At 50.2% G+C, this 57,671-nt stretch carries 55 protein-coding genes and 1 tRNA gene (2 of these 56 running past the window's edge); 29 read left to right on the top strand and 27 right to left on the bottom strand.

The features are described from left to right. The 3 genes in view from R5268_RS05335 to R5268_RS05325 are tightly spaced (at most 44 nt apart) and all read left to right on the top strand, a layout consistent with a single transcriptional unit that may run on beyond the window. A protein-coding gene (locus R5268_RS05335) for a TonB-dependent siderophore receptor (RefSeq protein WP_317418897.1) crosses the window boundary here: on the top strand, positions 1 to 1,129 show its 3' portion. Its footprint begins 1,043 nt before the window's first position; the window shows 1,129 of its 2,172 coding nt (coding positions 1,044-2,172); its start codon lies beyond the left edge, outside the window; its stop codon occupies positions 1,127 to 1,129. Positions 1,130 to 1,134: 5 nt separating this feature from the next. Continuing rightward, positions 1,135 to 2,016 carry a PepSY-associated TM helix domain-containing protein gene (locus R5268_RS05330; RefSeq protein WP_317418896.1) on the top strand — a complete coding sequence of 294 codons (882 nt, stop codon included), beginning with the start codon at positions 1,135 to 1,137 and terminating at the stop codon, positions 2,014 to 2,016. A gap of 44 nt (positions 2,017 to 2,060) precedes the next feature. Continuing rightward, the gene (locus R5268_RS05325) at positions 2,061 to 3,128 is read left to right on the top strand and encodes an ABC transporter substrate-binding protein (RefSeq protein WP_317418895.1); all 1,068 of its coding nucleotides are present in this window, start codon (positions 2,061 to 2,063) and stop codon (positions 3,126 to 3,128) included. Positions 3,129 to 3,245: 117 nt separating this feature from the next. On the opposite strand, the gene R5268_RS05320 is transcribed toward R5268_RS05325, so the two are convergent. From R5268_RS05320 to yedE, 9 genes are all read right to left on the bottom strand, one after another. Beyond that, positions 3,246 to 4,880: an FGGY-family carbohydrate kinase gene (locus R5268_RS05320; protein ID WP_046892250.1), complete on the bottom strand. Its 1,635-nt coding sequence runs from the start codon at positions 4,878 to 4,880 to the stop codon at positions 3,246 to 3,248. A gap of 11 nt (positions 4,881 to 4,891) precedes the next feature. Beyond that, positions 4,892 to 5,839 (bottom strand): ABC transporter permease, encoded by a 948-nt coding sequence (locus R5268_RS05315; protein WP_317418937.1) that lies wholly within the window; start codon positions 5,837 to 5,839, stop codon positions 4,892 to 4,894. Next, on the bottom strand, positions 5,839 to 6,834 hold the full coding sequence (locus tag R5268_RS05310) for an ABC transporter permease (RefSeq protein WP_218455498.1): 996 nt from the start codon (positions 6,832 to 6,834) through the stop codon (positions 5,839 to 5,841). The genes R5268_RS05315 and R5268_RS05310 overlap by 1 nt, the downstream gene beginning before the upstream one ends. After that, positions 6,827 to 8,320, bottom strand: a complete 1,494-nt coding sequence (locus R5268_RS05305) for a sugar ABC transporter ATP-binding protein (protein WP_230058828.1) — start codon at positions 8,318 to 8,320, stop codon at positions 6,827 to 6,829. The genes R5268_RS05310 and R5268_RS05305 overlap by 8 nt, the downstream gene beginning before the upstream one ends. Positions 8,321 to 8,380: 60 nt before the next feature. Next, entirely contained in the window at positions 8,381 to 9,355 is a 975-nt protein-coding gene (locus R5268_RS05300; RefSeq protein WP_046892247.1) for a substrate-binding domain-containing protein, read from the bottom strand. A gap of 502 nt (positions 9,356 to 9,857) precedes the next feature. After that, complete coding sequence (locus R5268_RS05295; protein WP_317418894.1) at positions 9,858 to 10,349, bottom strand: YbaK/EbsC family protein; 492 nt, start codon at positions 10,347 to 10,349, stop codon at positions 9,858 to 9,860. A gap of 91 nt (positions 10,350 to 10,440) precedes the next feature. Continuing rightward, positions 10,441 to 11,907: a TrkH family potassium uptake protein gene (locus tag R5268_RS05290; protein WP_052927463.1), complete on the bottom strand. Its 1,467-nt coding sequence runs from the start codon at positions 11,905 to 11,907 to the stop codon at positions 10,441 to 10,443. A 173-nt stretch (positions 11,908 to 12,080) separates the two neighbouring features. Next, entirely contained in the window at positions 12,081 to 12,350 is a 270-nt protein-coding gene (locus tag R5268_RS05285) for a hypothetical protein (protein ID WP_218455501.1), read from the bottom strand. Continuing rightward, positions 12,340 to 13,419 (bottom strand): YedE family putative selenium transporter, encoded by a 1,080-nt coding sequence (gene yedE / locus R5268_RS05280; RefSeq protein ID WP_317418893.1) that lies wholly within the window; start codon positions 13,417 to 13,419, stop codon positions 12,340 to 12,342. The genes R5268_RS05285 and yedE overlap by 11 nt, the downstream gene beginning before the upstream one ends. 231 nt (positions 13,420 to 13,650) lie before the next feature. On the opposite strand from yedE, the gene R5268_RS05275 reads away from it, so the two are divergent. Then, positions 13,651 to 14,514, top strand: a complete 864-nt coding sequence (locus tag R5268_RS05275; protein ID WP_317418892.1) for a hypothetical protein — start codon at positions 13,651 to 13,653, stop codon at positions 14,512 to 14,514. Between the two features lie 330 nt (positions 14,515 to 14,844). Continuing rightward, complete coding sequence (locus R5268_RS05270) at positions 14,845 to 15,996, top strand: hypothetical protein (protein ID WP_317418936.1); 1,152 nt, start codon at positions 14,845 to 14,847, stop codon at positions 15,994 to 15,996. Between the two features lie 161 nt (positions 15,997 to 16,157). On the opposite strand, the gene ychF is transcribed toward R5268_RS05270, so the two are convergent. After that, on the bottom strand, positions 16,158 to 17,249 hold the full coding sequence (gene ychF / locus R5268_RS05265; protein ID WP_046892242.1) for a redox-regulated ATPase YchF: 1,092 nt from the start codon (positions 17,247 to 17,249) through the stop codon (positions 16,158 to 16,160). Between the two features lie 106 nt (positions 17,250 to 17,355). Further along, positions 17,356 to 17,946, bottom strand: coding sequence for an aminoacyl-tRNA hydrolase (gene pth, locus R5268_RS05260; protein ID WP_317418891.1), 591 nt, complete (start codon positions 17,944 to 17,946; stop codon positions 17,356 to 17,358). A gap of 302 nt (positions 17,947 to 18,248) precedes the next feature. Here pth and R5268_RS05255 point away from each other — a divergent pair, with 302 nt between their 5' ends. Beyond that, complete coding sequence (locus R5268_RS05255) at positions 18,249 to 18,518, top strand: stress-induced protein YchH (protein WP_046892240.1); 270 nt, start codon at positions 18,249 to 18,251, stop codon at positions 18,516 to 18,518. Between the two features lie 120 nt (positions 18,519 to 18,638). On the opposite strand, the gene prs is transcribed toward R5268_RS05255, so the two are convergent. The 3 genes from prs to lolB all read right to left on the bottom strand — a co-directional run bounded on the left by prs (position 18,639) and on the right by lolB (position 21,152). Then, positions 18,639 to 19,586, bottom strand: coding sequence for a ribose-phosphate diphosphokinase (prs, locus tag R5268_RS05250; RefSeq protein WP_107679870.1), 948 nt, complete (start codon positions 19,584 to 19,586; stop codon positions 18,639 to 18,641). 76 nt (positions 19,587 to 19,662) lie between these two features. After that, complete coding sequence (gene ispE, locus R5268_RS05245; protein ID WP_317418890.1) at positions 19,663 to 20,538, bottom strand: 4-(cytidine 5'-diphospho)-2-C-methyl-D-erythritol kinase; 876 nt, start codon at positions 20,536 to 20,538, stop codon at positions 19,663 to 19,665. Further along, positions 20,523 to 21,152 (bottom strand): lipoprotein insertase outer membrane protein LolB, encoded by a 630-nt coding sequence (lolB, locus tag R5268_RS05240; RefSeq protein ID WP_107679841.1) that lies wholly within the window; start codon positions 21,150 to 21,152, stop codon positions 20,523 to 20,525. Before lolB ends, ispE begins: the two co-directional genes overlap by 16 nt. 280 nt (positions 21,153 to 21,432) lie before the next feature. Here lolB and hemA point away from each other — a divergent pair, with 280 nt between their 5' ends. From hemA to R5268_RS05210, 6 genes are all read left to right on the top strand, one after another. After that, a complete protein-coding gene (gene hemA / locus R5268_RS05235) occupies positions 21,433 to 22,695 on the top strand; it encodes a glutamyl-tRNA reductase (protein WP_046892237.1) in 1,263 nt (420 codons plus the stop codon). A 37-nt stretch (positions 22,696 to 22,732) separates the two neighbouring features. Then, the gene (prfA, locus tag R5268_RS05230; protein ID WP_046892236.1) at positions 22,733 to 23,815 is read left to right on the top strand and encodes a peptide chain release factor 1; all 1,083 of its coding nucleotides are present in this window, start codon (positions 22,733 to 22,735) and stop codon (positions 23,813 to 23,815) included. Continuing rightward, positions 23,815 to 24,651: a peptide chain release factor N(5)-glutamine methyltransferase gene (prmC, locus tag R5268_RS05225; RefSeq protein WP_317418889.1), complete on the top strand. Its 837-nt coding sequence runs from the start codon at positions 23,815 to 23,817 to the stop codon at positions 24,649 to 24,651. The genes prfA and prmC overlap by 1 nt, the downstream gene beginning before the upstream one ends. Then, complete coding sequence (gene sirB1, locus R5268_RS05220) at positions 24,648 to 25,454, top strand: invasion regulator SirB1 (protein WP_046892234.1); 807 nt, start codon at positions 24,648 to 24,650, stop codon at positions 25,452 to 25,454. The genes prmC and sirB1 overlap by 4 nt, the downstream gene beginning before the upstream one ends. A gap of 66 nt (positions 25,455 to 25,520) precedes the next feature. Then, complete coding sequence (kdsA, locus tag R5268_RS05215) at positions 25,521 to 26,372, top strand: 3-deoxy-8-phosphooctulonate synthase (protein ID WP_107679845.1); 852 nt, start codon at positions 25,521 to 25,523, stop codon at positions 26,370 to 26,372. Between the two features lie 6 nt (positions 26,373 to 26,378). Continuing rightward, positions 26,379 to 27,281, top strand: coding sequence for a TIGR01212 family radical SAM protein (locus R5268_RS05210; RefSeq protein ID WP_317418888.1), 903 nt, complete (start codon positions 26,379 to 26,381; stop codon positions 27,279 to 27,281). A gap of 58 nt (positions 27,282 to 27,339) precedes the next feature. On the opposite strand, the gene R5268_RS05205 is transcribed toward R5268_RS05210, so the two are convergent. The 3 genes from R5268_RS05205 to R5268_RS05195 all read right to left on the bottom strand — a co-directional run bounded on the left by R5268_RS05205 (position 27,340) and on the right by R5268_RS05195 (position 29,950). Continuing rightward, positions 27,340 to 27,789, bottom strand: a complete 450-nt coding sequence (locus R5268_RS05205) for an isoprenylcysteine carboxylmethyltransferase family protein (protein ID WP_317418887.1) — start codon at positions 27,787 to 27,789, stop codon at positions 27,340 to 27,342. Positions 27,790 to 27,870: 81 nt separating this feature from the next. After that, positions 27,871 to 29,592, bottom strand: a complete 1,722-nt coding sequence (gene dauA / locus R5268_RS05200; protein ID WP_317418886.1) for a C4-dicarboxylic acid transporter DauA — start codon at positions 29,590 to 29,592, stop codon at positions 27,871 to 27,873. A gap of 268 nt (positions 29,593 to 29,860) precedes the next feature. Beyond that, positions 29,861 to 29,950: transfer RNA gene (locus R5268_RS05195), tRNA-Ser, on the bottom strand. Between the two features lie 336 nt (positions 29,951 to 30,286). On the opposite strand from R5268_RS05195, the gene ghrA reads away from it, so the two are divergent. Next, entirely contained in the window at positions 30,287 to 31,228 is a 942-nt protein-coding gene (gene ghrA / locus R5268_RS05190) for a glyoxylate/hydroxypyruvate reductase GhrA (protein WP_317418885.1), read from the top strand. Between the two features lie 63 nt (positions 31,229 to 31,291). After that, the gene (locus R5268_RS05185; RefSeq protein ID WP_218455511.1) at positions 31,292 to 31,852 is read left to right on the top strand and encodes a molecular chaperone; all 561 of its coding nucleotides are present in this window, start codon (positions 31,292 to 31,294) and stop codon (positions 31,850 to 31,852) included. Between the two features lie 62 nt (positions 31,853 to 31,914). On the opposite strand, the gene R5268_RS05180 is transcribed toward R5268_RS05185, so the two are convergent. The 3 genes from R5268_RS05180 to mdtH form a co-directional block, all read right to left on the bottom strand. After that, entirely contained in the window at positions 31,915 to 33,228 is a 1,314-nt protein-coding gene (locus R5268_RS05180; RefSeq protein WP_317418884.1) for a citrate:proton symporter, read from the bottom strand. A gap of 372 nt (positions 33,229 to 33,600) precedes the next feature. Beyond that, complete coding sequence (locus R5268_RS05175) at positions 33,601 to 34,158, bottom strand: lipoprotein (RefSeq protein WP_046892226.1); 558 nt, start codon at positions 34,156 to 34,158, stop codon at positions 33,601 to 33,603. Between the two features lie 64 nt (positions 34,159 to 34,222). Next, on the bottom strand, positions 34,223 to 35,422 hold the full coding sequence (gene mdtH, locus R5268_RS05170; RefSeq protein ID WP_052927473.1) for a multidrug efflux MFS transporter MdtH: 1,200 nt from the start codon (positions 35,420 to 35,422) through the stop codon (positions 34,223 to 34,225). 167 nt (positions 35,423 to 35,589) lie between these two features. On the opposite strand from mdtH, the gene rimJ reads away from it, so the two are divergent. From rimJ to uhpC, 3 genes are all read left to right on the top strand, one after another. Next, entirely contained in the window at positions 35,590 to 36,174 is a 585-nt protein-coding gene (rimJ, locus tag R5268_RS05165) for a ribosomal protein S5-alanine N-acetyltransferase (RefSeq protein WP_317418935.1), read from the top strand. A 74-nt stretch (positions 36,175 to 36,248) separates the two neighbouring features. After that, the gene (gene murJ / locus R5268_RS05160) at positions 36,249 to 37,784 is read left to right on the top strand and encodes a murein biosynthesis integral membrane protein MurJ (protein ID WP_107679853.1); all 1,536 of its coding nucleotides are present in this window, start codon (positions 36,249 to 36,251) and stop codon (positions 37,782 to 37,784) included. 512 nt (positions 37,785 to 38,296) lie between these two features. Then, positions 38,297 to 39,643 carry an MFS transporter family glucose-6-phosphate receptor UhpC gene (gene uhpC, locus R5268_RS05155; protein ID WP_107679854.1) on the top strand — a complete coding sequence of 449 codons (1,347 nt, stop codon included), beginning with the start codon at positions 38,297 to 38,299 and terminating at the stop codon, positions 39,641 to 39,643. Between the two features lie 63 nt (positions 39,644 to 39,706). Here the strand turns inward: uhpC and R5268_RS05150 are convergent, their stop codons facing one another. After that, positions 39,707 to 40,399 (bottom strand): hypothetical protein, encoded by a 693-nt coding sequence (locus tag R5268_RS05150; protein WP_218455514.1) that lies wholly within the window; start codon positions 40,397 to 40,399, stop codon positions 39,707 to 39,709. Positions 40,400 to 40,564: 165 nt separating this feature from the next. Here R5268_RS05150 and R5268_RS05145 point away from each other — a divergent pair, with 165 nt between their 5' ends. Further along, complete coding sequence (locus R5268_RS05145) at positions 40,565 to 41,440, top strand: leucine-rich repeat domain-containing protein (protein ID WP_317418882.1); 876 nt, start codon at positions 40,565 to 40,567, stop codon at positions 41,438 to 41,440. A gap of 73 nt (positions 41,441 to 41,513) precedes the next feature. Here the strand turns inward: R5268_RS05145 and argS are convergent, their stop codons facing one another. Then, positions 41,514 to 43,244 (bottom strand): arginine--tRNA ligase, encoded by a 1,731-nt coding sequence (gene argS, locus R5268_RS05140; RefSeq protein WP_317418881.1) that lies wholly within the window; start codon positions 43,242 to 43,244, stop codon positions 41,514 to 41,516. Positions 43,245 to 43,419: 175 nt separating this feature from the next. On the opposite strand from argS, the gene R5268_RS05135 reads away from it, so the two are divergent. Further along, positions 43,420 to 43,974: a VOC family protein gene (locus tag R5268_RS05135; protein WP_314048427.1), complete on the top strand. Its 555-nt coding sequence runs from the start codon at positions 43,420 to 43,422 to the stop codon at positions 43,972 to 43,974. A gap of 161 nt (positions 43,975 to 44,135) precedes the next feature. Next, positions 44,136 to 44,888 carry a copper homeostasis protein CutC gene (gene cutC / locus R5268_RS05130; protein WP_054424434.1) on the top strand — a complete coding sequence of 251 codons (753 nt, stop codon included), beginning with the start codon at positions 44,136 to 44,138 and terminating at the stop codon, positions 44,886 to 44,888. Positions 44,889 to 44,943: 55 nt separating this feature from the next. On the opposite strand, the gene R5268_RS05125 is transcribed toward cutC, so the two are convergent. From R5268_RS05125 to R5268_RS05110, 4 genes are all read right to left on the bottom strand, one after another. Beyond that, on the bottom strand, positions 44,944 to 47,130 hold the full coding sequence (locus R5268_RS05125) for a glycoside hydrolase (protein ID WP_317418880.1): 2,187 nt from the start codon (positions 47,128 to 47,130) through the stop codon (positions 44,944 to 44,946). Positions 47,131 to 47,256: 126 nt separating this feature from the next. Then, positions 47,257 to 48,231 (bottom strand): tRNA 5-methoxyuridine(34)/uridine 5-oxyacetic acid(34) synthase CmoB, encoded by a 975-nt coding sequence (gene cmoB, locus R5268_RS05120; RefSeq protein ID WP_317418879.1) that lies wholly within the window; start codon positions 48,229 to 48,231, stop codon positions 47,257 to 47,259. Next, entirely contained in the window at positions 48,224 to 48,988 is a 765-nt protein-coding gene (gene cmoA / locus R5268_RS05115) for a carboxy-S-adenosyl-L-methionine synthase CmoA (protein WP_052927496.1), read from the bottom strand. The genes cmoB and cmoA overlap by 8 nt, the downstream gene beginning before the upstream one ends. An 84-nt stretch (positions 48,989 to 49,072) precedes the next feature. Beyond that, entirely contained in the window at positions 49,073 to 49,471 is a 399-nt protein-coding gene (locus R5268_RS05110) for an MAPEG family protein (protein ID WP_046892218.1), read from the bottom strand. A 257-nt stretch (positions 49,472 to 49,728) separates the two neighbouring features. Between R5268_RS05110 and aspS the strand changes: the two genes are divergently transcribed. From aspS to R5268_RS05065, 9 genes are all read left to right on the top strand, one after another. Continuing rightward, on the top strand, positions 49,729 to 51,498 hold the full coding sequence (gene aspS / locus R5268_RS05105; RefSeq protein WP_166707707.1) for an aspartate--tRNA ligase: 1,770 nt from the start codon (positions 49,729 to 49,731) through the stop codon (positions 51,496 to 51,498). 5 nt (positions 51,499 to 51,503) lie between these two features. After that, complete coding sequence (gene nudB, locus R5268_RS05100; RefSeq protein ID WP_046892216.1) at positions 51,504 to 51,956, top strand: dihydroneopterin triphosphate diphosphatase; 453 nt, start codon at positions 51,504 to 51,506, stop codon at positions 51,954 to 51,956. Positions 51,957 to 52,007: 51 nt separating this feature from the next. Then, positions 52,008 to 52,751, top strand: coding sequence for a YebC/PmpR family DNA-binding transcriptional regulator (locus R5268_RS05095; protein WP_317418878.1), 744 nt, complete (start codon positions 52,008 to 52,010; stop codon positions 52,749 to 52,751). An 89-nt stretch (positions 52,752 to 52,840) separates the two neighbouring features. After that, positions 52,841 to 53,365 carry a crossover junction endodeoxyribonuclease RuvC gene (gene ruvC, locus R5268_RS05090; protein WP_004237294.1) on the top strand — a complete coding sequence of 175 codons (525 nt, stop codon included), beginning with the start codon at positions 52,841 to 52,843 and terminating at the stop codon, positions 53,363 to 53,365. Between the two features lie 99 nt (positions 53,366 to 53,464). Next, positions 53,465 to 54,079, top strand: a complete 615-nt coding sequence (gene ruvA, locus R5268_RS05085; protein ID WP_046892214.1) for a Holliday junction branch migration protein RuvA — start codon at positions 53,465 to 53,467, stop codon at positions 54,077 to 54,079. 37 nt (positions 54,080 to 54,116) lie between these two features. Next, positions 54,117 to 55,127: a Holliday junction branch migration DNA helicase RuvB gene (gene ruvB / locus R5268_RS05080; RefSeq protein ID WP_317418877.1), complete on the top strand. Its 1,011-nt coding sequence runs from the start codon at positions 54,117 to 54,119 to the stop codon at positions 55,125 to 55,127. A 211-nt stretch (positions 55,128 to 55,338) separates the two neighbouring features. Next, on the top strand, positions 55,339 to 56,073 hold the full coding sequence (locus tag R5268_RS05075; protein WP_317418876.1) for a glutamine amidotransferase-related protein: 735 nt from the start codon (positions 55,339 to 55,341) through the stop codon (positions 56,071 to 56,073). Between the two features lie 233 nt (positions 56,074 to 56,306). Continuing rightward, positions 56,307 to 56,768 carry a type VI secretion system amidase effector protein Tae4 gene (locus tag R5268_RS05070; RefSeq protein WP_317418875.1) on the top strand — a complete coding sequence of 154 codons (462 nt, stop codon included), beginning with the start codon at positions 56,307 to 56,309 and terminating at the stop codon, positions 56,766 to 56,768. Beyond that, positions 56,720 to 57,118: a T6SS amidase immunity protein Tai4 family protein gene (locus tag R5268_RS05065; RefSeq protein ID WP_317418874.1), complete on the top strand. Its 399-nt coding sequence runs from the start codon at positions 56,720 to 56,722 to the stop codon at positions 57,116 to 57,118. The genes R5268_RS05070 and R5268_RS05065 overlap by 49 nt, the downstream gene beginning before the upstream one ends. A 93-nt stretch (positions 57,119 to 57,211) precedes the next feature. Here the strand turns inward: R5268_RS05065 and znuB are convergent, their stop codons facing one another. Next, positions 57,212 to 57,671 carry the 3' portion of a zinc ABC transporter permease subunit ZnuB gene (gene znuB, locus R5268_RS05060; RefSeq protein ID WP_317418873.1) on the bottom strand. Its footprint extends 326 nt past the window's final position, so the window shows 460 of its 786 coding nt (coding positions 327-786); its start codon lies off the right edge, out of view — the gene reads right to left on this strand; the stop codon is at positions 57,212 to 57,214.

Genomic DNA, 57,671 nt, shown 5'->3' with positions numbered 1-57,671 from the left:
GGATATGCGTACGCTTAACCGTGCGGCTTATCATTTTCGTATTAAAGGTGATGTGTTCAGCCTGGATAATAATATAAAAGCAGACTGGTGGCTGAAAGATACGGAAATGACATCGCTGGCCGGTGTTGATTACCGCCATACTCGGGAAGATTATTTACTGATGTCCGGGAAAGCGGCACCGATTGATATTTTCAATCCGGTTTACGGCGGTCAGTACGGGCCGGTGAATAATATGATGGCAAATACCCTTCAGACCAGTGATCAGGCGGGTATTTATTTACAGCAGCAGGCAAAGTTTGATAACGGCATCATACTGGTTTTAAGCGGAAGAGAAGACTGGTCTGACAGCAAAACAAAAAACCGGAAAACAAACAGCAGCAGCGATCAGCGTGACAGCAAATTTACCTATCGTACAGCAGCAATGTATCAGACAGATTTCGGGTTAGCCCCGTATGTCAGTTATTCAACCTCATTTAATCCGCAGTTGGGTGTTAATTTTTACGGAGAAACCTATAAACCCGTAACAGCGAAACAAACGGAAGCCGGTCTTAAATATCAGCCGGAAAGCGGGAATATTAATGCCACACTGACGGTCTTTGAACTGACACAGCAAAATATGCTGACGACAGATCCTGATAATAATTTAAACAGTATTCAGACGGCAGAAGTCCGCTCGCGGGGTGTTGAAATTCAGGGAACCTATATGCTGGCAGAAGGGCTGAATCTGACGGCAGCTTATACCTTTAATAAACTGAAAAATACCAAAACGACCGATCCGGAAGAAAAAGGACAGCGTCCTGTCGGTTTACCGGAACATGCGGCATCAGTATGGGCAGATTATACTATTCAGAAAGGGAACTTACAGGGATTAGGTTTTGCTGCGGGTGCCCGTTATACCGGGTCTTCACCGGTTAATAACGATGGCTCTATTTCCAACCCGTCAAATACCTTATTTGATATGGCAGCACATTATGATCTGGGCGGAATCAATGCTGATTTTAAAAACTGGCGTGCCGGTATTAACATCAATAATATCACGGATAAAAAATATTACACCAGTTGCTCAGCAGGGGGATGTTCTGTTGGTTTTGACAGAACAATTATTGCGTCATTGCGCTATAACTGGTAACCGCAATGACTCAGTACATAACACGTAAAAACTGGCTCAGGTTACATTTCTGGCCGGGGATTATTGCCGGATTCTTTATTTCACTGCTCGGAATATCTGGTGCGGTGTTATTACTGAAAAAACCGGTTCTGGAATGGGAAATAGGTGAGGCGGTGCTTTATGCGCCGCCGGTAACCGGAACCGCTGTTTTTTTGCAGCCGGAAGTCTGGCGGCAGAATGCGCAGATGGCTTACCCTGAACTCACCCGTGTGATGGGGGAAGCGGCACCCGGAAGTGGCTTTATTCCGGCAACGAACGCGATGGTTTTTGGTTCCGTTTCTGATTCTGACAAACTGGGAATTGCCTTTATTGATCCGGTAACCGGCATACCGAAAGGGTTTATTATTTTTGATGACCTGATTTTTTCTCAGATTGTGTCTCTGCACCGGACCCTTTTATTGCCGCCGGTTTCCGGCGGTTGGCTGGTCTCACTATGCGGCATTATTCTGGCCCTCTCTGTTATCAGCGGGATTATTTTGTGGTGGCCGCGCAGAGGGTGGCGTCAGTGTATATCTGCGCTGTTTTTATTCCGCCCGGGATTACAGGGCGCAGCAAAGTGGCGGCAGTGGCATTACTTTTTTGCAGTCTATTTTTCACTGCCGCTGTTATTGATCGCGGTTACCGGTATTTTTCTGGCTCGGCCTGATATTTTGTCAGTCATACCGGAATATAAATTACTGATTACTCAGTTACACCACAATATAGGTATCGGAATGCCGGGCCTTATTATCGCATTTATTTCCGGAATATTACTGCCGCTGCTGTATATCAGCGGCATTGTTATCTGGTGGAAAAAAAGAAAACATCGGCGTAATTATACTTCTTCTGTCAACGGGAATACAAAATGACAGTATCAACAATACTAAAAACAGCGTTATCTGCGGGGTTGTTAATGTCCTCGTTATGTTCTCAGGCGGTTATGGTCACCGATATTACCGGACGTCAGGTTGATGTACCGGATAATGTAAAGCGGATCTTACTGGGGGAGGGAAGAATGATTTATCCGCTCGCCATACTGGAAAAAGACGCGCCATTTGAACGGATTGCCGGCTGGCAGGGTGATTTTCGTGATCTGGATGTTCAGGGTTATGCCGCTTTTAAAGCGGTCTTTCCGCAGATTGATGCTGTTCCTGTAGTGGGTGGCGGCTCAGAAGATACCTTCAGTGTTGAAAAGGCATTAGCATTGCAGCCTGATTTGGTTATTTTACCGATGACAGGCGGACACGGACCGGGTGCCGGCAGTGAAGCGGCCAGGTTATTAACATCAGCCGGTATTGCGGTTATTTATGTGGATTTCAGCCAGCATCCGGTAAAGAACACACAATTAAGTATGCATATTCTCGGGCAGGCTATCGGAAAAACAGCTGAGGCGGAACGGTTTAATCACTATTATCAGCAAAAAATGGATGATGTTATTGCCCGTATCCCGGTGAATATTCCGGCAGACAAGAAACCGGTGATTTTTGTGGACTATTTACCCGGTTTACAAGAGTGCTGTGGTTCACCCGGCAAAGGCAGTCTGACGGATATGATTAATCTTGCCGGCGGTACGGCGATTGGTGAAACCATTATTCCGGGCGCTATTGGTAAATTAAATCCGGAATACATTTTAAGCCGCCATCCGGATGTTTATGTTGCCACTGGTGTCTTTCCCGAAGGCAGCCGCGGCGTAACACTGGGGTATTTTGCAACGCCGCAGGCGGCACAAACCAGTCTGAAAGTAATATCTCAGCGTAGCCCGATCGGTGAATTATCCGCCGTTGAAAAAGGCAGAGTTCATGGTTTATGGCATATTTTCTATGATTCGCCGGAGAATATTATTGCACTTCAGGCACTGGCGAAATGGCTGCATCCGGAGCTGTTTTCTGATTTGGACCCTGAGGAGACCCGCAAAGAATTATATGAGATGTTTATGCCGATCCCCGCAACCGGTGTATTTTCGGTGACGCTGGAAAAATAACAGTTATACCCGGTTCCATTCATAATGCTGCCGGAGAACCTGCGGTTTTAATAGATAAGGTAAGGGCATCAATAATAACAGGTTCCGGTGACTGAATCCGCCGGAACCTGTTTATTATCAGACTTCTGACATCAGTTGCCGGTAACGCTGGTCATCATGATACAACTGATGGAATACGCGGTATTTGGCATCATAAAACTGTTTGATACTCTCCGTTTGCGGGGTCACCGTTTTGCTGATCCGGCTCATCGCCTGCATCGCTTCCGGGATAGAGGCATAGAAGCCCGCCGCTACTGAGCCGAGCATGGCCGAACCCAGCAGAACTGCTTCGCTCTCTTCCGGCAGCAGCATGGCGCAGCCGGTGGCGTTGGCGTGTTCCTGAATAAAGATCGGGTTCTTGGTGCCGCCGCCGCATCCCATGATGGTATCAATGGCGTATCCGGCCTTATTCATCTCTTCAATGATATGACGGGTGCCCAGCGCAATCGCCTGGATGGTCGCCAGATAAATCAGCGCGAGATCATCGAGGGTCTGTGTCATACGCAGACCCGTTACCACACCGCGCAGGTTCGGGTTCGCCCGCGGTGAGCGGTTGCCGTGGAAATACGGCAGCACATGGATATGCCGTGTCAGCAGGGCGATATCTTCCTTTGATCCCGCCAGTGCCAGCAGACGGTCGTTGAGAAGCTGATAAACAGTCTGCTGATTCTGTTCCGCCAGTTTTTTCGCATCACTGTATTGCGGGTGTGACGTGATCATATGGTCGATCAGCGCACCGGTCGCGGACTGTCCGCCCTCATTAAGCCAGTAGCCCGGAATCATGGCACTGTAATAAGCACCCCAGATACCGTCGATAAAGCGGGCATTTTTGGATACCGCCATATGGCAGGACGAAGTACCGCCAATCAGCGCCAGCCGGGTATTGAAATCCGGTTGTGCGCCGGTGGCATCAGCAGCACCCAGCACACCGATCCCGCCGGCATGAGCATCAATGATAGAAGTGGCAACCGGTGTTCCCGGGATCAGCCCCAAATCTGCCGCTGCATTCGGTGTCAGGCCGTTACCGACCGGCTCACCCATCGGGCGGATTTCGCGGCCGATAATCTGCGCATCGTTTTCCAGCAGGTCGTCCAGGCCTATCTGGCGGAAGAAATGGGTATCCCAGCGATCTTCATGGCCGAGGTAAGTCCATTTGCACACCGTGGAGCAGAGCGACCGGCTGTTGGTATAAGTGGCTTTCCAGGTCAGAAAATCCGGCAGATCAAAGAAATAACCCGCTTTCGCCCAGGTGGTCGGCATGTTCTGCTTAAGCCATAACAGTTTCGGCGTTTCCATCTCCGGTGAGATACGGTTACCGACATACGCCAGCACCGGATGTTTTGTGTCATTAATCCGCTGTGCCTGGCTGATGGCACGGTGATCCATCCACATAATAATGTTCTGCTCGCTGCGTCCGGTCGGACTGACAGTCAGCGGCTGACCCTGTTTATCCAGTACCACCAGGGAGCAGGTGGCATCAAAACCAAGGCCTTTGACCTGAATCGGATCGATACGCGCCTGTGCCACGGCATCTTTTACCGCGAGACACACACTGCGCCAGATATCATCGGAGGATTGCTCCACATAATCCGCCTGCGGTTTAAACTGACGGATATCCCGCTTCGCTTCGCCTTTTTTGCGTCCGGCTGCATCAAAAACCCCGGCCCGGGCGCTGCCGCTCCCGACATCCACACCAATAAAATAGACACTCATAATCCGCTCCCTTATGACCGGGCTTTCTGCAATGCAATAAATAAGATAAGAATACCGCCCCACAACGCCATGATGAGGTAACTGCTGACCCCCAGCAGGTTCAGGCCGCTTTCCAGCATCTGTAAGACAAACAGAGCAAGCACAATACCGATAATGCGACCGAAACCACCGTCCGGGTTCACGCCGCCGAGCACGGAAGCCAGAATGGCGATCAGCAGATAAGATTCCCCGTATCCCGCTTTGGCGGAGTTAAACTTGGCCATCATAATAATCGCGGCCACCCAGCACAGGACAGACGAAATCACATACACGGCCATCGTCGCTTTCTGTGTGTTCAGGCCGGAAAAGCGCGTTGCTTTCTCATTGGAACCCATCAGATAAACGGTACGGCCAAGCGGCGTGTATTCCAGCAGTCCCCACAGCAGGAACGCAAACAGCAGGAACAGGATCAGCGGCATCGGAATACCGAGCAGTGTACCGTTGCCCAGCCACAGTAATGACGGCGGGAAGCCGGAAATCACCGTACCGCCGGAAATCAGCACATTCAGGCCGTTGATTAATGTCATCATCCCGAGGGTGGCGAGGATCGGAGACACACCGACAAACGCAATCAGAAAACCGTTAATCAGCCCGATAATCACAGCCGTGATCAGACCGGCCAGCAGGGCAGGCAGCAGCATGGCACCGTCGCCCGGGCTCATCGCCATCACACTCGCCATCACCAGCCCGCAGGCATTCGTCGTGGCGATAATGGACAGGTTGATCCCGCCTGTCAGCATACAGACAGACATCGCCAGCGCCAGCATGCCGAGCAGCGGCATCTGAGAGGTCATCGACTGGAAGTTGGAGACAGAGAAAAACGCACCTGCATTAAACATCCCCTGCAACAGCAGGATAGCGGCCATAATCACCAGCAGGTAAATAATGTTGCGGTCACTCCGCAGATTCAGCATTGACATCATGACAGATGACCTCCGGCAGCAGCACGGCGTTTTTCGTTATACGCGGTGAAACTGATACTGATAACAATGATTAGCCCGGTCAGCACGGTGTGCCAGTAAGACGGTACACCGGCCAGGGTCAGGCCGTTTTTGACAATCGCCAGCAGGGCAACCCCGAGGATAACCCCGGTAAGCGAGCCTTTGCCGCCGGTCATACTGACACCGCCTAATACCACGGCTGCCAGCACGGTCAGTTCAAACCCCATCAGGGCATTTGGTGCCACAGACTGGGTGATTTGTGTCTGTACCACAGAGGCGATCCCCGCCAGGGCACCCATATAGCCGTAAACAAACAGCATCACGCCCAGAATACTGATACCCACGCGCTTCGCGGCATCCGCATTACCGCCGACCGCATAAATCTGACGGCCGACACGGGTTTTGCTCATCAGAAAACCGGTGAAAATAATCACGGCAATCAGTGTCAGGATCGGCAGGGACAAACCGTAGTCATAACCGTCACTGCCGGTAAATGACATCACCTCAACGCCATCCATAAACCACTCCGGGAAGCCGTACAGCCATTCACCGTTGGTGAAATAGATCAGCAGACCGAAAAAGACGTTCAGGGTGGAAATGGTGATAATAATAGACGGTACTTTCAGGCGGTAGATCAGCAGGGCGTTAATCAGCCCCAGCAGCAGACCAACTACAGCCGCGATAGCAAAGGCGATAAAGAAATTGCCGCCCTGTGACAGCACATACGTCGCCATCACATACTGCGCGGTGGCCGCCGTGGCCGGGAAGGAGATATCAATCCCGCCGGAGACCAGCACCACAAACAGACCGCAGGCCATAATCGCCAGGATAGCGGTGCTGGTGGTCATATCAAACACATTTCCCAGTGTCATAAAATCTTCATTGGTGACACTGAGAAACACACTGAGCAGCACAATTAATACCGCCAGCCAGAACTCATGATGTGCAAACAGATGACGACATGACTTAAGCATTAACCGCCTCCGTAATTGCCTGCTCCGTTGTTGTTAACGGATTGAACTCATGGGTAAAACGACCTTCTTTCATCACAATGACCCGGTGACTGTTATAGAATACTTCAGGAATTTCATCACTGATCATCAGAATTGCCATGCCTTCAGCGGCCAGCATTCTGATGATCTGATAAATACTCTCTTTATTGGCGACATCAACGCCGACCGTCGGGGAATCGAGGATCAGAATATCCGGTTTCGCCGCTATCCATTTGGCGATAGCGATACGCTGGGCGTTCCCGCCGGACAGACTGGTGACCGGCAGCGCCGGATCGGACACTTTTATCTGCAGTGCCTCAATCAGCTTACTGACCAGGTCATGCGCCCGGGTATGGTCGAGCAGCCCGCCTTTGCGGGTCAGACGCGGCAGCACCACCGAGGTGGTGTTGTCGTGAATGGACTGCGCCATCACCAGCCCGGTGCTCATGCGGTCTTCCGATACATAGCCGATGCCGTGATTAATCGCATCCCGGTTGGAGTGCAGCTGAACCGGTGAACCGTTGATCAGCAGAGTGCCGCTGTCCGGTTTCGTCATGCCGAACAGTGACAGACACAACTCTGTGCGTCCGGAACCGAGCAGCCCGGTAATGCTGACCACTTCGCCGGCATGCAGCTTCAGGTCAATATCATAAAATTGATGTTGCTTGGTCAGTTTCTCTGCGCTGAGACGTAAGAGTCCCCCGGTGTTGTACGCAGAAAGTGGTGTGAACTCGAAACGCTGACCCGTCATAAGATAGGCCAGCTCATCACTGTTCATCTTATCCGCGTCATACGTTCCGATCAGTTTTCCGTCACGGATCACGGAGATCCGGTCGGAAATTTCCATCACTTCATCGAGCTTATGGCTGACAAACACCACTGTGACGCCGTTTTCTTTCAAATCAGCGACCACGCGGATCAGCTGATTGACTTCACTGCGCGTCAGTGAGGCTGTCGGTTCATCCATAATCACCAGCCGGGCATCATTTGCCATCGCGCGGCAGATAGCGACCAGCTGACATTCAGCAATGGAAAGTTGTTCAACACGTTTATGCAGGGGCAGGGACAAGCCAATACGGCTGATAATTTCCTGCGCCTGTTTCATCTGGCGGCGGCGGTTAGCCAGCCCTTTGTACCACCTGACATGTTCCTGAATCACAATATTTTCAGCAACGGTCAGGTTAGGAAAGAGCGAGAGATCCTGGTAAATCACCTGAATACCCTGCTCAATAGATTGCTGCGGGTTTAACCTGCTGTAGCTCTGCCCGTTAATAATAATTTCCGCGCCCTTTTCCGGCGGATGAACACCGGAGATCACCTTGAATAAGGTACTTTTGCCGCAGCCATTCTTGCCGGCGAGACAATGAACCTCACCCCGGTTAAACGTCAGATTTATATTATCGAGTGCAATGACGGAGCCGAAGTGTTTGGAAACCTGTTTTAAGGTAATCAGTGCGTCTTTTGACATATACCAGCCCATAACAGGGCAGCACGCATGCTGCCCTTTTTAACAAAAAATAGAGAAGGATCAGAAACCGAGCGAGGTGGCGTTATTGCCGTCAACTTCCAGGATTTTATTGAATTTAATCACCTGTTTCTGAGTATCGATTTCGGCTTTACCCAGATCTTTGACTTCCACGCCATCGGCGACTTTCTTGCCGTCCAGTATATCTTTGGAGACAGAAACCAGTGCGTAACCCGCATCAGCCGGGTTCCACAGGTAACCTTTCTTGATCTCGCCGCCTTTCAGGTATGGCGCAGCCTGGGCCGGCATCAGGATACCTGCGGTGCTGATTTTATTTTTCGCACGTTTTTTCTTGATGGCCTCACCGGCACCAATCAGACCCAGCGAACCGTAAGAGACAATCCCTTTCATTTCCGGATGGGCTTTCATCAGATCATTGGTTGCCGCGAAAGAGGCATCAATGCTTTCGGCAACCGGCATACGGCTGGTCACTTCAAACATTTCCGGATAGGTTTTCTTCTGATACTCAACCGCCAGATTCGCCCAGTTATTGTGCAGAGGCACCGTCAGGGAACCGACATAAATCACATAGCCGCCTTTGCCGCCCATGTTTTTCGCCAGCTCATCCATTGTGGCTTTGGCATAAGCATCGTTATCGATAGTTTCGATATCCCAGTCAGCGTTATGACCGTCCGGCGCTTCGTGAGTCAGCACCACGATGCCTTGTTCACGGGCTTTCTTAAAGACCGGCTCAAGAACAGTCACGTCGTTCGGAACAACGGTAATCGCATCGACTTTCTTGGCAATCAGGTCTTCAATAATTTTTACCTGCTGAGCCGGGTCCGGCGTGGAAGGGCCGACCTGATACGCATTGACACCCAGATCTTTTGCCGCCTGCTGAACCCCTTTATCCATCTGGTTAAACCATGGAATCCCGGAGACTTTGACGACGTTGACGATTTCGTATTCTTTTGCCATGACGCTGGCAGAGAAAAGCGCAACAGATAATGCAGCGACTTTAAAAAATGATTTCTTCATCGGTAATAACCCTTTTTATATGGATACAGAGAGTGTTGCAGGGAGACCAAATAGAAGCCTGACTATAGGAGCCGGGATAATAAAAAGGGGGAGCGGACGTTAAAAATGTGATCTGCGCCCATTATTGATATCACAATGTTGCAAAATTAATAATAAATTGTTTAATTAATATTTTTATGTAATTTAATTACGCATCATTGCATCAAAGTAACATTAAATTAACAAAATAATCAACAACAAGTAACAATAATTGTGTTTTATTCTTACCGCTATAAAATTATTCTTATTGACATTTGTTAAATCACTAATGACTTTCGATAAAATCGGGCTGAACCGATTGTTTTCAATGTAACAAAAGTGTTTGTTTCATTTTAATGTGATAAAAATCACATAATAAAAACGATAACCCCTTTTATTTGTGAAATAAAAAAACAAAAATAAGACGTTTTTTTTGTTTGTTATTTGATTTATAAGCTATTTTTTATTTATGGAGAAAACCGTATCACAGAATAAAGCTGAATTCCTGTGGTTTCACAATCGTCCGGTAATCATCCGCATTCAGAACAATGGTTTCTGTCAGTGTACCGGCATTAAAGGCGATATCGCTGTAACGCTCAAACAGCACCGGGTCAATCACCAGTTCCAGTTCCGGGTTAAAGGTAAACGGGGCGAGTGCGCCCGGAACGCAGTCAGTTAATGTCTTTACCTGTTCAGCGGTGGCAAAAGAGATCTTTTTACCACCGAAAAAACCAGCCAGTTTTTCGCCGTTAATTTTTTCATCTCCGGGTAATACCGCCAGCACATTTTTCTTCACACCATTACCTTTTACTTTCAGTACCACGGCTTTGGAGCATTGCCCCGGTTCAACACCGCGTACCTGAGCGACCTCATCTGAGGTAAACCCGAGAGCATCGTGACTCATTATTTCATAACGGGCGTGGTGGTTATCGAGAAGGGCGGTGATTTTACGGAGGATACTATCAGATGAAGACATACGGCTTTCCCTGTTTCTTATTTTGACTACCGATCACGGTAATCAAAAACACAGGGAAAACCAATGCGTTTGCGCTGAGAATGTGACAGGGCTACGGCCAGTTACGCCAGAAACTGACCGATAGCAGCACCAGCAGGGTATATATCTCCAGACGGCCTAATAACATGGCGAAGCAGAGCAGATATTTTGCCGCCGGGGATATCTCCCCGAACCCGGGCGCTGTTAATCCGAATCCCAGCCCCATATTATTAATACAGGCCGCCACACTGGCAAACGAGGTCATTAAATCGTACCCCATCAGGTTAAGACACCAGATAAAAAAGCAGGTACTGATAATATAAAGGAAGAAAAAACTCAGCACGGAGTTAATCAGCCGGTGCTGAACAACCGTATCACCAACCTTTATCAGTGTTTGTGCCCGCGGATGGATAAGAGAATAGACTTCCCGCCAGCTTTGTTTGGAGAGAATTAAAAAACGGATCGCTTTTATCCCGCCGCAGGTGGAACCGACACAACCGCCGAAAAAGCTGGCAAACAGCAGGAGAACAATAATATGAGACGGCCATTGCGCATAATCACCGGTGGCGAGTCCGTTATCCGTCAGCATGGAACTGGTCAGAAAAAAGGCATGTACAAAAGACTCTTCCGCGGAAGAATACATATTTGCCCGCCAGACCTCAAAAAAGACCAGGGCGATAATAAAGGCGGCCACTGCAAAATAAAACCGTAATTCCGTATTACTGAATAAGGGCTTCAGGCTGCGTTTTGCCAGCGCGACAAAATAGAGGGTAAAGTTGACGGCGGATAATAATGAAAACGCACCTGCCACCAGTTCAATCGCAGAACTGTTAAAATAACCGATACTTTCACTGTAGGTGGAAAACCCGCCGAGCGACACCGTCGAAAGCCCGTGACATAACGCGTCAAACCATGACATTCCGGCCAGCTTAAACGCAACCGTACAGAGAAATCCCAGCAATAAATAGGTAAACCACAAATTACGGGCTGAACTGGCCAGGCGCGGGGTTAATTTTTCATCCTTAAACGGACCGGGCATTTCTGACTGATATAAGCGCATTCCGCCGATACCCAGCAACGGGAATATCGCCACCGCCAGAACAATAACACCGAGGCCGCCGATAAAATTGAGCTGGGCACGGTAATATAAAACGGAACGGGGTAAATCCGTCACATTATGGAAGACTGAAGCCCCGGTAGTGGTAATCCCGGAAACGCCCTCAAATAAGGCATCTTCAAATGCCATGTTCAGGTGATCATCCAGCCAGAACGGCATCGCGCTGATGATAGAAAATAACAGCCAGAAAACGGCAATAACCAGAAAGCCATCCCGCGTCTGTAATTGCAGTCCGCTTGTTTTACTGCGGTACCAGCAGATTAATCCTGCGGGAAAAAAAATCAGGAAGCTGCCGGCAAACGCAAAAAAACTCTGTTCCTGCGCAATAAGCGCAACCAGCATCGGTAATAACAGCGTCAGGCTGTAAATCACTATCAAAAAACTGCTCAGATGGATAATGACTCGGGAACGGGTTGATATCACAGGATGACCACCGGCTTTTCTAAAATAAACAGCAGATAATACGAAATAGCTGATAGTGAACTGATTGCCGCTGATTGTAAATTGTTTTCAGCTGAACAGAGCAGCAGGATCAAAAAAGGCGGCAGATCCGGCTGCCGCCTTGCCATCCATATCATGATACAGCAAAGACGATTTTACACGGTTTCGTCTGCCCATACCCGCTGATAATCGGTCCCGTTCACCTGCCAGACCTCACGGATATTTTCACCGGTATAATTGAGATAATCCTGTTCAGCAGAAAACTGTACTGCCAGTGCCGTTTCACATTCCGTGGTAATTTTGCGCGGTGCATCGATAACAGATGATGCCACGGAATCTTCCTGCAAACGGATTTTCAGTTTTTTTAATCCGTGCTGCACATGGAACAGAAACAGATAATTATAAAACAGATAGTTATGAAACATTCTCAGCTCCGGATTTTTTATTGGCAAGCCGGGTGTAAATAAGGCCGACGGCGATAGTCAGTACCAGACCAATAATAACAACCAGTTTACCGTTTTCAGTCACACCGGCAGGGCTTGAGGCATAGGAAAAATTATGTGCAAAGGCCGCACCGGTCAGCATTCCCAGCACACTGACCGCCGCATCGGTATTACCCTGTCCGGCGTTAGCTAATTGCCGCAGCGGGCAGCCGGTAATAAAGACACCGCATAATCCGACCAGCGACATGGAGAGGAAATTCCACAGCCCGTCATTATGCGCAATCGGCTGATTATCAAAGCCGATATTGATTTTTCCGGTGAGCATATTACCGGCAATAACAACCAGCAGCAGAGCGAGAACGCCGATTGCCATCGTGTAATTGCGTGACAGGAAGATATTTTTCGCCATCCCGATAAAACAGAAGCGGGTACGCTGAATAATCACACCGATAATAAGCCCGGCTGTTATTGCCATCCAGACCGGAGCATGAGCGGCTCCCGGCCCTTTGACACTGGATTTGAAAATGGAACTGTCGATAATAAACAGCACAAATAACACCAGACACACGGCCGGTAATATTAAACCTTCAGCCGCTGACTGCTGATAATTACGCGGTAATGAAAAGCCTTTTTTAATAAACAGACTACCGATGCTGATACCGGCAACCAGGCCGAATAACCCGACAACGGCATTTAAATCACCGGCACCAATCCGCAGGATCATCCGCAGCGGACACCCTAAAAAGACCAGACAACCGGCCATCATCAGAAAACCGAGTGTAAAGCGGATAACCGGTGCAGAACCGGCTTTGGACTGAAACTCTTTAAAAATAACCGCAGCCCCGAATGAACCGAGAATAAAACCAAAAATCTCAGGACGAAGATATTGGACGGTTTCGGTATTATGCAATCCCATACTGCCTGCACTATCCCGGATAAAACAAGCGACACAAACACCCATATTTGGCGGGTTTCCGTATATACCAAGGAGTACAGCGCTGATCCCTATAATAATACCGGAAATGATGATAATTATTTTTGTTGCGGACATTATATGACTCCGTTATGGAGATGTTATCTCCTGACTAATAGGACCTATTAAGTACAGGGTCAATGTACCGCAGTGAAAAATAATATCTTTTACCCGGGTCAAAGATTTTGAACGCAATGAACCGGTGAGTAAAATATCCGATGAGGAACAGAAATACACCTTGCAGCCAGTGACTATCAATTTATAATCTTTAAATATTAACTGTTTATTACATTGCCGGGAGTTCGTACATTGAAAAGATTATTGCTGTTAAGTCTGATGTGTGGGTTTTCTTATAATGTGTATGCCGGTGAAAATGCCTGTTCAGCAGAAACCGCTGCCGTTAACGCATTTAATAATTTTATTTTTATGCAGGAACGGCCTTTTAACGATTCACTGAAAGAAATGAAAGTGCATATAAAAAGTAGTGATGACTACATTGATAATAGTGCGTATGCAAAATTTGATGATTGCGGCGGATTGCTGATACTGGAAAACAGCGAGATCATTAAATCCCGGATAAAAGAGCATGTTATCGTTAATGTCTTTAACATCAGGATAAATAAGCAGGATGAAAACTGGCGCTATAATATGACATTTAAACTGTCTGATATTGACCAGCATGGTGTTGATAACACATTTATGGTTCAAAGACAGCACGGGAAATTCCTGACGGACCGCAACGGGAAAATAACAAAATCGGAAGATACGTCTTATGCCACGCTCGGTGATGAACGTATGAAATTCAAAGCGGAGACCCGCTTTTTAAGTGATAATAAAGGACGGTTGTCAAAATTGGACAGAGTCAGTACACAACCAAATGACAGCTCAAATACACGCTATTTTTATGATGATAAAGACCGCTTAATACGGACTCAGTCTGACTCCACAACGAAAGAATATACCTATACAGATGATGGCAAGCAATCAGGCAGCACAATGGTTCAGACATTTTCCACAACCGAAACAACCGTGACAACATGTAAGGATTGGAATAAATTCGGCAGATGTACACGTGCAGAACAGGATATAACGGTGTTAATTGAAAGTGAGAATGGCGAAAATGACAGTGTCTATAAGCATCATGCGGAAATTAATTATGAGTATGTTTATTAATTTAGATTATTACGCTGTTTATTTTAACGGAAATATGATTAATACCAGATATATTAATGATGATTAAAAAAGCTAATATTGTTACAGAAATATTCCTTGCTTTTTCAAAGATGATGTTAACCGGAATATGATTATTTAATATACCAGGGAATATTTCCCCGGGATGCCGGTTTTTCATATAAATACCCGGGAGAAACACACAATGTGTTCTCCGGTTACAACATAGAAACGTGAGTAGATAAGAGGATGAACGACGGTATGACCAATTATACGGATGTAACGGTAAAAGCACAGAATGCCGGACCCGGTCTCTGCTTTTTATTATTGCTGGTGGTCTGGGTTGTCGTGTTTTTCATACCGGACACTATTTTTATTGTTGTACCCGGGATGATTGGTTTTGCACTTCTGTTTTTTATTTACTACCTGGTATCGGAAGGGCACCTTGCAGCTATTTTGGGCGGAGTTATTGCAAGCGTCATTTTGATGGCAATCGCTGCGGCAATCCCCGTTATTGGCTGGATACTCCTGATATGCTGGATATTTTACAACATCGTGAGGGCATTTGAGAGCATTCAGAATTTGCTGCCGGATGCCCTGTTGAGCGCGGCACTATATGGCAGTCTCTTAATTCCTGTCATCTGCCAGTTTAATTATTACGGCAGCAGTAATTTATTACTGACGATAGGATGCGGAGTTGTCTACCTTATCGCAGCAGCGGGATGTGCTGGGCGTATCAGCGAGCGTTCGGATACGACAAAACACAGCCTGTTTCTCTTTTCAGTTATGCTGCTCTCTGTACCGATGATTGTGCTGTTGATTGTGTCAATTGTCGCCTCGCTGCGTGCTGCATTCCAGACGAGCCTGGTAAAAACAACCACGAAACTTCCTCAGTCGGTGAGCGGATACACTACAGCCCGGGGAACGGTTGTTGCCGGCTACACGCGCAATGTCACTCAGACAGTAGTCTCCACCGTGATTGTTCCCGGCGCCGGCGCCGTGGGGGCATCGTTAACCGGTTCACTGGCTGAATTAAGCGCTGTTGCGGATGAACCGTCTGCCAACCGATTGAATGATGAAAAAAAACAGTGTTACGCGACGAACAAAGATCATCACTTTTATCGTTATGATGGGCTGAATGATAAAAAAATCGGTAACTTTATTCAGGCTGTTGCCGGAGCCGGAACATTACCGCCTCTTAAAAAAGAGGATGTCCTTGTTTACTTTGATGAAACGCTGATGGGTAAAGGTGATCGTGGCGTAGTGTTAACCGATGAGGCTATCTATTGTTTACCGGGCATGTTTGAGGATGAAGAGAAATTCTTCACTCGGTTCAGTAATATCGGGAAGGTCACTTTTTCCGGTACGCTGAATAAGCAAATTACTCTCTGGCTGAAAGAGGGGAAAAAACAGAAAATCACACTGACTCAATCCAACGCCGGTGCTAAAAAAGTCTTCGAAATGATTGAGCTGGCGATTGCCTGAGAAACGGGTTCAGTGCTGCGGAGCATTTTTTCGATTATTATCCGGAAAAGCTGAGAGGGATTGTAAGTATCCCAATAAAAATCCACGCAATAGCGTGGATTTTATGGTTTTTTACGATGCTTCTGATATTCAGCAAAACATCATAAGACTACAAATTTTAGTTACACATTAAACAGGAAATTCAGCACGTCGCCGTCTTTCACAATGTAATCTTTGCCTTCTGCGCGCATTTTACCGGCTTCTTTTGCACCTTGTTCGCCTTTGTACTGGATGAAATCCTCAAATGCGATGGTCTGGGCGCGGATAAAACCTTTTTCAAAGTCGGTGTGGATTTTACCGGCTGCCTGCGGAGCGGTGGCGCCGACAGGGATAGTCCATGCACGGACTTCTTTTACACCGGCGGTGAAATAGGTCTGCAGGTTGAGCAGGGCGTAACCGGCGCGGATCACGCGGTTCAGGCCCGGTTCTTCGATACCGAGGTCAGCCATAAACTCTTCACGGTCGCCATCTTCCAGCTCGGCGATATCAGATTCAATTGCCGCGCATACCGGCACAACCACTGAACCTTCTTTCTCTGCGATTTCACGCACCTGATCCAGATACGGGTTGTTCTCAAAGCCATCTTCATGGACATTGGCAATGTACATGGTTGGTTTCAGGGTCAGGAAGCTCAGGTAGCGGATCGCGCCCATTTCTTCTTTGTTCAGATTCAGCGTGCGCAGCATCTGTGCATTTTCCAGCAGCGGCAGGCATTTTTCCAGTACTTCCAGTTCCAGTTTCGCGTCTTTATCGCCGCCTTTGGCACGTTTCTGCACGCGGTGAATAGCGCGTTCGCAGGTGTCGAGGTCAGCCAGCGCTAGTTCGGTATTGATGGTATCAATATCTTCTGCCGGGTTAACACGGCCGGAAACGTGAACAATGTTATCATCGTCAAAGCAGCGGACAACGTGACCGATAGCTTCTGTTTCGCGGATGTTGGTCAGGAACTGGTTACCCAGACCTTCACCTTTGGATGCGCCTTTCACCAGACCGGCGATATCGACGAATTCCATGGTGGTCGGCAGAATACGCTGTGGTTTTACGATTTCCGCCAGTGCATCCAGACGGGCATCCGGCATCGGCACCACGCCGGTGTTCGGCTCAATTGTACAGAACGGAAAGTTCGCCGCTTCAATTCCTGCTTTGGTCAGCGCGTTAAACAGCGTTGATTTCCCGACGTTCGGCAGACCGACGATACCACATTTGAAACCCATAAATTCTTCACCTTAAAAATGACAGCAGACCAAAACGGCCTGCAAGCACGTTAAATAATTGCCGCCGATTATACACGGTTACGGATAAACAGACGATACCTGAGGCTCACTGACCGGCTTTAAATGTATGCAGACGTGAAATGGCTTTTGCCATGCCGTCTTTCATCAGCACATCGGTGCAGCGTACCGCTTCATCGATGGTTTCATCTATCAGTTTCTGTTCAGAAGCCGGGGGCTTGCCCAGCACAAAACCGACCACTTTACTTTTATCACCCGGATGGCCGATGCCGATACGCAGGCGATGAAAGTTAGGGTTGTTGCCCAGCTTGCTCTGGATATCTTTCAGGCCGTTATGGCCGCCGTTGCCGCCGCCGAGTTTCATTTTTGCCACGCCGGGCAGGAGATCCAGCTCATCATGTGCCACCAGAATTTCATCCGGGGCAATCTGATAGAAACCGGCGAGGGCGCTGACCGCTTTTCCGCTCAGGTTCATAAAGGTGGTCGGTACCAGCAGACGGACATCATTCCCCTGAATATTCAGGCGCGCAGTATAACCGTAAAACTTACTTTCTGATTTTAATGACTGGTTATAACGGCGGGCCAGTTCATCCACATACCAGGCACCGGCATTGTGGCGGGTTTGGGCGTATTCCGCACCGGGGTTGGCCAGCCCCACAATTAATTTTATCTGACTCACACTTGTATCACTTGTTGTTCAGGCAGGTTTGACTGCAAAGAGGGCTATTCTACCCGTCACCCGCGCGGAGTACAAAAGAAACGTCCTTCCGGGACGGATGTGACTATTTGTGCAATAATTTAGTGATGAATTATTAAATTTCGCTTTTTGGCACAATAAGCCAAATAAAATGTTTTATTTTTGGCCTGTGTGATCTGAACCGCAACATATTGCGGCAAATTCGGGCTATACTTAGTGTCAAGAAGGAATTCCTGCTTTCGTACTTTGAGTTGTTAAAAGACAAAAGAGTGGCGGAGGTCCCTATGAAACGTAAATTATCCTTATTACTCGGTAACCTGCTGATGGTTGTCGGTATGTTACTGATGGTCGGCAGTATGGCCTTTACTGTCAGTGTCCTTATTTTCGCACTCCCGTTACCGGATATTTATTCCGAAGCCTCTCTGATGGGGATCTTTATCGGTGCGCTGGTATGGCTGGGCGGAGCCGGTCTGAGCGGGCGTCGTGAATCCATCGCGGATAAATATTACTGGCTGCGTCATTTCCACAGCCGTTATCGCCGCCGGATGCCGTAACACGGGTGTCATAAAATAACCGGGAACGGTTATTACCCTCTGCGGTTAAATGCCTGCCAACAAAAAACCCGTTGTGTTCACAACGGGTTCAGACACGCAATGTGTACGCTGATGGTTAAATCAGTGCTCGAACATCGCGGAGATAGACTCTTCATTACTGATACGGCGGATGGCTTCTGCCAGCATTCCGGATAAAGTCAGTGAACGGACTTTATTCAGTGCTTTAATTTCCGCTGATAACGGAATGGTGTCACAGACAATCACTTCATCAATCACAGAATCACGGATATTGTTTACCGCGTTGCCGGAGAAGATAGGGTGAGTTGCGTATGCAAACACACGTTTCGCACCACGTTCTTTCAGTGCTTCCGCAGCTTTGCACAGCGTGCCCCCAGTATCGATCATATCGTCAACCAGTACACAGTCACGACCGGCAACATCACCGATGATATGCATCACCTGAGAAACGTTCGCACGCGGGCGGCGTTTATCAATGATAGCCATATCAGTGTCGTTCAGCAGTTTGGCGATCGCACGGGCGCGGACCACACCACCGATATCCGGAGAAACCACAATCGGGTTATCCAGATTTTTCTGCAACATATCTTCCAGCAGGATAGGGCTGCCGAATACGTTATCAACCGGGACATCGAAGAAGCCCTGAATCTGCTCAGCGTGAAGATCTACTGTCAGCACACGGTCAACACCCACACTTGAGAGGAAGTCAGCGACCACTTTCGCGGTGATTGGCACACGCGTGGAGCGGACGCGGCGATCCTGACGGGCATAGCCGAAATACGGGATAACAGCAGTGATACGACCCGCAGAAGCACGGCGCAGCGCGTCAACCATAACAACCAGTTCCATCAGGTTATCGTTGGTCGGTGCACAGGTAGACTGGATGATGAATACATCACCACCACGCACGTTTTCATTGATTTGAACACTGACTTCACCGTCGCTGAAACGACCGATTGCAGCGTCTCCGAGGTTAGTGTACAGGCGGTTGGCAACACGTTGTGCTAGTTCCGGGATGGCGTTACCAGCAAAAAGCTTCATATCAGGCACGAGAAAAACCTCAGGCATGCGTCCAGAGAGATTGAATTGTGAACCTGAAAGCGTCCGGGGACGGAATCAGGGGCAATTACAGTAGACCAGCGCGGAACTGATGAAGCGGCGAAATGTTGACACCACGTGCCACAAAGCCCTTCACCCACGCCGGCGCGTTAATTAACACCTGTCGGGCGGCTGCCTGGTTTTCGAACTCTCCGAACACACATGCACCCGTACCGGTCAGGCGTGACGGGGTATATTGTAGCAGCCAGGAAAGAAGATCATCAACCTCACGAAAACGTTTTCTTGCGATCGGTTCACAGTCATTTGCGTACGGAGCCTGTAATAATGCGGGCAGAGAGCGGATCGGCGTGTCGCGAATTAATTGCGGATCTGTGAAGATAAGCGGTGTCGGAACCGAAATTCCGGGGTGTGCGACCAGATACCAGCGCTCCGGCGGAGACGCCGGGTGCAGAATTTCGCCTATTCCTTCAGCAATGGCCGCATGACCCCGGACAAATACCGGGACGTCGGCACCGAGTGTGACACCGAGTTCTGCAAGCGTGTCGTCAGGTAACTGTAACCGCCAGTGATAGTTCAGTGCAATAAGCACTGTCGCGGCATTGGAGGAACCGCCGCCGATACCGCCGCCCATCGGCAGTACTTTTTCAACGGCAATATCCGCACCGGGCAGACCGGCGGTCAGCTGATGCTCCCGGGCATAGTGTTGTAACAGGTGTGCTGCGCGGATCACCAGATTTTGCTCATCCGGTACGCCGGCAAGCGGGGTCAGCAGACGGATCACACCATCAGTGCGCGGTGTGATTGTGACACTGTCACCATGATCCAGAAACTGAAACAGGGTTTGCAGAGTGTGATAGCCGTCCGCACGGCGGCCTGTGATATACAGAAACAGGTTCAGTTTGGCGGGAGACGGCCAGGTCAGAGATGTCAGTTGAGTGTCCATGAATCCATTTTCAGTTTAATACGGTTATCACCCTGTTCGATATCCAGACGGTTCGGCAGTTGCGGGGACACTTTTTCATCATAAGACTGATAAGTGACTTTCCACTTTTCCATGCCCTGCGACCAGTTCAGTGCTTTCAGGTGATACTGATTACTGATGGCATAAGACTGCGCATCGCCCGGCAGGCCGACAATCCACTGACGCAGGTTTTCCATCGGGATGGCCATGCCGGTCAGCTGGTAAATCATACTGTCCGGGTCATCACTGTAATATTTCTGACCTTTGTTATCAGTAAGCTGTGTCTGTCCGTCTTTGACAATCAGCTCAAGTTCGGTACTGCCGACCGGGTTGGTGAGCAGCAGTTTGTAGCTGTCAGGAGAGTACTGCTGCCAGAAAAAACGGGCATAGGTTTTTTGCGTTGCGCCGATGTAGGCAAACGACCCGCGTGTCTGATAGCGCTGTAACTGATTAATATGTTGTGTCTGTGCTTTCCAGCCGGCAGAGGTGGCGGAAACATCGCCTTTCTCTGTATTGTCGGGCAGGGTACAGGCGGCAAGTATCAGGCTGCACAGAGGCAGTAACCGGATAAAGCGCGGGAATTGAATAGAGGCCACGTTGTAATTTCCTTTAACAACTTATAAAAGCAATAACAGTATTGTGCCTGTTTCAGTGGCTGTTTCCTACCTCTCTTACGCTGATTTACGCAATTATCCGTGCCGTGAATGCTTCCTGTTGCGCATCATATTATGTGCTTATTATCACTGTTTCCTGTTTAACGCTTTAATTGCACGGAACCGGCTGCTAAACTGCATGCAGTTATCCTTAGTAAGGGTGTTGATTTCCGGTATACTTAACCGGTATTTTACACACTTACCCCGGTCTGTATTGCAGGATATGACTTTATTAGCACTCGGCATTAATCATAAAACCGCCCCTGTGGCCCTGCGTGAGAAAGTGACTTTCTCACCGGACAGCATGGAAGCGGCATTAACCAATCTGCTCGAACAACCGTCCGTGAGCGGCGGCGTTGTGCTGTCTACCTGCAACCGGACAGAAATCTATCTCAGTGTGGATGAACAGAACGATCAGCGCGATCAGCTGATTGACTGGCTGTGCCGCTATCACAACATCAACCCGCAGGAACTGATGTCCAGTCTTTACTGGCATCAGGATAATGACGCCGTCAGTCATCTGATGCGCGTGGCCAGCGGGCTGGACTCTCTGGTGCTCGGCGAGCCTCAGATCCTGGGGCAGGTCAAAAAAGCCTTTGCACAATCGCAGACATGCCGTTCACTCTCCCGTGAACTGGAGCGTCTGTTCCAGAAATCCTTTTCTGTTGCCAAACGGGTGCGTACTGAAACTGATATCGGCGCCAATGCGGTATCGGTGGCGTTTGCGGCCTGTACACTGGCGCGTCAGATTTTCGAATCCTTATCCAAACTGAATATCCTGCTGGTCGGGGCGGGGGAAACCATCGAACTGGTTGCCCGTCATCTGAATGAGCACGGCGTAAAACATATGATGATCGCCAACCGTACCCGTGAACGGGCCCGCGTGCTGGCGCAGGAAGTCAATGCAGAGGTGATCACACTGCCGGAAATCGACAGCCGGCTGGCGGAAGCAGATATTGTTATCAGCTCCACGGCCAGCCCGTTGCCGATTATCGGTAAAGGTATGGTGGAACGCGCACTTAAAGCCCGGCGTAATCAGCCTATGCTGCTGGTGGATATCGCAGTTCCCCGTGATATTGAAGCCGATGTCGAAAAGCTCAGTAACGTCTATCTCTACACCGTGGATGATCTTGAGGCGATTATTGAGCACAATCTGGCTCAGCGCCAGGTGGCGGCACAACAGGCAGAATCCATTGTGGTGCAGGAAAGCGGGCATTTTATGGAATGGCTGCGCGCCCAGAGCGCGGTAAACACGATCCGTGAATACCGCGAACAGGCCGAAGAGATCCGCGCCGCGATGGCCGCCAGAGCGGTGGCACTGATTCAGCAGGGGCATGACCCGGAAGAGGTCATCAACCAGATGTCGCAGCAACTGACCAACCGCCTGATCCACGCACCGACCAAATCACTTCAGCAGGCCGCCGGCGATGGTGATACCGGCCGCCTGACTCTGTTACGCGACAGCCTCGGGCTGGAGCATCATTAACTTCCTCTATATTATTTTTTAAGGTAGCAGACTACGAATGAAGCCTTCTATTGTCGCAAAACTGGAAGCATTGAAAGAACGTTATGAAGAAATTCAGGCGCACCTTGCGGACGCCGATGTTATCGCTGATCAGAATAAATTCCGTGCTCTGTCGAAAGAATATGCGCAGCTGACTGACGTTGCGAAATGTTTTGAAGCCTGGCAGACCATTCAGGATGATATCGAAACCGCGCAAATGCTTCTTGATGATCCTGAAATGAAGGAGATGGCACAGGAAGAGCTGAAAGACGCAAAACTGCGGAATGAAACCTTAGAGCAGGAATTACAGGTCTTATTACTGCCGAAAGATCCGGATGATGAACGCAACTGCTTCCTGGAAGTCCGTGCGGGCACCGGCGGTGATGAAGCCGCGCTGTTTGCCGGTGATCTGTTCCGGATGTACAGCCGTTATGCGGAATCACGCCGCTGGCGGATTGAGATTATGAACAGTAATGACGGCGAACACGGCGGTTATAAAGAAATCATTTTCAGAGTCACCGGTGAAAACGCGTACGGTAATCTGAAGTTTGAATCCGGCGGTCACCGTGTGCAGCGTGTGCCGGAAACCGAATCCCAGGGACGTATCCACACCTCTGCCTGTACTGTCGCGGTACTGGCGGAAGTACCGGAAGCGGAACTGCCGGATATCAGCCCGGCGGATCTGCGTATTGATACCTTCCGTTCATCCGGTGCCGGTGGTCAGCACGTTAACACCACGGACTCCGCTATCCGTATCACCCATATTCCGACCGGGATTGTGGTGGAGTGCCAGGACGAACGTTCACAGCACAAAAACAAAGCCAAAGCTCTCTCGGTGCTGGCCGCACGTATCAAGGCAGCGGAAGAATCCCGCCGTCATGAGGCGGAAGCCTCTGAGCGCCGTAATCTGCTGGGTTCCGGCGACCGTTCGGATCGTATCCGCACGTATAACTTCCCGCAGGGGCGTGTGACCGATCACCGCATCAACCTGACGCTGTACCGTCTGGATGAAGTGATGGAAGGCAAGCTGGATGCACTGATCCAGCCGCTGGTGAATGAATATCAGGCAGATCAGCTCGCGGCGCTGTCTGAGCAGGAGTGATGACGTTCCGGACATGGCTGGCGGAGGCTGTCAGCCGTTTAAATCACAGCGACAGCCCGAAACGGGATGCGGAGATTCTGCTGACGTTTGTTACCGGCCGTACCCGCAGTTACATTATTGCGTTTGATGAAACCGCACTCAGCGGGGATGAACAGCAACGCCTTGAGGCGCTGCTCGTCCGCCGGGAGCAGGGCGAACCGGTGGCGTATATCACCGGTGTGCGTGAGTTCTGGTCACTGCCGCTGGAAGTTTCTCCCGCCACACTGATCCCGCGGCCGGATACCGAATGTCTGGTGGAGGCGGCACTGGAATTGTTACCGCCGTCATCCTGCGATATTCTGGATCTCGGTACCGGTACCGGCGCCATCGCACTGGCACTGGCCTCTGAACGGCCGGATTGTCATGTGACCGGGGCGGATATTCAGCCGGATGCGGTGGCACTGGCGCAGCGTAATGCTGCCCGCCTGGGGCTGACAAATACGGCGTTTAAAGAAAGTCGCTGGTTTGCTTCACTGCCGATTCATCAATTTGCTATGATAGTGAGTAATCCCCCATACATTGATGAAAATGATGAGCATCTGGTGCAGGGGGATGTCCGTTTCGAGCCGCGCAGTGCGCTGGTCGCCCCGCAGAACGGTCTGGCCGATCTGGCGGAAATTGCTGTGCAGTCCGTGCATTATCTGACACCCGGCGGGTGGCTGATTGTGGAACATGGCTGGCGGCAGGGAGAGGCTGTCCGTGAACTGTTCCGGGAAAACGGATTTTGCCGGGTGGAAACCCGCCGCGATTATGGCGGAAATGATCGGGTTACTTTAGGTCAACGGGAAGAGAAATGAAAAGCATTGCCGATTTTGAATTCAATGGTGCGCCGTTACTGAACGGCATTATGTTAGTGCTGAAAACTGTCCGCCCTGATTTTGACCGGGAAAAGGCAGAAACACACATCAATGAACTTATCCGCCAGACCCGTAAGCGCCTCCCGCCGCAGTCCGACGAACAGACCTGTTTACAGACACTGATTACCCTCTTTTATCATAAATGGCAGTTCGGCGGTGCCAGCGGTGTTTATTCACTGTCTGATACGCTGTGGCTGGACAATGTGCTGCGCACACAGCGCGGCTCACCGGTTTCACTCGGCATTCTGTTCCTGCATATTGCACAGGCTATCGGTCTGCCGGTTGTGCCGGTGGTTTTCCCGACTCAGCTTATTCTGCGGGCGGATCTTGACGACGATACGCTGTTTATCAATCCGATTAACGGCGATATTCTGGATCAGCACACGCTGGATGTCTGGATTAAAGGTACGGTCAGCCCGGCGCATCATCTCACCGGGGATGACCTTGAGGAAGCCGAAAACAGCCATGTGGTGCGCAAATACCTCGACAGTATTAAAGTCGCCCTGATGGAAGAGAAAAAAATGGAGCAGGCACTGAAAGTCAGCGAAACCATTTTATTATTTGACCCGGATGATCCGTATGAAATCCGTGACCGCGGGCTGATCTATGCCCAGCTGGATTGCAGTCATATCGCGATTTCCGATCTGAACTATTTTATTGAGCAATGTCCGCAGGACCCGGTATCGGAAATGATAAAAATGCAGATCCACACATACGAACAGCAGCATATCGTTCTGCATTAATAAACTGATACCGGTTTAGTGATTTCCATAAACGCAATTTAATTGCCTCTGCCAAAAGGTTATACCATGCAACAGAAAGTCGTATCTATCGGGGATATTCGTGTCGGCAATGCGCTGCCGTTTGTTCTGTTCGGCGGCATGAATGTACTTGAATCCCGCGATCTGGCGATGAAAATCTGCGAACATTACGTGACTGTCACGCAGAAGCTGAATATTCCGTATGTCTTCAAAGCCTCTTTCGACAAAGCAAACCGCTCTTCCATCAACTCTTACCGTGGTCCGGGTCTTGAGGAAGGGATGAAGATTTTTGAAGAGCTGAAAAAAACCTTCGGCGTTAAAATTATTACTGATGTTCACGAATCCTGGCAGGCGCAGCCGGTGGCGGACGTGGTGGATGTGATTCAGTTACCGGCTTTCCTGGCACGTCAGACTGATCTGGTGGAAGCGATGGCAAAAACCGGCGCGGTCATTAACATCAAAAAACCTCAGTTTATCAGCCCGGGGCAGGTGGGTAATATCGCGGATAAATTCCGTGAAGGCGGTAATGACCAGATCATTTTATGTGATCGCGGCGCAAGCTTCGGTTATGACAACCTGGTTGTGGATATGCTGGGCTTTAAAGTGATGGAAAAAGCCTCCGGCGGTTGCCCGGTGATTTTCGATGTCACGCACTCCCTGCAATGCCGCGACCCGTTTGGTGCCGCATCCGGCGGTCGCCGTGGTCAGGTGGCTGAACTGGCCCGTGCCGGGATGGCGGTTGGCCTGGGCGGTCTGTTCCTGGAAGCGCATCCGGACCCGGATAATGCCCGTTGTGATGGTCCTTCCGCACTGCCGCTGGCAAAACTGGAACCGTTCCTGCAACAGGTTAAAGCGATTGACGATCTGGTGAAAAGCTTCCCTGAGCTGGATACCGAATAATTTCCGATGCAGCTTCACACAGTCGTTAACATGTTCGGCGCTGATCTTCAGCGCCGTTATGGCGAAAAAATTCATAAAATCACCCTCCACGGCGGCTTCAGCTGCCCCAACCGTGACGGCACCCTCGGGCGCGGCGGTTGTACCTTCTGTAATGTGGCCTCTTTTGCGGATGAAAATGCACAGTATGATTCTATTGAGGATCAACTGAGTCAGCAGTCCGTCAAAATCACCCGTGCCAAACGTTATCTCGCGTATTTTCAGGCGTATACCAGTACGTATGCGGAAGTGGAACTGCTGCGGAAAATGTATGAGTCCGCGCTGACACAGGCGGATGTGGTCGGATTATGTGTCGGCACCCGGCCGGATTGTGTGCCGGAGGCGGTACTGGACCTGCTTCAGCATTATCAGCAGCAGGGCTATGAAGTGTGGCTGGAGCTGGGATTGCAGACCGCACATGATAAAACACTGAAACGCATCAACCGCGGTCATGATTTTGCCTGTTATCAGGCAACGACACGGGCGGCGCGTGAGCGGGGACTGAAAGTGTGCTGTCACCTGATCAGTGGTCTGCCGGGAGAAACCGCTGCTGATAATCTCATCACACTTGAGCGTGTGCTGGATACCGGTGTTGAGGGCATCAAACTGCATCCGCTGCATATTGTGGACGGCAGCACGATGGCAAAAGCCTGGCGGGCGGGGCGCTTACCCGTGATTTCGCTGGAAGAATATGTTGCCACTGCCGGAGAGATGATCCGCCACACGCCACCGGATATGATTTATCACCGTATCTGCGCCAGCGCACGGCGTCCTACCTTACTGGCACCGGACTGGTGCAGCAACCGCTGGCTCGGTATGAACGGCCTGTGGCAGTATCTGCTGGCAAACGGCGGCCAGGGCAGCGCTCTCTGATTTGTAATATCTGATTTGCAATATCTGATTTGTAATATCTGATTTGCAATATTAGCAATCACAGCCAGCGTCGTGTCTGCTGACAATATGCCGTCCATTCCTGTTTAAATTTTCCGGCAAGGAATTTTTCTTCCTGCGGTATGCTGAACAGATCGGTGATCAGCCAGAAAATCAGTCCGCCGATCAGAAAATAATATGAATGGGTCAGCAGCGCAAACCCGGTACAGGCGGTGGTCAGTGCGAGATAAACCGGATTGCGGGACAGCCGGAACGGCCCGCCGGTGATCAGATGTGTGGCTTCGCCGAGCGGGTTTGGTGTGGTGTTATGGCGGCGGAAGTACACCAGTGATGCACCAATCCAGCCGAGACTTTCCAGCCCGATCAGAATGGCTAAAATACCGCTCCAGCCGCTGAACTGAATGACCAGTGCATTTTTGGCATACAGCCATGCGGCAGCAATGCCATTAATAATCAGCCAGTTAAGAAACGGAAGACGAAATACAGCCATGATTTTTCTCCGGTGCCGGATAAAGAAACGGCGGACTCTGCGCCCGCCGCTGTATTCAGTATAACCTGACTGCTGATATTATCATGCCTCAGAGGTCACACCGCTCATCAGCCCCAGTTCAATCAGAGCCTTGCTGACTGACGGATAAAAGCTGATTTTATTCTCAACCGGTACGATACGTGCCCGCGCCAGGGTTTTCAGCGGCTGGAACGGAATATCAGTAACGACAATATGCGTGTCCACACCGGCTTCATCAATAAAACGGCGAAACGCTTTTAATCCGCCTGCATCCAGTACCGGCACCGCATCCCATTGCATCACAATCGTGTGATAGCCGGTACTTTTGACTTTCAGATCATCAAAAATCCGTTCCGCGGCAGCAAAGAACAGCGGGCCGTTAATACGGACAACCAGCAGACCTTTATCGTGATCAGTATAAGAGGATTCACTCAGACGCGTCATATTAGCGATACGGCGCATAAACAGCAGTGAAGCCAGCACAATCCCGACACTGATGGCGATCACCATATCAAACAGCACGGTGAGGCTCAGGCACAGCAGAAGTACGATAATATCGTCTTTCGGTGCGCGGCGGATAAGTTCAATCACTTTTGCTGCTTCACTCATATTCCAGGCTACCATCAGCAGCAGAGCTGACATCGCGGCCAGCGGCAGATAAGAGAGCAGTGGTGCCAGAACCAGCAGGGTCAGCAGAACCAGCAGGGAGTGGATAATGGCAGAGACAGGCGATGTGGCTCCGGCGCGCACGTTAGCGGCAGAGCGGGCAATCGCGGCAGTGGCGGTAATACCGCCGAAGAACGGCGCGGTGATATTACCCAGTCCCTGACCCAGCAATTCCCCGTTAGAGTTATGTTTCTTGCCGGTCATCCCGTCGAGTACGACGGCACAAAGCAGCGATTCAATCGCGCCGAGCATTGCCATTGAAAACGCCGCAGGCATCAGTGCTGTAATCGTGGCCCAGCTGAATACAAATTCTTTGCCGTCCGGGGTCGGTAAATTCCACGGCAGAATAAATTGCGGCAGAATCGGCGGGATACCCGCGCCCTGCGTGCCGTCAGCCAGGGTATAACTGAAGCGCGAACCGATGGTGGCGGCTTCCATACCGAACATTGACAGCAGCAGCATGACCAGCATCCCGGCAATCACCGCGGGCAGATGGCCGGGCAGGCGCAGTTTCAGTTTCGGCCAGTAGATCAGCACCAGCAGGGTGGTCACACCGATCAGGGTATCGGACAGATTAATGGTCGGCATCGCTTTGACAAGAGCGATCACCTTATCCACATAGTTTTCCGGCACATACGCCATGGTCAGGCCGAAAAAATCTTTTACCTGCATGGTGGCGATAGTGATCGCAATCCCCGAGGTGAAGCCGAGCACCACGGAAATCGGAATATATTCAATGAGTTTACCGAAACGCGCGAGGCCCATCGCCAGCAGGATAATCCCGGACATCAGCGTGGCTATCAGTAAGCCGCCCAGCCCGAACTGCTGGGAAACGGGGTAGAGGATCACCACAAATGCTGCGGTTGGTCCTGAGACACTGAAACGGGAACCACCGGTCACCGCAATGACAATACCGGCGATAGCGGCGGTATACAGACCATATTGCGGTGCCACACCACTGCCGATAGCCAGTGCCATAGCCAGTGGGATAGCAATAATCCCGACGGTGATACCGGCAATGGTATCTTTTATCAGACGGGAAACGGAGTAAGGCTGTTTCCAGCACGAGTCAATTAATGCAGAAAAAAGAGATAATCCTTTAAATGTTGAAATTTTCATTTCCGGACAACTGTCACCTCTGAGTCATATGAAAAAAATAGGGAGACGCCAAAGCGCATTAGTGTACGCAAAACAGAGAGAGATTTAGCTGAGATACATCAAATGACGTTGTATACAATAGCGGATATTAAAATAAAATCAAAAATATGAAGAAGTTAAGGTGTAATAAAACAGGATATTCTGTCATTGACAGGGAAGGCAGTATAAAAAAAGAAAAGAGAGAAACGAAAAAAGCCTGCTGATTGCTCAGCAGGCTCTTCTCTTAATATGGCGGTGAGAGAGGGATTCGAACCCTCGATGCACTTTCGCGCATACACACTTTCCAGGCGTGCTCCTTCAGCCACTCGGACATCTCACCGGGGTACTGTTCGTTGCGTTGATATCTCGCTGCAACGGGGCGCTACTATAGGGGAAGCGGTGTAACCCGTCAATACACTCTGTGAAAAAAAATGTGTTTTTTCGTTCGTTTAATTAAAAAAACAGCATATTGGTGATTAACATAGCGGTTTCAGTAAAAATACAGTACCGGCCGCATAAAAAGCGACCGGCAAATTTTTTTCAGCAGTAAATCATCTGCCGGAAAATTATGCAGGTCAGTTAACAATAACAACATTTTAACGAGGTGAAAATCTCTCCGGGGCTTGAATTCTTTCCGTAATCCTATCAGGCTGGTAAAAAAACAGAGGAGCGCCGCATGAATATTATTTTCTACCATCCTTTTTTTGACTCAGAGTTGTGGATCAACGGCATGAAAAAACACCTGCCACAGGCCGATATCCGTAAATGGGTGCCGGGTGATAACCAACCGGCTGATTATGCGCTGGTGTGGTTACCACCGCGTGAGTGCCTGGCGGGGCGGACGACGATGAAAGGTGTCTTTGCACTGGGTGCCGGCGTGGATGCCATTCTGAAGCAGGAGCAGGCGAACCCGGGCACACTGCCTGCCGGGGTGCCGGTGATCCGCCTTGAAGATACCGGGATGGGGGCGCAGATGCAGGAGTACGCGGTTGCCAAAGCGCTGTGGTATTTCCGCAAAATGGATATTTACAAACGTCAGCAGGAGCAGCGTATCTGGAAAGCGCAGCCGGCGTTTACGTTTGATGAATTTGAAATCGGGGTACTGGGAACCGGGGTTCTCGGTCGTTCAGTGGCGGAAAAACTTGCGGAGTTCGGATTTAAAGTCCATGGCTGGAGCCGGACACCGAAACAGATCCCGGGCGTAACCGGTTTCCACGGTAACGATCAGCTGGATGAATTCTTAAGTCACAGCCGTCTGCTGATCAACCTGCTGCCGGACACACCACAGACGCGCGGTATCCTCAACCAGTCGCTGTTCAGTAAGCTGCCGCAGAGCTCTTACCTGATTAACCTGGCGCGCGGTTCCCATCTGGTGGATAACGATCTGCTCGAAGCAATTGATGACGGGCAGATTGCCGGTGCCAGCCTGGACGTCTTCGCCACCGAGCCGCTGCCGGAAATGCACCCGTTCTGGACACATCCGAGGGTGGATGTCACACCGCATATTGCCGCATTCACTATTCCGTCAGAGGCGATGAAAGCCATTGTCGCCAATATTGAGCGGATTGAGCGGGGTGAAGCACCGCACGGTGTGGTGAATATGGAGCTGGGGTATTAATTCTTTACAGCGATAAGGACAATCCGGACAATAGCGGCAACTCAGTTAATAAGGATTTGAAGTATGAATGAATTTTCGCTGGTCTGCCGCCTGCTCGGAACCCTGTTTAACCGCGCTCCGGCTGATCCTGTGCTGGCACCGGTTCTGACGATGATTAAGCAGGGGCAGCTGAAAGCTCACTGGCCGCTGGAACAGGACGCGCTGCTGACCAGACTGGCTGAGCATTGTGATACCGCTGAACTGACGGCGGATTATCAGCAGTTATTTACTGACGGGGCGGTGGCTCAGCACCGGTCAGAGTATACCGGTGAGCCGGAGAGTGAGGTGCGTCAGTTTCTCAGTGAACGCGGTATGCCGCTGACAGACGCCGTAACAGACAGCTTCGGCTCTCTGCTGCTTGCGGCATCCTGGCTGGAAGATCAGGCACAGGAAGATGAAGTCAGCGCCCAGACAGCGTTGTTTGCGGATTATCTGCTGCCGTGGAGTGATGCATTCCTCGGGAAAGTCGAATCTCATGCACAACACGGGTTTTACCGTACGCTGGCGATTATGACCCGCGAGGCGTTATCAGCGTTGTATGAAGAACTGACTGAAGACGATGAAGAAGACGAAAATAATGACTGATATGTGACGTTGTCACGTGTTATTCCCGGCCCGGTCAGATGACCGGGCTTTTTGTATCAGGCTCAGAACAACCCCAGAAACCAGCCTGCTGCCAGCGTGACAAAGCTGAACAGCCAGATCCAGAAGAAGGAGTAACGCAGATGGCGTCCCATATCCACACCGGCGATCCCCACCGCCAGCCAGACTGCCGGTGAAAACGGGCTGACAAACGTACCGGCGTTATTACCGATGGCCATGGCATACACCACATCCGCCGGCGGGATACCCGCGGAAGCCACCACATCACGGACAATCGGCAGCAGCGCAAAATAATAGGCGTCGGTACTGGTAAATATATCCAGCGGCACGCCAATCATCCCGATAATGATATGAAATTCAGAAGCCAGATGTTCCGGAATAATCAGCAGCAGATCTTTGGCGACAGATTCCAGCATGCCACCTTTATCCATAATCCCCAGGAATACCCCGGCAGAAAGAATAATTGCCGCCATAGACAATGCCTGCGGGGCATGATGATTAATCGCCGCAACCTGGTCCTTTGGTTTCGGGTAATTGATGATAAGAGCGGCAGAAAGTGCCAGCATAAAAATATAGGGAGCGGCCAGCCACCCCAGCGCCAGACTGAGGATCGCCAGCAGGATCAGCAACATATTGATAAGGAAGCGTTGTGGTTTTTCAGTACCCTTTTCGTTATCAGCCTCATCATACAGCTCAAGAAGGGAATCCTGTTCATACGGCGTGGTGCCGTATTGTGCTGCACGGGCGATACGGTGTTTTTCCCGCAGGCCGAACAGGGCGGCAACCAGCACCGATGCGGTAATACCGATGATTTGCACCGGGATCAGCGGCTGCCACAGAGCAGAGGCGGAAATACCGGTCACGGCTGATGCCCGGCCGAGCGGTCCGCCCCACGGCACCATATTCATGACCCCCATACTCATACACATCAGCAGCAGCATCAGATACGGGCTCATACCCAGCCGCCGGTAGATGGGTAAAAATGCCGGAATGATAATCAGAAAAGTAGCCGCGCCGGAGCCGTCAAGATGAACAACGGCCGCCACCAGGGCTGTCACCATAGCCACAATCGCCACACTTCCCCGCGTCAGCCCGATCATCAGGCGGATAAACGGATTGAAAATGTGCAGATCTTTCATAATGCTGAAAAACAGAATGGCAAACAGAAACATCACCGCGACATTCGCGACTTTTTTGATGCCGTAATCAAAAAACGCGGTAATGTCAGTCAGGGAATAACCCGCCAGCAGGGCACCAAACAGGGGAATAACAGACATGGCAATAACAGGGCTGGTTTTTCCTGTCATCAGCAAAATAACAATCGTTACGATGATCAGCAGTCCAATCAGTGTCAGCATCAGATGATCCTTATCCGGAAATGATTATTTTCTGATGTTACTGAAATGAAGAAGCATGATGTTAAAAATGTTTATGAATTGTGAAATATATCATCAAAAAAGGAGGCGGCAGATTCAGAAAAAAGCGGTCAATCACAAATTAATTTTATCTGCGGCAGCAGATAAAACAGCGTTTCATTCTTATTTTCGGGGAGAGTATTGCGGAAGTGTCAGAATCAGATGGCCTGGTATTTTTTCGTATGCTTTGAATTTTCGTCACATTCTTTTGCAGAACAGGAAAATAATACCGTTCCCGGCGGGATAGTTAAGGAGCGGTATCATAATTTAGTGAATTAATAATTTACGGGCACAATTAAAAATTTTTATCAAAGGTTATTCCGTTAACGGGATAACTATCCGGCCCGGACGGATTTCAATGCCTTTGGCAAACTTTTTCGCCGCCGCTTCGGCGGTATTATCTGCGTTCAGCACATAGACGGGGGTAATATTGAAAAAGGTGCTCAGTGTATGATTGAGGTAAGGGATCAGTGCAGAAATCAGGGTATCCCATTTATCCGGGTCCAGTGTGTAATTGGTGATTTCAATATCACGCATATAAATTGCCCCCCCGGCGGCATCAAAATACGGTGCGGCACTGAGGGTCATTGAAATGGTAAAATCACGCGAACCGAACAGTGACACCAGCTTCAGTGAGCCGATTGCGGTCAGTTTGACTTTACCCGGTTCTTCCCGGCCAATCTCGGTGAGCAGTTTTTCCAGGGTAAAATCCGCATCTGCCACACCGTCCATACCAATCTGTTTGTTCAGCCGGATATTTTCAGCCACTGCACTGTTTATCGTCTCTTCACTGACACTGATTTCAGTTAACTTGTCGCAGCCCGTTAAAACTGTTGCTGCGACCAGTGCCGCGGTAAAAAGGAATAATCTCATCAGTATCTCCTGTTGTATACCACCCGATACTAACCTGTGCTGCGGCAAATCCAAAATATCCGGATCAATTTAATACGGCCGGGCTTATCTTCTTCGGGTTAAACTGGCGGTAGAGTGCAGTCAGTGTAATCAGACCGATTGTACCGAGTAAAAACCAGGGAAGTTCAGGTAATTGCATTTCTTTACCCAAATCATACAGCCAGCCGCCGCCGGTATAGCCGATGGCACCGCCGAATGCCAGCCCGAGACGGCTGAAGCCCATGTAACTGCCGCGTGCACGCGGATCAGCCAGCGAGGCACTGAGTGTCTCCCGTGCCGGTTCGGCGATCACTGATCCTAAATAGAACAAACAGATAATCGCGAACAATACATGCAGTGAATGTGTCAGTGCGACCGGGAACATGCTCAGACTCATCAGGAACAACCCGGCCATCAGACGGGTTTCCAGCCGGAAGCGTTTTTCACTCCAGCGTGCCAGCGGATAGAGGAGCGTCAGTGATAAGGCGGCCTCAATGGCATACATCCATTTCACCGCTGCCGGGGTGCCTGCCAGTTCGTTGACGATAATCGGGAACATCAGCATCACCTGCACGGAGAGAATAAAGTAGCCGGTCAGTGTCAGCACATAGCGGGAGAAACGTTTATCGCGCAGTACGCGGGTCAGACCCTCTCTGACCGGCGTGCGGGTGGTGGAGATGCGGTAAGCGGGCAGTAACCAGGCGTTACACAGTGCGGTAATGATAAAAATTGCCGCGCCCACCCAGCAGACCAGATGGAAATCATAGATAAGCAGCCAGCTGCCGAGTAGTGCCCCGATCACCGCACCGGCACTGTCCTGCATCAGCAGCAGGGAGTAAAAACGGCCGCGTTCATACGGACGGGTCAGTTTGATCACCAGCGCGGTACGCGGCGGGTCAAACAGTGTACCGCCGATGGCGGAAAGGACACAGGACAGCCAGAGTATCCACGGCTCATCGGCCATGGCCATCAGGGCGAAGCCACCGGCACGGAGAAACATACCGATAACGATCATCGGTTTGGCGCCGAAACGGTCAGCAATGGCGCCGCCGAAAATGCCCAGCCCCTGCTGGACAAACTGACGCAGCCCCAGTGCAAACCCGACCACAATCCCCGCCCAGCCGAGTTGCTCAACAAAGCGGATGGAGATCAGCGGGAAGACCACAAAGAAGCCGAGAACAACCAGCAGGTTATCCACCAGCAACCAGTACTTACCCAGTGTCCGGGCTTGTCTGACAAGTGACATTCAGCACCACATTAAATATTGAAAGGAATAGAAAAAAGGGAGATGATTACACTTTCTATTCTCTGCTTATTCCGCCCGTGATGACAGAGAATTCAGGATGATATTTTTTTATCGACGGAACGTGGTTAAGCACACCTTGATTACGGCCTTCTGAGAGAGGAATTATGTTGTTCGGCTATCGCGCGAATACGCCGCAGCTTCGTTTTAACACGGACAGAATGGTGGTTCGTCTGGCTCATGAGCGGGACGCGTACCGCATCAGTGAATATTACTGTGATAATGAAGAATTTCTGAAGCCATGGGAGCCTCTGCGCGACCGCAGCCATTATCATCCTTCCGGCTGGTCGTCGCGCTTACAGCTGATGACAGAGATGCACCGGCAGGGTACTGCATTTCATTTTCTGCTGCTGGATAAAGCGGAAAATGAGGTCATGGGCGTGGCGAACTACAGTAATGTTATCCGCGGTGTATTTCATGCCTGTTTTCTCGGCTATTCGCTGGGGGAGAAATGGCAGGGACAGCATTATATGCAGGAAGCGCTGGAACCGACTCTCCGCTATATGCAGCGTCAGCAGGGCATGCACCGGATTATGGCAAACTATATGCCCCATAATCAGCGCAGCGGGCAGCTCCTCGCCCGGCTCGGGTTTGAAAAAGAGGGCTATGCAAAGGAGTATCTGATGATTAACGGCCGGTGGCGCGACCATGTTCTGACCGCTCTGACCACTCCTGACTGGGTTAAGCCACGATAACGGCGGGTTTTTCTGTTCCGCCCGCGTTATCGTGATACTATTTCCGCCCTTGTTATCTGACCAGCACATTCAGCATGAATTTATTGAAATCTCTCGCCGCCGTCAGCTCAATGACGATGTTTTCGCGCGTACTCGGCTTTATCCGCGATGCCATTATCGCCCGGATTTTCGGGGCATCGATGGCCGCCGACGCCTTCTTTGTCGCCTTTAAACTGCCGAATCTGCTGCGGCGGATTTTTGCCGAAGGGGCATTTTCCCAGGCTTTCGTGCCGATTTTATCCGAATATAAAACCCAGCAGGGTGATGAAGCCACCCGTACCTTTATTGCCTATGTTTCCGGGATGCTGACACTGTTCCTGGCCGTGGTCACGGTACTCGGGATACTCGCCGCGCCGTGGATTATCTATGTTACCGCCCCCGGGTTTACCGGTGATCAGGATAAATTCACGCTGACCACCAATCTGCTGAAAGTCACTTTCCCGTATATCTTTCTGATCTCCATTGCCTCACTGGCGGGGGGCGTACTCAATACCTGGAACCGTTTTTCGGTCCCGGCGTTTGCCCCGACACTGCTGAACGTCAGTATGATCGGGTTCGCGCTGTTTGCCGCGCCGTACTTTAATCCGCCGATTATGGCGCTGGCGTGGGCGGTACTGGCTGGCGGAGTATTGCAGATTGCCTACCAGCTGCCGCACCTGAAAAAAATCGGCATGCTGGTGCTGCCGAGAGTTTCTTTCCGTAACAGCGGTGTCTGGCGGGTAATGAGACTGATGGGGCCGGCGATCCTCGGTGTCTCTGTCAGTCAGATTTCACTGATTATCAACACGATTTTTGCCTCATTTCTGGTGTCCGGTTCGGTCTCCTGGATGTATTACGCCGACCGTCTGATGGAACTGCCGTCCGGTGTGCTCGGGGTGGCGCTGGGTACGATCCTGCTGCCGTCACTGGCGAAAAGCTTCTCCAAAGGCGACACCACCGAATACCGCAAACTGATGGACTGGGGGTTGCGTCTCTGCTTCCTGCTGGCTCTGCCGTGTGCGGTGGCGCTGGCCATTCTGGCGGAAGCGCTGACTGTCAGTCTGTTCCAGTACAAAAATTTTACCGCATTTGATGCCCTGATGACACAGCAGGCGCTGATGGCTTACTGCGTCGGTCTGATGGGGATGATTGTGATTAAAGTGCTGGCACCGGGGTTCTACTCCCGCCAGAACATTAAGACGCCGGTTAAAATTGCGATTGCCACGCTGATCCTGACACAACTGATGAACCTGGCGTTTATCGGGCCGTTTAAACACGCCGGCCTGGCACTGTCGATTGGTATCGCGGCCTGTTTCAACGCCTCGTTACTTTACTGGCAGCTGCGTAAGCAAAACATTTTCACTCCGTTACCGGGCTGGGGAAAATTCTTCCTCAAACTGGTGATTGCGATGCTGTTTATGGCTGCGGTACTGGTCGGTATGATGTATCTGATGCCGGAATGGTCACAAGGCAATATGCTGATGCGGATGCTGCGCCTGATGGGCGTGGTGATAGCCGGTGCCGGTGCGTATTTTGCAGCACTATACGCGCTGGGTTTCCGCTTGCGGGACTTTGCACAGCGCAGCTTATAAGCTGTTTTTATTTCATTCTGACGGGGCTGATAACAGCCCCGTTTTTGTATTTCCCGCCTGAATAATTAATATATTAATGTTATTAATCTTCTGGTTTTAGATTATGCTTTTGTATCTTGCTGATTATCATTGCAAAAAATATATTTAGTTTCATGGCTTTATCGATTCAGCTCAAAAAACCAGATTACATCCCGTAAAATATCAGTTAATACATCATCAGATGTAACAGTGACAGATAAAAATAATATCAATAATGAAATAATAATATCATTATCTGATATGTGTCATAAGTGACACAAAATAACAGGGAATCATATTTCACTGTACAGAATCATAATTAAGGCTGATTACGGTGTTTACCGTATAACTTGAATATCGTCACGTCTTTCGCTTCCCGCCTGTAATAAAACAGTACGCTCTGTTGAGAAACAGTGTGTTATTTACTGATAACGACTCATGATAATGACATATAAAAACTAATCACTACTGATAATTGCAGTACGGAGAACGTAATGGCTATATTTTCTGAATCGCCGGATAAACCGGTTACCATGAGTAAAAATGAAATCGACAAAACATACCGTTACTGGCGTTTGCATCTGATGATCGTCAGTTATATCGGTTATGCGGTTTTTTATTTCACCAGAAAGAGTTTTAACTTTGTCATGCCGGAAATGCTGTCTGATCTGGGAATAACCAAAGCAGATATCGGGATGGTGGGAACGGCCTTCTATTTGACTTACGGGGCATCCAAATTTCTTTCCGGTATTATCGGTGACCGTTCAAATCCGCGCTGGTTTATGGGATTAGGTCTTATCATGACCGGTGTGGTGAATATTTTGTTTGGCTTAACATCCTCTATTCCGGTATTTATTGCCTTATGGATGGTGAATGCGTTCTTTCAGGGCTGGGGCTGGCCGCCATGCTCTAAAATACTGAATACCTGGTATTCCCGTAATGAACGGGGCTTCTGGTGGTCAATCTGGAATACATCCCATAATATCGGTGGTGCTATTATTCCGATTTTATCCGGAAGTGTGGCGCTGTGGCTGGGCTGGCGTTACGGAATGATTATTCCGGGGGTGATCGCAATTGTTGTCGGCCTGCTGCTTTGCTTCTTATTGCGTGACCGTCCGCGCTCAATGGGACTGCCGACTGTCGGTGAATGGCGTAACGACCAGGTGGAAATTGCCCATGAAGAGCAGGGGCTTGGTTTATCGCGCTGGACTATCCTCAAAGAATATATTTTTAAAAATAAGATCATCTGGGTACTGGCGCTTTCATATGCGGTAATTTATGTCATCCGTACCGGGATTAATGACTGGGGTAACTTATATCTGATTGAAACGCATCATTATGATTTGCTGACCGCGAATGCTACGGTAATGATGTTCGAAATCGGCGGTTTCTTTGGTGCGATTGTCGCCGGCTGGGGATCGGATTTATTATTCAAGGGTAACCGTTCACAGATGAACGTGATTTATACCCTGGGTATTATCATCTCAGCGGTATGTTTATGGGCTGTCCCGATCGACAGTAAATATGTGTTCTCCGCGTTGTTCTTCATGACCGGTTTCTTTATTTTCGGGCCGCAGTTCCTGATTGCGATGGCTGCCGCAGAAAACTCACATAAATATGCGTCCGGCGCATCAACCGGATTTGTCAGCTTATTTGCCTATATCGGGGCATCTGCTGCCGGTTATCCGCTGTCCAAAGTGATTGAGGGGTATCAGTGGAACGGATTCTACGGGTTGTTACTGATATTGTCTGTGGTGCTTGTGGTATTGCTGTTTATTGCCATGCAACTGCAATCAGCAAAAGCAAGAAAATTGCAGAAAAACAGTATAGTCACAAAGTAACGGACTGATAATATGGTGTACGGAGCCTGATGATAAACCATCAGGCTTTTTTATGTCCGGAAATCAGCTGTATTTCTGTGTGCGGATAATCTCTCCGCTGTCGCGGAATAACCGGTATGCTTCACCGTCGTTAAGTTGTGATAATATCACCGGAGACTGTGTTGTCAGGTAAAATACAGTTTGCGGAAATGTCGCCTGCAGTAATGGAATACAGTGCTCATGCCACTGAATATTCAGATGACGCTCCGGCATAGAGATAAATACGAGACCGTTAATTTCTTCCGGTTTTTCACTTTTACTGAATTTACTGTAACTGCTGATAATACGCCGGATTAATACCACCATCGAGAAAAGTCCCTGAGCGGCAGTATTTAACCCTTTATCTGCTATGGCAGCAGCAACATCATCAACCGGCGGATCGAGAAACACGACCGGATGATCATGAACAAACGGCCGGAAACTGTCAGCAATATCACCGGCGCGAATAATATAGTTATCCGTCCTCAGTTCCCGTACAACCGGGCTGTATTCTGTGCAATTCCTGAATATCAGGTGAATATCATCGGTCTGCTGCCGGTAAATAACGTTGCTGGCGAAGTAACGCAGCTGAAACAGCGCGGTTAACAGCCCGTAGTTATCTGAATCATTATCACCGGTAAAACCATATACGGTTTTATCCGCTGCGGTAATTATTTCTGTATTCCCGGCATTCCCGGCCATTTTCACATCAGAAAAACAGATTTTATTATCTGCCATAATCCCTCCTGTTATTTATCAGGGGAGCATAGCACCCGCTATCTCACAGCCGGGATATCAAAATGGCATACCGTACCTGCCGGAAAGAATGTAAGACAGGGTGACTGACAACAGTGTTATTATGACAAAAATACTGATTGTTACTGCTGACGCCGGAGTTTTATTATGCTGCACCAACACACTGTTTCTGATGCTGAACTTAACCTGGATAACGGCGGTTATACTTCAATTGATATGTTTATCACACCGCCGTATGCCCGGAAGGTTATCAGTGCGTATAACAATCAGCTTACGGAATATCCGGCAGCGCTGCGCCACTGTATTTCATTACAGGTACTGAACCTCTCCTGTAATCAGCTGGCTGTCATTCCGCCGGATATTGCACAACTGTCCGCCTGTGAAATGCTGGATCTGGGACATAATTGTATCGCGAATGTTCCGCCGGAAATCGGTGAACTGCATCAGCTGCAATATCTCTATCTTAGTGAAAACGGGTACAGCAGATTGCCGTCATCATTTTCCGGACTGAAAAATCTGCGTTATTTTAATGCAACGGATAATCACCTGACGGCAATACCGGAATGGTTTTCTGACATGGAGAAAATGGAAGAAATCCGGCTCTATAATAATCAGATCACGGCATTATCTGCGGCGGTCAGCGGACTGAAAAATACCCGTGAAATGCACCTGATGAATAATCAGATAACTGAAATTCCGGATGAAATTGCTGCTGTGGCAGCGCTGGAAATTCTTGACCTGAATAATAATCGGGTGGCATGTATTTCACCGGAAATAAGCCGGTTACAGCAACTGACTACGCTGAACCTGCGTTTCAATGCACTGAAAAAACTACCGGAAAATACCGGGAAATTATCATCCCTGTTATATCTGGATCTGCGTGCTAATCAGCTGAGTGCATTACCGGACAGCCTGGCAGAACTCACACAGCTGCGTAAACTGGATCTGCGCTGGAATTGTTTTTCAGCTGTTCCGCCGGTGGCAGAAAAATTACAGGCGGCAGGGTGCCGGGTCTTGTTGTAACAGATTCAGAAGACAATAAAAAAGGAACCGGATGGTTCCTTTTTTGCAGAAATAATAACCGGTAGTACCGGGATTACATTTTTTCGACAGTACCGATACCCAGGGTATCCAGACCGGCTTTCAGGGTTTTCTGTGTCAGCAGCGCCAGTTTCAGGCGGCTCTGACGCAGTTCTTCGCTTTCTGCCGCCAGGATCGGGCAGTGCTCGTAGAAACCGGAGAACAGACCTGCCAGATCATACAGGTAGCTGCACATCATATGCGGCAGGCCTTCGCGGGCAACGGCAGTAATGGTTTCCTCAAACTGTAACAGACGTGCCGCCAGCTGGCGCTCGCGGTCGTCAGTCAGGATGATCGGCTGTGTCAGACTGTCTGCATCAATATCCGCGCGTTTGAAGACGGATGCCACACGGGTATATGCATACTGCATATACGGTGCGGTGTTACCTTCAAAGGCCAGCATGTTGTCCCAGTCGAAGATATAGTCGGTGGTACGGCTTTTTGACAGATCCGCGTATTTCACCGCGCCGATGCCGACCACTTCCGCCAGCTGTTTCAGCTCATCTTCCGGCATGTCACTGTTTTTCCCGCGGATCAGTTTTTCTGCGCGCTCAACAGCTTCATCCAGCAGATCAGACAGACGGATAGTACCGCCTGCGCGGGTTTTGAACGGTTTGCCGTCTTTGCCGAGCATCATACCGAACATGTGATGTTCCAGTGTCATGCTTTCAGGGATATAACCGGCTTTGCGGACGATAGTCCACGCCTGCATCAGATGCTGGTGCTGGCGGGAGTCAATGTAATAAAGAACGCGGTCGGCATGCAGCACATCATGGCGGTATTTCGCACAGGCAATATCAGTGGTGGTGTAGAGATATCCGCCATCTTTCTTGCGGATAATCACCCCCATCGGTTCACCTTCTTTATTTTTGAATTCGTCGAGATACACGACGATTGCGCCTTCGCTCTCTTCGGCGATACCGCGGTTCATCAGGTCACTGACGATGCCCGGCAGCATGTCGTTATACAGGCTTTCACCCATGACGTCGTCTTCAGTCAGGGTGACATTCAGGCGGTTATAGGTTTCCTGGTTCTGCTGCATGGTGATATCCACCAGCTTGCGCCACATGGTACGGCAGTATTCATCGCCGCCCTGTAATTTGACCACATAACCGCGCGCGCGCTCAGCAAACACTTCGTCTTCATCGTAATGCTTTTTCGCTTCGCGGTAGAATGCTTCCAGGTCAGCCAGTGCCATATCCCCGGCATCTTCATTCTGCATTTTTTCGAGGTATGCGATAAGCATCCCGAATTGCGTACCCCAGTCACCGACATGGTTACAGCGGATCACTTTATGACCCAGATATTCCTGGGTACGTGCTGCCGCATCACCGATGATGGTGGAGCGCAGATGGCCGACGTGCATCTGTTTGGCTACGTTCGGGGCAGAGTAGTCAATGGCAATCGTCATTGGTTTAACCGGGGTAAGACCCAGTTTATCGTCAGCCAGTGCGGTTTCCAGCTGAGCGGTCAGCCAGGCCGGAGACAGGAAAATATTGATAAATCCGGGACCGGCGATTTCGGTTTTGTCGGCAATTCCGTCGAGATCAAGCAGTTCAATTACTTTCTCAGCGAGCTGTCGGGGCGGCATGCCCATTTTTTTCGCAGCAGCCATCACACCATTGGCCTGGTAGTCACCAAACTGTGCTTTGGCAGACTGCTTAACGATAGCATCACAATCAAGTGGTGCACCTGCGCTGATAAGAGCCTGCTGGATCTTATCTGAAAGAATTGCCTGAATATTCACCGGTTTACCTTAATTTAAAGAACAAAATGACACCCCGGAAACAGCAGCGGAGGAGCGGGCTCATCCGGGCGGGATGTTGTCGTGAAATTTGGCTGGTTTTATACCACAAAAACAGGGTCTCATGCTACTATCAGCTATCAGCGCCTTTGCGGATGAATTCTCACAGGGGATCATAATGAAAAACAGAATACAGACAGCATCCCTTGCCGGTCTGACAGCAGAGCTGCCGGTGTTTGCCGGAAAAATACAGCAGTTTGCGGATGATTTGCAGCTCGACCTCACGCAGTATCAGGCCGATCATATCTCGCTGCGGGCTCATGATACGGCACTGGCAGAGCAATGGCTGGCCGGGTTCCGCGAATGCGGTACGGTGTTATCTGATAATCAGATTAACGGTCGTCCTATCTACCTGTTTTTACTGCATGAGCCGCTGACACTGCTGCACTGGCGAATCCCGGTAGTGGAACTGCCGTTCCCAAAAGGCAAACAGTATGCACATCAGGGATGGGAACATATCGAACTGGTGCTGCCGGGCGACCCGCAGACACTGACAGAGCGCGCTGCCGCACTCCTGCCGTCGCCGTTACCGGCGGGGGTGATCACAAAGGCCAGCCATCCGCGCGGAGAGCAGGAAAGGCTGCCGAATCCGACACTGGCAGTCAGTCGTGACACTGTCACAATTAAATTTCACCCGTTTACGTTACAGGAAATTGTTGAAAGTGAGCGGTAACCTGCAATTCTGACATTTCTCTGTACTAATCATCCGGATATTTTGCATCTTGTGATATTTAACAATTCATTAATCTAAATTACATGTAATAGTGTATCTCAGGATGACTGAATCGTTTACGAGATATATTTACCTGCGAAATTAAGTGATGAGGCTAATCAATGGCGAAACTGGAAATTTGTTGTTACAGCGTGGAATGTGCCCTCACTGCGGAAAAAGCCGGCGCTGACCGGATTGAATTGTGTGCCGCGCCGTCAGAGGGCGGGCTGACCCCCAGCTGGGGCATGCTGAAACAGACTATCGACCGGCTGCGGATACCGGTTCACCCGATCCTCCGTCCGCGCAGTGGTGATTTTTGCTATACGGCCTCCGAATTTGCGGTGATGAAAAATGATATCGCCAAGATCCGCGACCTGGGATTTCCCGGGGTAGTCACCGGTATTCTGGATGAGGACGGGCATGTTGATCTGCCGCGGATGAAGATGCTGTGCAAACTGTCAGGCGATATGGCGGTCACTTTCCACAGAGCCTTTGATATGTGTGCCAACCCGATGCTGGCATTGCAGCAACTGACTGATCTGGGTGTGAGCCGTATTCTGACATCCGGCCAGCAACTGAGTGCGGAGCTGGGGCTGACACTGCTCAAAGAGTTACAGGAGGCCAGTCAGGGGCCGGTGATTATGGCCGGTGCCGGTGTGCGGCTGGCAAATATTCAGAAGTTCCTTGATATCGGTATTCAGGAAGTACACAGCTCGGCCTCAAAAACCAAACAGTCGACTATGCGCTACCGCAAAGTCGGGGTGGCGATGGGCAGTGACAGTGAAGCCGATGAATTTACCCACACCTGTGTGGACGGGGAAACGGTTGAGGCAATGAAAGGCGTATTGGATCTGCACAGTATGGTGGTGCACTGATCCGGTTCACTTCCGGTTAAATCAAAAACGCCCTCATATTGAGGGCGTTTTGCTGTCAGAAGGTGGCGTTAACAGGCTCTCCCTCTGCGGGTACCGCACTGAGTGACCGCGGCGGATAACCGGCAATACTATGGTCAGCAAAATTCACCGTAATGACCGAACCGTCACTGAATTGTGTCTGCTGAACCCGGCCGTCATTATCCAGCCAGCGAAAGCCGGTCAGCGCTTTATTCCACAACTGCTGATGCAGCGGCCGGAAAATACGGTCTGATTTTATCATGGCCGGAAGACGGGTCTGAACCGTGTTACGGCTGAGGTTATAGAGCGGCGGGGTGTTATACAGCTGGCTCAGCAGTTCCCGTGTGGTGGTGACCACCGGGAATTTCAGATTATCCAGCGTCCAGTGATGAGTGGTGATGACCGCATCATGAAACACCGCCTGATACAGCGGCAGCCGCCAGCGCGGATCAAATTCCGTGGTCAGATAGATATCTTTCAGTTTCCCCGGTTTAAAAAAGATCGCCGGTTCATTTTCCGGCCACCAGGCGCCCAGATAGTACGGAGAGTTTTTGTTGCGGTGAATATCTGCATCACTCCAGCCGAACCCGCGTGTTTCAGTACCGTGGGCAAACATCAGATATTGTGCGGTCACGGCGTTACCGTCTTCTGAACCCGCCGGAATACAGATTTTCTCCGCCACTGAACGCAATCTGTTATTTCTCGCTGCAGCCATGTTTTCCGCACTGGTGGGTGATGCCGGGTTGTAATCATCAGACACCATACCGGTACCATCCACATCAAGAAACAGGCTGTTAATTCCGGTCAGCTGTACCAGTTCTGTCATCCGTTTTTCTGAGAAATCCTGCATACAGCCCGGATTCAGATAATAACCGTCCCCGCCGAACCCCGGCAGTTTCTTTCCTGTCCGGGTGACAATCGCACATTTTTCCCGTAACTCAGAGGGGATTTGTGCTGTCAGCCATTCCGTATTTTTGCCTGCCGGAATGGCGGTGTCATAGGAATCATACGCGGCAATAAGATAACCGTGCTCTTTGGCGTAACTGAGCGCCTGCGGCTGATACCAGGCGGCTGTCCAGTTATCGGCACCCAGCCAGAGTTTATCCAGTTTTGCGCGGGTGAGTGTGGTCAGAAGCGGCAGCGATAATCCCTGACCCCAATCCGCTTCCGGTGCAAGGAAAGGACTAAGCTGTTGTCTGACCTCAGCGCGGATAGCTTGTGCCTGTGCTTTCTGGGCGGCCATAAAATCACTGTCATCCGGGGTGCGGCTCAGTGGTATAACTTTTTTCAGTGCCTGATTGAGTGAGTCTGCCAGAAACGGCTGCTGCCACTTTTCCGGTGTTTTACCGTTCAGGGCAGTAAAGGCATCACGGCTCTGAGGCTCCATTGCCTGCCATAACGGTTTACCGGCGGGAGATTTCAGATAGCGCACCAGTCCCGGCCAGTCGGTGATATCCTGCTGGTCAATAATACTTTTTCCCCATAAATAGACATGGGTGGCACCGATCAGTTTTTTGCCATCCGGGATCTGCGCAAATTTTTCTTCCAGTGATGTGAACTGTTTATTGTCCTGTAACCAGCGCCGGTAGCGCAATGCGCCATCCAGCGGGGTATCCCCGGTATGCAGCATCACAGTAAACGGCTGCTGCTGATTAAACCGGCTGAACTGATGCGCCGCACTCATTTGCAGGCGCTGCTGTTTCTCCGCAAAGTGCAGGCGGTTATGGAACGGGCTGAGTAATACCCAGCTGTAAACACGATCCTGCTGCTGGCTCCAGAGTGGTAACTGCAGATCCTGATTGGTATCGATATTGTCCTGTTCAGTGACCATATAGTGACGCCACTGTGCATTGTTCAGCGGAATATGGCGGCCCTCGCCCAGCGGCATATAGAGCGCGGAAACAGTATTGTCCGGCAGAGTGAACCACTGAAAATGTTGTGGCTGGCTGGTGGTGAATGTCAGCGTGAGGTCGGCATTATTCAGTACGGCGGTGACATTCATATCCCGGTCCGGCCAGAACCAGCTGACGCGGCGGGGATGTTCCGTTAAATCACTGACAGACTGTTTCGCCACTCCCCGGCTGACAGTGGTATCCGCTACTGCTATGCGCAGGGTTTCCGGGTCGATAAAAACCCGGTGATTATTATCCGTTAATACTGCGGCAGAGGCTGCGGTGGCAGACAGCAAAAGCGGGAAATACAGTGCGGGCAGAAAATATTTCATGATCCGGAATGGCCTTTATTCGTCAAAATATGACAGGCAGAGTAGCGGAATCACAGGAAAGGAAACAGTCATTTTTTTGGAGGTATATACCCTGTAAATATCAGGGTATATACCTATTTGTGATGATTATGGTTTTTCGGCAATCAGAACCGCACGGCGCGGTGCCGGATAGCCTTCAACGGTCAGTGACGGGTCGTCCGGATTGAGGAAATCCGCGAGCGATTCGTTGATCATCCACTCTGTGCGGCGCTGTTCTCCGGTGGTGGTGACAGACTCATCCGCGATCCGGATATTGGTGAAACCGCATTTCTCCAGCCAGACCGCCAGCATTTTTGCGGACGGGATAAAGTAGACGTTACTCATCTGCGCGTAGCGCTCGCCCGGGATCAGACACTGATGTTCATCACCTTCAACAACGATACTTTCCAGCACCAGTTCGCCGCCGGAGACCAACTGATCTTTCAGCTGCCAGAGGTGGTCGAGCGGGGAGCGGCGGTGATAAAGCACCCCCATGGAGAACACGGTATCAAAGGCCTGAAGTGCCGGCAGTTCCTGAATCCCCAGCGGCAGCAGATGGACGCGCTGATCATTACCGAGCAGCTTGCGCACCGCCTCAAACTGACAGAGGAAAAGCTGGGTCGGGTCTATGCCGACCACCAGTTCCGCGCCTTCACCGGCCATGCGCCACATGTGATAACCACTGCCGCAGCCGACATCCAGAATGGTACGTCCGGCCAGCGGGGACAAATGCGGCAGAACGCGATCCCACTTCAGATCCGAACGCCATTCGGTATCAATCTCCACACCGTAAAGTGAGAACGGACCTTTGCGCCACGGCATCAGGTTACGCAGAATATTGGTGATACGGCGGGTTTCCCCGTCAGTCAGCGGCTGCGCGCGCTGAGCGGTGACACCGGTTTTCAGATCCAGTGTATCCGGCGTCATGTCCGGCAGATTTTCAATGGTTTTTACCCAGCCCGGATAATAGCCGTGCAGGGACTCTTTATTCCATTTTGCTATCTGCGCGGGCAGCGTTTCCAGCCAGTGACTCAGACGCTCATTTTTTGCAATTAACTGATAAAAATTGCCGAAATCAATCATGATTATTCTCTTTTACCGCCAGCAGCGACCCGAAGTTAAAGCACTGGAACCAGACTTCGCAATGCTCAAAACCGGCAGATTTCAGCCGTGCTTTGTGGGTTTCCACACTGTCAGTCAGCATCACATCTTCCAGCATGGTGCGCTTCTGGCTGATTTCCAGTTCGCTGTAACCGTTGGCGCGTTTGAAATCGTGGTGCATGCTGAACAGCAAATCACCGATCTGCGCATCTTCAAAACTGAATTTTTCTGATAACACCAGTACGCCGCCCGGCAGCAGTCCCTGATAGATTTTTTTCAGCAGAGCAGTGCGGTCATCCGGCGCCAGAAATTGCAGGGTAAAATTGAGTACCACCATTGAGGCATTCTCAATCGCAATATGGCGGATATCGCCCTCAGTGACTTCCACAGGGACAGGGGATTTATAACTTTCCACATGACGGCGTGCGTGTTCCACCATCGGCGCGGAATTATCCACGGCGATAATCCGGCAGCCGGGTTTATCCGCAATATTCGGGCGGATAGAAAGCGTGGCGGCGGCACGGGAACAGCCGAGGTCATAAACCTGACTGCCCGGCGTGACAAAACGACCGGCCAGCATGCCAATCATGGCAATGATATTGGAATAACCCGGAATTGAGCGTTTGATCATATCGGGAAAAACATCCGCGACTTTCTCATCAAACGTCCAGTCACCAAGGCGGGCAATGGGTGCCGCAAACAGAGTATCCTGCTGCGGATTCGGAATTTCTTTGGACATAACACAGATCTGCAATACAAAAAGATGCGCGCATTCTAACAGAGGTGACCCAGCGCAGAAAGTGTTATGTCCCGGCGTGTGTGGTTACATGTACGGCGAAAAAATCTGCTGCCACGGCAGATACCAGATATTCGCTATCACCATCAGGATCATGGATATAAAGGTTGCCGCCATCCCGGTCCGCCGCCAGCGGTTCTCGCGGTGTTTTAATCCGTAAGAGTGAAAAAGACGGCCGGCAATCAGAATGATCCCGCAGATATGCACCATCCACACCAGGGCGCCGTTCTGCTCCATTACCAGTAAGAGCAGGAGTGCAACGGGGATATACTCAACCGCATTGCCCTGCACACGGATAGCCGTCTGTAATTCGTAAAATCCGCCGTCACCATAGGCAACGCGGTAAAGTGTCCGCAGTTTAATCACATCGAGTGATAGTTTAATGATTAACAGCGCACCCAGTACAATATAAAGGGAACTAACCATTTTTTACTCCATGGCCAATTGAAACAGCAAAATAATGATAAACCTCAAAGCAGCGGGTAACACAATCTTTAATATTAATGCATACTGAATTATTTGAAAATTATCAATTAGTGTCTAAATTCTCTGTGGCAGATGTGCGGTTTGCTCTTATCTCATCAGGAATTTTCCACTATAATGATCGCCTTTTTGACATTTCTTCATAAAGAACCATGCCAAAATTTTGCAGAAACGCACAATAGCGGACAAAAGGATATCGTATGCGTACTAATTATTGTGGGCAGCTCAACAGTGCTCACATCGATCAAAAAGTAACCCTTAGTGGTTGGGTAAACCGTCGTCGTGATCTCGGGGGTTTGATTTTTATCGATATGCGTGACCGTGAAGGCATCGTTCAGGTTTTCTTCGATCCCGATCAAAAAGAAGCATTTGCCAAAGCGTCTGAATTACGGAATGAATTCTGTATTCAGATTACCGGAATTGTCCGCGCGCGACCTGAAAATCAAATTAATAAAGAGATGGCGACCGGCAGTGTGGAAGTGCATGCAGATGGCCTGACCATTTTTAACCGCTCTGAGCCGTTACCGCTCGACAGCAACCACGAAAATACCGAAGAGATGCGTCTGAAGTACCGCTATCTCGACCTGCGCCGCAGCGAAATGGCGAACCGCCTGAAAACCCGTGCACGCATCACCGGTTTTGTCCGCCGCTTCATGGACAGCGAAGGGTTCCTCGATATCGAAACCCCGATGCTGACCAAAGCCACGCCGGAAGGTGCCCGTGACTACCTGGTGCCGAGCCGTGTGCACAAAGGCAAATTCTACGCGCTGCCGCAGTCTCCGCAACTGTTCAAACAGCTTCTGATGATGTCCGGTTTTGACCGTTATTATCAGATCGTAAAATGTTTCCGTGATGAAGATTTACGTGCTGACCGTCAGCCGGAATTCACTCAGATCGATGTGGAAACCTCTTTCATGACCGCTGATCAGGTTCGTGCAACGATGGAACGCATGATCCGCTTACTGTGGAATGAAATCATCAATGTTGAACTGGGCGATTTCCCGGTGATGACATTTGCGGAAGCGATGCGCCGCTTTGGTTCTGATAAGCCGGATTTACGTAACCCGCTGGAACTGACTGATATCGCCGATCTGGTGAAAAATTCTGAATTCTCTGTATTTGCTGACGCGGCAAATGATCCGAAAGGCCGTGTTGCGGCGCTGTGTGTCACCGGCGGCGCGGAAATGACCCGCAAACAGATTGATGAATACGGCAAATTTGTCGGTATCTACGGCGCGAAAGGCCTGGCATGGATGAAAGTGAACGATCGCTCTGCCGGTATTGAGGGTGTTCAGTCTCCGGTCGCCAAATTCCTGACCGCAGAAACCGTTGAAGCCATTCTGGAACGCACTGACGCACAGACCGGCGACATCATTTTCTTCGGCGCAGGCGCGAAAGGCACTGTGACCGATGCGATGGGCGCACTGCGTCTGAAAACCGGCCGTGACCTGAACCTGACCGACCTGAACAGCTGGCGTCCGCTGTGGGTGATCGACTTCCCGATGTTTGAGGATGACGGCGAAGGCGGTCTGACCGCGATGCACCATCCGTTCACCTCACCGCGTGACATGTCACCGGAAGAGCTGAAAAACGCGCCGGAAGAGGCGATCGCTAACGCCTATGATATGGTTATCAACGGTTATGAAGTGGGCGGCGGCTCTGTCCGTATCCACCGTAACGAAATGCAGCAGACGGTCTTCGGTATCCTGGGGATCACCCCGGAAGAACAGCGCCGCAAATTCGGCTTCCTGCTCGATGCCTTACAATACGGCACACCACCGCACGCGGGTCTGGCCTTTGGTCTTGACCGTCTGGTGATGCTGCTGACCGGTACTGAAAACATCCGTGATGTTATCGCGTTCCCGAAAACTACGGCAGCTGCCTGTCTGATGACAGATGCACCGAGCTTCGCGAATGACGATGCCCTGAAAGAACTGGCGATTGCAGTGACTCAGAAAGAGAGTGACTGAATCTGATGGCTTTTAAGCGCCCTGAATCTGTGCTGGTGGTTATCTGTGAGCAGGAAACGGGGCGTGTTCTGATGTTACAGCGCCGTGACGATCCTGCTTTCTGGCAGTCCGTCACCGGCAGTCTGGAACCGGAAGAAACTCCCCGCGATGCGGCACTGCGGGAAGTAAAAGAAGAAACCGGTATTGATATTCTTGCGGAAGGGCTGCGGCTGACGGATTGTCAGCGTACCGTCCGCTATACCATTTTTCCGCATTTCCGTCACCGGTATGCACCGGACGTGACGCACAATACGGAACACTGGTTTGTGTTATGCTTACCCGCGCCGAGAGCGGTTCCCTTAACGGAGCATCTGGCGTATGAATGGTTACCGGCAGCGGATGCCGCCGGTAAAACCATCTCGCCCAGTAACGGGGAAGCAATTGAAGAATTCGTTCGTCAGTGTGTTCTTCCGCAGTGACAGCGGATTTAAATGAATGAACGTCGTAAGACTTAATCTGGAGATTAGAGAATGGCAGGTCATAGTAAATGGGCCAACACCAAACACCGCAAGGCCGCGCAAGATGCGAAGCGCGGTAAAATTTTCACGAAAATCATTCGTGAATTAGTCACGGCGTCGCGCATTGGTGGTCCTGATCCTGCATCTAACCCACGTCTGCGTGCGGCAGTGGATAAAGCGTTAGCAAATAACATGACCCGCGATACCCTGAACCGTGCGATTGCACGCGGGGCGGGTAATGATGAAAACGATAACATGGAATCCATCGTATACGAAGGCTACGGCCCGGGCGGTACTGCTGTCATGGTGGAATGCCTGACCGATAACCGTAAACGTACGGTTTCTGATGTCCGCCACGCGTTCACCAAAACCGGCGGGAACCTGGGAACAGACGGTTCTGTGGCTTATCTGTTTACCCGCAAAGGTATTATTTCCTATGCACCGGGTCTGGATGAAGATGCGGTAATGGATGCGGCGCTGGAAGCCGGTGCTGATGACGTTGAAACCTTTGATGACGGCGCTATCGACGTTTACACCGCCTGGGAAATTCTGGGTGATGTGAAAGACGCGATGGACGCAGCCGGTTTCAAAGCGGAATCTGCCGAAGTATCGATGATCCCGTCCACCAAAGCGGATCTGGATGCGGAAACCGCACCAAAACTGATGCGCCTTATCGATATGCTGGAAGACTCTGACGATGTGCAGGAAGTCTACCACAACGGCGATATCTCAGACGAAATTGCAGCGCTGCTGTAATTTCCGTCACTCACTCCGCAGAGGATGCGCTGTTGTGCGCATCCCTCTGTTTTCTTTATTTTTTCCTGTTGTGACAATACGGTTCTCCTATGGCAATTATTCTCGGTATTGACCCCGGATCGCGGGTAACCGGTTATGGTGTTATCCGCCAGCAGGGACGTCGTCTGCTTTATATCGGCAGCGGTTGTATCCGCACACAGGTGGATGATCTCCCGTCCCGGCTGGGCAAAATATACGCCGGTGTCAGTGAAATAATCACGCAGTATCAGCCGGATTGTTTTGCCATCGAGCAGGTCTTTATGGCCAAAAATGCCGATTCCGCCCTGAAACTGGGACAGGCACGCGGTGTGGCTATCCTTGCGGCGGTGAATAATAATCTGCCGGTATTCGAGTATGCGGCGCGCCAGGTGAAACAAACCGTCACCGGCACCGGTGCGGCGGAAAAAGCACAGGTGCAGCATATGGTGCGCTCGATACTGAAATTGTCAGCGGCACCGCAGGCGGATGCCGCAGATGCGCTGGCGATTGCTATCACACACTGTCATTTCAACCAAAACCTGGTGCAGATGGGACAACCCCGTCTGGTCATGGCGCGCGGACGGCTCAAAGAGTAACCGCTGTCGCAGATACCCGTGATTTTCTGATGGCTGGATATACGTCCAGCTTTTTTTATGCTATAAACAGGCTCTGCCGGAATCATAAAGGAGACGCGCGTGATCGGTCGTTTAAGAGGTATTGTGCTGGAAAAACAGCCGCCTGTCGTATTACTGGAAACCAACGGCGTGGGTTATGAAGTCCATATGCCGATGACCTGTTTCTATGAACTGCCGGATGCCGGTCAGGAAGCCATTTTATTCACACAGTTTATTGTGCGGGAAGATGCACAACTGCTGTACGGCTTTAATGATAAGCAGGAACGCGCACTGTTCCGTGAATTAATCAAAGTCAACGGCGTCGGGCCGAAACTGGCACTGGCCATTCTCTCCGGTATGTCGGCACAGCAGTTTGTGGCGGCGATCGAGCAGGGCGCAGTGGCGCAGTTAATTAAACTGCCTGGCGTCGGTAAGAAAACGGCCGAGCGTCTGGTCGTGGAAATGAAAGACCGCTTCAAAGGGCTTAACGGTGACCTGTTCCGTGATGCGGAAATGTCGCTCCCGGCCAGTCAGCAGGCGGGTAACAGTCAGGCGGATGCCGAATCTGAGGCCATCGAGGCACTGATTTCGCTGGGGTACAAACCGCCGGAAGCCAGCCGGATGATTGCGAAGGTGTCGAAAGCCGGTTCAGACAGCGAAACGCTGATCCGCGAAGCACTGCGCGCCGCACTGTAACGATACATACGATGATGACACAACGGGGTGACAGGTCATGATTGAAGCTGACAGACTGATTACGGCGGAAACACTGCCGGATGATGAGGTGGTGGATCGCGCTATCCGGCCAAAATTACTGGCGGAATATGTGGGTCAGCCGCAGGTCTGTTCACAGATGGAAATTTTTATTGAGGCCGCCCGGCAGCGCGGGGATGCACTCGATCATCTGCTGATTTTCGGCCCGCCGGGGCTCGGCAAGACCACGCTGGCGAATATTGTCGCCAATGAGATGGGCGTCAATCTGCGTACCACCTCCGGGCCGGTACTGGAAAAAGCCGGTGATCTGGCGGCGATGCTGACCAACCTCGAACCCCATGATGTCTTATTTATCGATGAAATCCACCGCCTGTCCCCGGTGGTGGAGGAAATTCTTTATCCGGCGATGGAAGATTACCAGCTGGATATTATGATCGGAGAAGGGCCTGCCGCCCGCTCCATTAAAATCGATCTGCCGCCGTTTACCCTGATAGGTGCAACCACCCGCGCAGGCTCACTGACATCACCGCTGCGTGACCGTTTCGGTATTGTGCAGCGTCTGGAGTTTTATAACACCGATGATTTGCAGCATATTGTCAGCCGCAGTGCCCGCTATATGGGGCTGGATATCTCGGATGACGGCGCCCGTCAGATTGCCATGCGTTCCCGCGGCACACCGCGTATCACCAACCGTCTGCTGCGCCGGGTGCGTGATTTTGCCCAGGTGAAAAGTGACGGCGGTATTGACGGGCTGATTGCCGGTCAGGCGCTGGATATGCTGAATGTGGATTCAGCCGGATTTGATTATCTGGATCGCAAATTACTGGTCACTATTATCGATAAATTTATGGGTGGCCCGGTCGGACTGGATAATCTGGCTGCGGCTATTGGTGAAGAGCGGGAAACGATTGAAGATGTGATCGAGCCTTTCTTAATCCAGCAGGGCTTTATTCAGCGAACACCGCGCGGACGGCTTGCCACCGTACATGCCTATCGTCATTTCGGCATTGAACATAACGGAAATAATTAATAATCCGGCCGGTTTATTCCGGCCGTAATTTTCTCCGGTAAACATAATATGCTTATCATTTTGCCAAGTGATAATTAAATGGCTTTTTTGGGGAATAATCCGGGATGATTTCCCTGTAATTGGTTGTTTTTCGACATTTAAAAATTGGTATGCATTGCCTTAACCCTGTAATGTACAAGGATGATTTCGTTAAAGGGAAAAGGAACCGACTATGCGCGTTCATTTTATTATTCATGACTATTTTGAAGCACCGGGCGCCTATGAATATTGGGCAAGGAAGAACAATTACGACGTCACATTCACCCGTCTGTATGAAGGTGATAAATTACCTGACAGTATCGGCGGAATTGATTTTCTGATTGTAATGGGCGGCCCGCAAAATCCGGAAACCACCACCGCGGAATGTCCTTATTTTGATTCCCAAAAAGAGCAGGCATTTATCGCCAATGCTATCAATTCAAATAAAGTGGTTATCGGGGTCTGCCTCGGAGCTCAGCTTATCGGTGAGGCATTAGGTGCGCCGTATACACAGAGTCCGGAGAAAGAATTCGGCAAGTTCACTATTCATATGACCAATGCCGGAAAACGCAGCCAGCTGTTTTCTCATTTCGGCGATTCTCTGGGTGTGGGGCACTGGCATTACGATATGCCGGGGTTAACTGGCGATGCGCAGATTATGGCTTTCAGTGCCGGTTGCCCGCGTCAGATTATTGAATATACCAAACGCGTTTACGGCTTCCAGTGCCATATGGAACTGACCCGTGATGTGGCCGAATACCTTATCCTCAACGGGGAAGATGATCTGAAATCTGCCTCCGGATTCCGTTTTGTCGATACACCAAGTGCAATCCGCCGCCACAGCTACAGTGAAATGAATGAAAAACTCATCACGTTTCTCGACAAGCTGGTACTGAGTGTGAAACCGGTGAAACCGAAAGTCCGGTAAACAGATAAAAGAGTTGTTCGCCACAGGGAGGTAATTTCCCTGATGATGTCAGACACCAAACGCCCGGTTTGCCGGGCGTTTGGTATTCAGAAAATAAATACGCATACAGAATATATAATACATCAGCTAATACGTACTAACCCATAATAAGCTACTTAAATAGCTGTATATTTTTACAACATCATATAGCTGCTATATAGTCAAAATTAACATCCAAAAAAGGAATTTTGATTATGAACAAACCTGACTTTTTTTCTATGTGGAGTAATTTTTCCAAAATCAATGTGAGTGTAAAAGAGGTCGGAAGTAAAATTGGTGGTAAAGTACAGTATAACATTGATAAAGGTATTTTTGAGAACGCTTGCGCAATACGGATGAGTTATGCCCTGAACTACTCAGGGACTAATATCAACAGAAGTTCCCGCTGGGAAACATCCTCAGGTAATGACAAGAAGTGGTATATATACAAGGTCGTTGATTTAATTTCTTTTCTGGAACACACGTTCGGTAAGCCGGATATAACGATTAAGTCCGGTGTTAATATGAATGCTTTTAAAAATAAAAAAGGTATCATTGTTTTTAATGTCGGCTGGCGTGATGCAACAGGACATGCCACACTTTGGAACGGCACCGATTGTTCGGATTCATGTTATTTTCAACAGGCTGGCGAGGCTATGTTATGGGAATTAAAATAAATTCAGCGCTATTGTTACTATCCGCTGTTATTTTTTCACCGGCGTCAGTTGCCCAAAAAAATGAGCCGCTGAAAAATTCTCTGGAAAATTTTACTCTCAGCTATTGTCTGGCTCAAAGCGGGCTGGGAGACGCGCTGCAGCAGGAAGCAAAAGCGGCGGTGGGTGCATATGTCGAAAGAGGTACATATACCGCAGAAGCTTACGATGAAGCCACTGACGTGGTAAAAAAATATCTGGATAAAACATACCTCAGCAAAAAGCAAAATATAAATCTGACAGTCATGAAGTGTATTGATGCATCACAAAGCAGTGAAATTGCTGAAATCAAAAAACGTTATCCGACTGATTAACCGGACCGATCTTTTTAGGTGTACTACTGCAAAAGCCCTGACAGTTCAATATCAGGGCTTTTTCTGTATATGCAATTAACGCTGTGTATACAATTAATTATGCGGTTTCACCAGCAGACTGAGAATAAAGCAGCAGGCGGCACACAGCACCACGGACGGACCTGCCGGGGTATCGTAAAAGGCCGAAAAGGCTAAACCGCCGGTGACAGATATCATCCCGGTAACAACCGCACCTGCGGCCATCTGTTCCGGTGTCCGTGCAAAGCGGCGGGCGGCGGCGGCAGGAATAATCAGCAGAGAGGTGATAATCAGCGCACCGACAAACTTCATGGCAAGGCCGATAGTCAGCGCGGTAACCAGCATCAGCATCATCCGCAGTCTGCCGGGATTGATACCGTCGACAAACGCCAGCTCCGGGCTGATTGTCAGCGAGAGCAGATTACGCCACTGCCACATCAGCAACCCGGTAACAATCGTGACACCCACAGCAATCGGCAGCAGATCCTCGTAAGTTACCGAGAGCAGATCACCGAACAGATACGCCATCAGATCA

The sequence above is a fragment of the Morganella sp. BCCO 40_0007 genome (assembly GCF_032989665.1).
GTDB classification, from domain to species: Bacteria; Pseudomonadota; Gammaproteobacteria; order Enterobacterales; family Enterobacteriaceae; genus Morganella; species Morganella sibonii.
The sequence above is the reverse complement of the archived record's forward strand: the minus strand, read 5'-3'. Positions and strand labels throughout refer to the sequence as shown.

Coding starts and splice junctions, on each gene's coding strand:
- R5268_RS05330 (WP_317418896.1), top strand. CDS start 1,135: ATGACTCAGTACATAACACGTAAAAACTGGCTCAGGTTACATTTCTGG.
- R5268_RS05325 (WP_317418895.1), top strand. CDS start 2,061: ATGTCCTCGTTATGTTCTCAGGCGGTTATGGTCACCGATATTACCGGA.
- R5268_RS05320 (WP_046892250.1), bottom strand. CDS start 4,880: ATGAGTGTCTATTTTATTGGTGTGGATGTCGGGAGCGGCAGCGCCCGG.
- R5268_RS05315 (WP_317418937.1), bottom strand. CDS start 5,839: ATGTCAATGCTGAATCTGCGGAGTGACCGCAACATTATTTACCTGCTG.
- R5268_RS05310 (WP_218455498.1), bottom strand. CDS start 6,834: ATGCTTAAGTCATGTCGTCATCTGTTTGCACATCATGAGTTCTGGCTG.
- R5268_RS05305 (WP_230058828.1), bottom strand. CDS start 8,320: ATGTCAAAAGACGCACTGATTACCTTAAAACAGGTTTCCAAACACTTC.
- R5268_RS05300 (WP_046892247.1), bottom strand. CDS start 9,355: ATGAAGAAATCATTTTTTAAAGTCGCTGCATTATCTGTTGCGCTTTTC.
- R5268_RS05295 (WP_317418894.1), bottom strand. CDS start 10,349: ATGTCTTCATCTGATAGTATCCTCCGTAAAATCACCGCCCTTCTCGAT.
- R5268_RS05285 (WP_218455501.1), bottom strand. CDS start 12,350: ATGTTTCATAACTATCTGTTTTATAATTATCTGTTTCTGTTCCATGTG.
- yedE (WP_317418893.1), bottom strand. CDS start 13,419: ATGTCCGCAACAAAAATAATTATCATCATTTCCGGTATTATTATAGGG.
- ychF (WP_046892242.1), bottom strand. CDS start 17,249: ATGGGTTTCAAATGTGGTATCGTCGGTCTGCCGAACGTCGGGAAATCA.
- R5268_RS05255 (WP_046892240.1), top strand. CDS start 18,249: ATGAAACGTAAATTATCCTTATTACTCGGTAACCTGCTGATGGTTGTC.
- ispE (WP_317418890.1), bottom strand. CDS start 20,538: ATGGACACTCAACTGACATCTCTGACCTGGCCGTCTCCCGCCAAACTG.
- hemA (WP_046892237.1), top strand. CDS start 21,433: ATGACTTTATTAGCACTCGGCATTAATCATAAAACCGCCCCTGTGGCC.
- prfA (WP_046892236.1), top strand. CDS start 22,733: ATGAAGCCTTCTATTGTCGCAAAACTGGAAGCATTGAAAGAACGTTAT.
- prmC (WP_317418889.1), top strand. CDS start 23,815: ATGACGTTCCGGACATGGCTGGCGGAGGCTGTCAGCCGTTTAAATCAC.
- sirB1 (WP_046892234.1), top strand. CDS start 24,648: ATGAAAAGCATTGCCGATTTTGAATTCAATGGTGCGCCGTTACTGAAC.
- kdsA (WP_107679845.1), top strand. CDS start 25,521: ATGCAACAGAAAGTCGTATCTATCGGGGATATTCGTGTCGGCAATGCG.
- R5268_RS05210 (WP_317418888.1), top strand. CDS start 26,379: ATGCAGCTTCACACAGTCGTTAACATGTTCGGCGCTGATCTTCAGCGC.
- R5268_RS05205 (WP_317418887.1), bottom strand. CDS start 27,789: ATGGCTGTATTTCGTCTTCCGTTTCTTAACTGGCTGATTATTAATGGC.
- dauA (WP_317418886.1), bottom strand. CDS start 29,592: ATGAAAATTTCAACATTTAAAGGATTATCTCTTTTTTCTGCATTAATT.
- ghrA (WP_317418885.1), top strand. CDS start 30,287: ATGAATATTATTTTCTACCATCCTTTTTTTGACTCAGAGTTGTGGATC.
- R5268_RS05185 (WP_218455511.1), top strand. CDS start 31,292: ATGAATGAATTTTCGCTGGTCTGCCGCCTGCTCGGAACCCTGTTTAAC.
- R5268_RS05180 (WP_317418884.1), bottom strand. CDS start 33,228: ATGCTGACACTGATTGGACTGCTGATCATCGTAACGATTGTTATTTTG.
- R5268_RS05175 (WP_046892226.1), bottom strand. CDS start 34,158: ATGAGATTATTCCTTTTTACCGCGGCACTGGTCGCAGCAACAGTTTTA.
- mdtH (WP_052927473.1), bottom strand. CDS start 35,422: ATGTCACTTGTCAGACAAGCCCGGACACTGGGTAAGTACTGGTTGCTG.
- murJ (WP_107679853.1), top strand. CDS start 36,249: ATGAATTTATTGAAATCTCTCGCCGCCGTCAGCTCAATGACGATGTTT.
- uhpC (WP_107679854.1), top strand. CDS start 38,297: ATGGCTATATTTTCTGAATCGCCGGATAAACCGGTTACCATGAGTAAA.
- R5268_RS05150 (WP_218455514.1), bottom strand. CDS start 40,399: ATGGCAGATAATAAAATCTGTTTTTCTGATGTGAAAATGGCCGGGAAT.
- R5268_RS05145 (WP_317418882.1), top strand. CDS start 40,565: ATGCTGCACCAACACACTGTTTCTGATGCTGAACTTAACCTGGATAAC.
- R5268_RS05135 (WP_314048427.1), top strand. CDS start 43,420: ATGAAAAACAGAATACAGACAGCATCCCTTGCCGGTCTGACAGCAGAG.
- cutC (WP_054424434.1), top strand. CDS start 44,136: ATGGCGAAACTGGAAATTTGTTGTTACAGCGTGGAATGTGCCCTCACT.
- R5268_RS05125 (WP_317418880.1), bottom strand. CDS start 47,130: ATGAAATATTTTCTGCCCGCACTGTATTTCCCGCTTTTGCTGTCTGCC.
- cmoB (WP_317418879.1), bottom strand. CDS start 48,231: ATGATTGATTTCGGCAATTTTTATCAGTTAATTGCAAAAAATGAGCGT.
- cmoA (WP_052927496.1), bottom strand. CDS start 48,988: ATGTCCAAAGAAATTCCGAATCCGCAGCAGGATACTCTGTTTGCGGCA.
- R5268_RS05110 (WP_046892218.1), bottom strand. CDS start 49,471: ATGGTTAGTTCCCTTTATATTGTACTGGGTGCGCTGTTAATCATTAAA.
- aspS (WP_166707707.1), top strand. CDS start 49,729: ATGCGTACTAATTATTGTGGGCAGCTCAACAGTGCTCACATCGATCAA.
- nudB (WP_046892216.1), top strand. CDS start 51,504: ATGGCTTTTAAGCGCCCTGAATCTGTGCTGGTGGTTATCTGTGAGCAG.
- R5268_RS05095 (WP_317418878.1), top strand. CDS start 52,008: ATGGCAGGTCATAGTAAATGGGCCAACACCAAACACCGCAAGGCCGCG.
- ruvC (WP_004237294.1), top strand. CDS start 52,841: ATGGCAATTATTCTCGGTATTGACCCCGGATCGCGGGTAACCGGTTAT.
- ruvB (WP_317418877.1), top strand. CDS start 54,117: ATGATTGAAGCTGACAGACTGATTACGGCGGAAACACTGCCGGATGAT.
- R5268_RS05075 (WP_317418876.1), top strand. CDS start 55,339: ATGCGCGTTCATTTTATTATTCATGACTATTTTGAAGCACCGGGCGCC.
- R5268_RS05070 (WP_317418875.1), top strand. CDS start 56,307: ATGAACAAACCTGACTTTTTTTCTATGTGGAGTAATTTTTCCAAAATC.
- R5268_RS05065 (WP_317418874.1), top strand. CDS start 56,720: ATGTTATTTTCAACAGGCTGGCGAGGCTATGTTATGGGAATTAAAATA.